Raw genomic sequence first — 50552 nt, 5'->3', positions numbered from 1 at the left:
TCGGTCAGATAATTCGTGTGAACGCTATGCCAGGATTCGGCTAATCGTTTAAGGAGGTGATCCAGCCGCAGGTTCCCCTACGGCTACCTTGTTACGACTTCACCCCAGTCATGAACCACACCGTGGTAAACGTCCCCCCGAAGGTTAGACTATCTACTTCTGGTGCAATCCACTCCCATGGTGTGACGGGCGGTGTGTACAAGGCCCGGGAACGTATTCACCGTGGCATTCTGATCCACGATTACTAGCGATTCCGACTTCATGGAGTCGAGTTGCAGACTCCAATCCGGACTACGATCGGTTTTGTGAGATTGGCTCACCCTCGCAGGTTTGCAGCCCTCTGTACCGACCATTGTAGCACGTGTGTAGCCCTACTCGTAAGGGCCATGATGACTTGACGTCGTCCCCACCTTCCTCCGGTTTGTCACCGGCAGTCTCCTTAGAGTTCCCACCATTATGTGCTGGCAAATAAGGACAAGGGTTGCGCTCGTTACGGGACTTAACCCAACATTTCACAACACGAGCTGACGACAGCCATGCAGCACCTGTCTCAGAGCTCCCGAAGGCACTAAGCTATCTCTAGCGAATTCTCTGGATGTCAAGAGTAGGTAAGGTTCTTCGCGTTGCTTCGAATTAAACCACATGCTCCACCGCTTGTGCGGGCCCCCGTCAATTCATTTGAGTTTTAATCTTGCGACCGTACTCCCCAGGCGGTCAACTTATCGCGTTAGCTGCGCCACTAAAGAATCAAGTTCCCCAACGGCTAGTTGACATCGTTTACGGCGTGGACTACCAGGGTATCTAATCCTGTTTGCTCCCCACGCTTTCGCACCTCAGCGTCAGTATCAGTCCAGGTGGCCGCCTTCGCCACTGATGTTCCTTCCTATATCTACGCATTTCACCGCTACACAGGAAATTCCACCACCCTCTTCTGTACTCTAGCCAAGCAGTATCAGGTGCAATTCCCAGGTTGAGCCCGGGGCTTTCACATCTGACTGACTTAGCCGCCTACGCGCGCTTTACGCCCAGTAATTCCGATTAACGCTCGGACCCTCCGTATTACCGCGGCTGCTGGCACGGAGTTAGCCGGTCCTTCTTCTGATGTTAACGTCACAGATAGCAGTTATTAGCTACTAACCTTTCCTCACATCTGAAAGTGCTTTACAACCCGAAGGCCTTCTTCACACACGCGGCATGGCTGGATCAGGGTTGCCCCCATTGTCCAATATTCCCCACTGCTGCCTCCCGTAGGAGTCTGGGCCGTGTCTCAGTCCCAGTGTGGCTGATCATCCTCTCAGAACAGCTAAAGATCGTCGCCTTGGTAGGCCTTTACCCTACCAACTAGCTAATCTTACGCAGGCTCATCAAATAGCGAAAGGTCCGAAGATCCCCTCCTTTCCCCCGTAGGGCGTATGCGGTATTAATCCAAATTTCTCTGGGCTATCCCCCACTACTCGGTAGATTCCTACGCGTTACTCACCCGTCCGCCGCTCGTCAGCATCTAGCAAGCTAGATCTGTTACCGCTCGACTTGCATGTGTTAGGCCTGCCGCCAGCGTTCAATCTGAGCCATGATCAAACTCTTCAGTTTAATTTTTCGATCGTCTTTGCCGAAGCTTCAACAATCTAAATCTGACTCAGGTTCGCTAACTTCATTACTTCATAAAACGTATGTTTACATGAATTCACTTGGTTGCTTACCTGATAAAGCTTTTGTAGCTTCATCCCAGCAAGCGCCCACACGAATTATCTGACCAATTTGTTAAAGAGCGCTGAACGTTTGATTTGCATCCGACTCGCTACCCGCTTTCGCGTTGTGCCGTCTCGTTCAGTGAGGCGCGTATTTTACCGAACCCCGTGTCGTTGTCAACGTTTATTTTGCATTTTATTTTCGAGTATTTTCAAAAACAAAGCTGAGCAAAACACGCTAACAACTCGTTGTTATTTAATGAACAAAACCATCTAAAAGATCAATTTATTCAACCACTTAAATAACACCGCCTTGCTCTGTTCAAAGCCGCTTTCGCTGCCGTCCTAAGCAAGGAGTGCGCATTCTACAGACACCCCATTTAGAGTCAACCGCTAATTGTTAAAATATCGTGAAAAAGAGGTAAAAAAGACCAAAAAATAAAGGCGCCCATAAAAGGCGCCTTTATTAGTAGGTTTTCCTCAGCCTCCAAAGTGCTGAATATCAACCAATTCAATAGCTGAAGGCTCAACACTCCCTGAAAAGAAGCAAGGCGCAACACGAGCAAAGCGCTCTGGACCATCCGTAACCATAAACTGGACTTGCCCTTCACTTTGCTCATTCAGCAATGCTCTATCACTCAACAGACCTGCAACATATCTTGCTGTGGTTTCAGCTGAGTCAACCAAAGCGACATCACTGCCTAACACTCGGCTAATGCTCGCTTTAAGTGCTGGAAAATGGGTACAACCCAATACGAGTGTATCCATACCAGTTAAACTATTAGATGAGGCCTTAATAATAGGTGACAAACACTTCGCAACAATTTGCTCTACTAAATCCCCGTCGTGCCATCCCTCTTCTGCTAGGGCAACAAACAACGAACAAGCTTGTGCTTGAATAGTTGCATCAGGTCTACGCGTGAGAATAGCACGCTGATAAGCTTGGTTACTTACCGTGCTTTCAGTAGCAATAACACCAATATGGCCATTACGCGTTGCTTTGCAGCTTGCTTCAGCTCCCGGCTCCACAACACCAACAACCAATAAATTAGGCAAAGCAACTTGAAGAGGCTCAACAGCTACAGCAGAAACAGTATTGCATGCTAGGACCAGCAATTTAATATCACGATCAACTAACGCTTGAGCTGCCTGACGTGCATAACGCGTAACAGACAAAGCACTTTTAGTACCATAAGGAACACGCGCTGTATCACCCAGATAAATTAAGTCCTCACCGGGCAACTGCTTTTTCAGCTCATTCAAGACAGTCAAACCACCAACGCCTGAGTCGAATACTCCTATAGGCTTCTTTGACTCATCAATAGATGCAGCACTCATTTATTTACCACGTGCCTTTTTAGACTTTTTCATCACACGGTTGTGCTTTTGCTGGCGCTCTTTCTTAGCAATTTGACGCGGTGTTAAAATATTACGCTTATTCGCAAACGGGTTATCGCTTGTCTTGAACTCAAAACGCATCGGTGTACCACGTATTTTAAGCACTTTGATAAACTTATTTTGCAAATAGCGCTTATACGATATTGGTAATTGATTCGTTTGATTACCATGGATTACGATGATTGGCGGGTTAGAACCACCTTGGTGAGCATAACGTAATTTTATACGACGACCAGCGACTAAAGGTGGCTGATGATCTGCCGTGATATCCTCAAGCAAACGAGTCAAGCGCGGGGTTGGCCACTTAGCCATAGCACATTCATAAGCCTCATCAACTGAAGCATACATCTCACCGACACCGCTACCATGCAAGGCTGAAATAAAATGAAAACGCGCAAAATCTAAAAACTCTAAACGACGTTGAATCTGTTCTTTCACTTCTTTCTTTTGATCTTCACTCATGCCGTCCCATTTGTTAAGCGCGATGACGACGGCACGCCCTGTATCAAGTACAAATGTCATCATATGAAGATCTTGGTCCGTGATACCTTGTCGAGCATCAACCACAATCACAACCACATTCGCGTCTTTGATCGCTTGAAGAGTCTTGATAATAGAAAACTTTTCTACCGCTTGCGTCACATTTTTACGACGCCTTACTCCAGCCGTATCTATCAAGGTATACTTTTGACCATCGCGCTCATAAGGGATATAAACACTATCTCTCGTTGTCCCGCTTTCATCAAAAACGACGACCCGGTCTTCCCCTAATAGTCTATTCACCAAAGTGGATTTACCCACATTAGGGCGCCCTACAATCGCGATACGAACACCACTGTCTTTATGGCGTGCCTCTTCATCCAGGTCTTCGCAGTCTGCAAGGGTGTGTTCAACAAGGGACGTCACGCCACGGTTATGCGCGGCCGCTATCGCTAGGGGGTGCCCAAAGCCGATGGCAAAGAAATCGGAAATAGCAACATCAGGATCTAAGCCGTCTGTTTTATTAACGACTAGAAATACTTTTTTCTCTGCTTTGCGAAGATAGTTAGCGATAAGCTCATCAGCCGGATGAATACCCGCCCTGCCGTCTACGATGAAGAAAACAGCATCGGCTTCTTCAATAGCTTGCAACGATTGACGAGCCATCTCGTAATCAAGACCATGTTCGTCTCCTGTAATACCTCCTGTATCAACGACTATGTAAGCTTTGTCTCCGGCCTTTCCTTCGCCATATTTACGATCACGAGTTACGCCTGGCATATCAGCCACCAATGCGTCACGAGTTTTAGTCAGACGATTAAAAAGGGTTGATTTGCCTACATTGGGACGCCCTACAAGCGCTATTACCGGTAACATGTTTGTACACCAAAAAATAGCGGCCATCTACATTACGCAGATAGCCGCCTGAATTACGAAAGCTGAATCAGTTAAGAGTCAGCGCATACAGACGGCCTGAATCCGTCAACGCATAAATTGTATTATCTTTTACTTTCATATCACCGGTAACACCGGAGCCTAATTTAAAGCGAGCAATAAAGTGCCCGTCAATCTGAGACATAAAGTGTAAATAACCTTGTTTGTCTGCAACCGCCAACGCGTTCCCAGCAACAACCGGAGACGTAATTTGACGATTTTCTAATTGCGACTGGCTCCATACACTCGCAGCCGTGCGTGTATCTAAAGCCTGTATATGATCATTGGCCTCACTGATATAGATGTTGCCAAAGCCCGCCGCCAAACTGTGGTAGCTAGAGATGTCTTTACTCCAGAGTGTTTGCGCATTAAACGGATTAATAGCAACCACCTTACCTTGATAAGAAGGAATATAAATCACGTTTTCAAACAACAGCGGTCGACCATCAACATCAGTCATACGTTCAAGCTCAGAGCGCCCCTCAGCCAGAGAAATACTTTGCTCCCAAAGCACACCACCTGATTGATTATCCAGAGCTACAAACTTGCCGTTGTCCAGGCCTGCTAACGTTACATCCAAAGCTACTAAAGGAGAACTTGTCCCACGCAATGTCAAACGAGGCATAGAGCTTTCATAGCTCCAAACCTGCTCTCCCGTATCAGCATTAAGCGCTACGATTCTGCCATTTACCTGCTGCGCAACAACTAACTGACTATTAAATTGTGCATCAGAAACTACTTCTGATGACAATTGAGCCACCCACAATTTAGCTCCTGTGCCAGCATCTAAACATATCAGCTCACCCGCCATGGTAGAAACAACTACTTTACCACTACCTGCACCAACGCCGCCGATTAACTCCTGATCAAGCTCTACACGCCATAAGCGGTTGCCTGTGTTTTGGTCAAATGCCGCGACTACGCCATCACCAGACGCAGCAAATACAGAGTTATCCAGTAACGCTGGTGTCATTTGGTTAAAAACTTCGCCGGGACCGTCACCGACCTGACTAGACCACTTAACCACTACCTGACGCTCAGCACTAAAGTCCACTAACGGGTTAGGCTCTACTTCATCAGAGCCCCCCCACATGCTGCAGCCAGTAAGGGAAATACTAAGAATTGATGCAGCTAACAAACGGCGCAACATAATGTTAACCCTCTTGCTCAGCAGCGAGATCATCCAGTTTGATAGTCAGCAACTGCCTACTTCCAGAATCGCTATTCGCTAGCAACGCTTGCTCATAAGCCTTTCGAGCTGCGGACTTATCTCCTTTAGCTAATTGCAGATCACCTGACAACTCCAGCGCCGCGGCTTTGAAGGCCTCATCAGACACCTTGTTAAGCTCCGCTAACCCTTCCTCCGGCTTGCCTTGAGCCAGATAAACCTGCGCTTTGCGCATAAGAATAACTGACGTCATTTCTTGGCTTGGCTCATTTTCCAAAACCCAATTTAATTCTTTCATCGCTGCATCGTAATTCTTTTGATCCACAGCAATACGAGCTAACAACATGCTACCTAACTTGGCATATTCACTACCATCGTAATCATTTTTAAGTTGTTGCCCCAAATGGTTAGCTGTAGTCACGTCATCAGCAGCACCTTGCTGAACACTAACAGCCACTGCTTGGACTAAATTTTGGTAAATAATAGAAGCAGCTTCCGCATCATTAGCTTGCTTCTGCTGCCAAGCTTTCCAGCCAAAAAACCCCGCCAGCACAACGGCAACGGTTAAAACTAGCGATTTGCCATTCTCTTTCCACCAACTTTTAATCGCTGCTACTTGCTCTTCTTCTGTTCGCATCTCTGCCACGGGTAACACTCCAAAAATTTACAATTAAGCATTTTACAGATTGATGATTACTGCCAAGCACTGTTAATCATTTCAGGAAGCGCTGATAGTGCAATATCTGACTGCACAAGCGCGTCTTCATTCCATAAACTTGCCACTGGCCCTTGCTCTGTTTGTTTTATTAACACAATTAATGCGGCTCCTGACTGGCGCGCTTTATTGTTAATATTTTTCAATCCTGCAAAATGACAACGAATTCGTAGCGACGGCAATTCATCCCTAAGCGTTTCTGCTATGGCAAAAACCGCTTGTTGAGCCGCTTTATCATCGGCGGCTAGATACAAGTCAAAGCTGCTGCGCTCTTCTTCAGGGACTGCATTAAGCGTTTCTAATAACAAAATCAAACGCTCAACACCCATCGCAAAGCCTACAGCTGGGGTTGGCTTGCCCCCTAATTGCTTAACAAGCCCATCATAGCGCCCACCTGCACAAACAGTTCCCTGAGCACCTAATTTGTCAGTAACCCATTCAAAAACTGTTTTACAATAATAATCTAATCCTCGGACAAGACGAGGATTAACCTCGTAGCGGATCCCGGATGCATCTAGCAACTCAGTTAAGTGTGCAAAATGAGACTTTGAATCTTCATCTAAATAATCAGACAACACGGGCGCATCAGCTAGTAAATTCTGAGTATTGGTATCTTTACTATCTAAAATTCGCAACGGATTAGTCGCGAGACGACGCTGACTATCCTCATCAAGCTGATCGAAACGAGCTTCTAAAAAGGCGGTTAAGTCAGCTTTATAGACTTGACGGCTTTCAGTACTCCCCAGTGAGTTCAACTGTAAAGTAACAGCGTCCAATATACCCAATTTTTTCCATAAACGCGCACTTAAGACAATTAACTCGGCATCAATCTCAGCGGATGCCATTCCGAAGGTCTCAACACCTATCTGATGAAATTGACGATAACGCCCCTTCTGAGGCTTCTCATAGCGAAACATGGGACCTTGATACCAAAAGCGCTGCGTCTGATTAAATAACAAACCATGCTCTTCACCGGCACGAACGCACCCAGCCGTACCTTCAGGCCTTAACGTTAAGCTCTCGTCGTTACGGTCGTTAAAGGTATACATTTCTTTTTCAACGATATCGGTAACTTCACCAATAGAACGTTTAAAAAGCTCAGTCTGCTCAACAATTGGCATACGGATTTCGTTGTACCCGTACGAAGACAGCACAGTGGAAACTTGTCTTTCTAAATATTGCCAGATAGGGGTACTGCTCGGGAGAATATCATTCATCCCCCGAATTGCTTTAACTTTAGCCAACAGGTTACTCGCTTACTATCGATTCAGTGGTAATGAGAATTTTGAAATATTATTATTACTTAACGGAGCCAAATCTATCACATCACCATTGTAGGTAATTTGAGAAACAGCCGACTGCCGCCCTAATGTGAGCCTGATCGGCGTCGGACCATCAACATTCAATGACTCACCCGCTTTACGCATATTATTAAATAGTGTGCGCCCATTAGCGTCTTTTATCGTTACCCAACAATCATCATTAAACGCTATGTATACCCCAGAAGCCGATACCGGTTCAGAAGAAGCTGGCTCATCGGTAGTCGTAGCGTCAGTTGCTGATGGTTCTGAAGTATCAGACGCAGATACTGCTGCCGGCTGAGCATCTAACTCGGCTTGCAAGCTGGCTACTTGGTCATCAGACATATATTCTGGCTCTGCCTCTGTGGTTAGCGGCTCATCTGAAGAAACCGCTTCTTCTGTTTCTTCTGTTACCTCAGAGTCATTAAACTTAGGTAAAACAAGTGTATTGCCATCTGCCGTTTCTACAGACAGCGTCTGCTCCGCAGCACTAGGCATGGTTTCTGGAGACAAACCATATTGTGTTTTCCACCACCAAACCGTTACAGCGACAATTGCTAAAATAAACAGCCATACCGAGTATTTAATCATCGGATCGCCCAATTTAACTTGCTCTTGAACTTTGGAAACAGAGCGTATGGGTGTGGTGCTGTTAGATTTACCGTATTGTCTATCAAAAGACTCAATTAAAGAAACGCCGTCGAGATCAAGAACCTTCGCATACGAACGGATATAGCCTCGCGCAAAAACAAGACTTGGAAGCTTCTCAAAAGCGCCTTCCTCAATCCATTGAATGTAACGAAGCGGCAGATGCAACTCATCTGCTGCCGATTGCTGAGTCATGTTTTTAGACTCACGCGCAATAATCAGGCGCTCACCGGGGAAGCGGTTAGCCTCTTGGATTACACTATCATCTGGCATACTACTCACTGAGCCGATTCCTTATAGGATTTATATTCTTCAGAGGCAGGATATAGGTTTTTCAAAAGAAGCGCGTAAGTCGCAGCGGTAGAAACATCATTATTCATCCGTGCGATCAAGATACCAACCCACAAGCTTTTTGCTGAGTGACTTACTCGCTTATCATCAACCAAACCTGAAAATTCTTTGTAATAGCCTTCCGCATTCGCTATTTGATTAGCATCTAAATACAACTGAGCTAATTCAACTAATGCTTGAGGCCGGCGACCACCTGTTTTAAGTGAGCGCTCAAAAGCCGAAATAGCCTCAGCTGTTTTGCCTATTCGATTTAAGCACCGGCCTAAGTTTTCAAAGGCCTGACCACGACTATTATAAAACGGGTCTTCTGTTGCTATTGCTAACTGCTTACAAGCCTCTTCGTAACGCTGCTGAGAGAATAAGAAAGCGCCATAGTTATTGTGAAACATGGCCGACTTTTCATCTAAGCTGATTGCTTTACGATAATACTGCTCAGCCAATCCTTTTTCATCTTCCACTTGAAAGATCAAACCCAACGCGTTGTAAGCTGGCGCGTAATCCTCACGAATTTCGAGCGCTCTCTGCACCGATGACTTAGCACTGGACGTATCCCCACCTCGCAAATACTGCAGACCCAATCGAGTATAAGCTTCTAGCGCTGCTTCTGATGACACCGTATTTTTATTAACGTACTTCTGATCATCTGTTTGTAAATTGGTACATGCATAAAGATTGAGCACCAAAACAGAAAGAACAACTACCCGAAATCCATTCATTGTACACTTCCTTTTGTTACAAGGACTTAACAACTTCAGCCGTACTCTCTTGTACCACAGGTATATATTTTTGACTACGACGTGTTTTGTCTTCCACTTGGCCTACTAGCTGGCCACAAGCTGCATCAATCTCATCCCCACGAGTTCTTCGAACGGTCGTCAAAACACCGGCCTTTAGCATAATATCTTTAAATGCCTTAATGGCAGCCTCGGATGGTCGCTCATACCCAGAATTAGGAAATGGGTTAAACGGGATCAAATTCAACTTACACGGCAGTGTTTTGAGTAGCTTGCCTAGCTCTTTAGCATGCACAACTTGATCGTTGATGCCCGACATCAAGGTATACTCAATGGTAATCACACGACGATCATTTAAATCTTCAAGATAACGGTGACAAGCTGCGAACAATTCTTTAATTGGGTAACGCTTGTTAATTGGTACTAATACATCACGCAGTTCGTCATTAGGTGCATGCAATGAAATCGCTAAGGAGACATCTGTGACCTCACGCAGCTTATCAATAGCAGGAACGACACCTGCAGTACTTAGCGTTACTCGACGTTTCGATAAGCCATACGCATTATCTTCCATCATCAAAATAATAGCTTTGACGACGTTATCAAAATTCATTAACGGCTCGCCCATCCCCATCAAAACAACATTGGTCACACGGCGAGGCCCAGCAGGGTCCATTGGACCAAATGATTTAATGGCGATACGTAATTGACCGATAATCTCAGCCGCTGACAAATTGCGATTAAAACCCTGTTTACCCGTAGAGCAAAAGCTACAGTCTAATGAGCAACCCGCTTGAGATGAAATACACAGCGTTGCTCGATCCCCTTCAGGAATCAAAACAGTTTCAACACAAGAGCCACCATCGATACGGATAACCCATTTACGAGTGCCGTCTTTAGATATATCTTGAGTTACCACCTCGGGCTCTCGCACCTCAGCGACTTTACTCAACTTATCGCGCAGAACTTTGCTGATGTTAGTCATCTCATCAAAGCTATCCGCTCCATGTTGATGCATCCACTTTAAAACCTGAGTGGCGCGGAAACGCTTCTCACCCTGTTCAGCAAAAAAAGCATCCAGCTGCTCAGGAGACATCCCTAAAAGATTGGTTTTTGTGGTGTTATCAGTCATGGTCATATCCAAATTAATTACGGTGTGCAGAGAGCCTAAACTCCCTGCACAACCAAAAGATTACTTACCGAAGAAGTAAGCGATCTCGCGTGCAGCCGATTCAGCAGAGTCTGAGCCGTGTACCGCATTCGCATCGATTGATTCAGCAAAGTCACGGCGAATAGTGCCTTCAGCTGCTTCTTTAGGGTTAGTAGCACCCATTAAATCACGGTTGGTTGCTATAGCATTTTCACCTTCTAACGCTTGAACCACAACAGGGCCAGACGTCATGAAAGCAACAAGGTCCGCAAAGAAAGGACGCTCGCTATGCTCAGCGTAAAAACCTTCTGCATCGGCTTTGCTAAGTTGCTTCATTTGCATCTCAACAACTTTAAGACCCGCTTTTTCAAAACGAGTAACGATTTCACCGATTACATTTTTTGCAACAGCGTCCGGCTTGATAATAGACAGTGTACGTTCGATAGCCATGTGATTATATCCTCTAAAGGGCAATTTCGAAAAACGCGCAATTATACGCGAAGGCAGTGACAGGTCACAACACGCATGAATGAAACAGCCCGGCGAACCGGGCTATTATTTAATCTATTTCATCGATCCATGCCATCTGAATCGCTTCGAGCACTTTTTCACCACATCGATCGGGGTCATCATCAAACTCCGAGAGATCCATTACTTTTTGAAAAAGATCCGGAAAGCTCAATGTTAACGGGTCTACTTGTGGATAAGTTTCTGACAATTCTATAGCCAATTCATTCACATCTACCCACTTAAGCATAAATCCCCCTATCGCCACATGGCGCAAAGTGTCTTTAATGGCGCTCAGATACTTGGTTTATAGTGTAACGAGGTATCTCTACAACAAGATCCTTGTCAGCCACTACTGCTTGACAACTCAAACGAGATTCAGGTTCAAGACCCCATGCTTTATCAAGCATGTCATCTTCTAATTCGTCAGACTCTTCTAACGACTCAAACCCTTCGCGAACGATGACATGACACGTTGTACAGGCGCACGACTTTTCACAGGCATGCTCTATATCAATACCATTCGCCAACGCCGCGTCACACACTGTCACACCTGACTCTGCTTCAATTACCTGCCCTTCTGGGCAAAGGTCTTCATGAGGCAGAAAAATAATTTGCGGCACTTAAGAACCCTCCTCGATCTCTTCGATAGTATGCCCTTGAAGAGCACGCTGTATACTTGCGTCCATACGACGCGAAGCAAATTCATCACTTGCCTTTGCTAACTGCTCTACAGCCAACTCAAGCGTCCGCGCATCTTGCGATTGATCGCGGATTAGTTGTAACTGTTCAATACCTGCAATCAAAGCGCTTACTTCATCTGCAGATAAAAGACGCTCACCATCATCAATCATAGCTTGACGAAGCGATAATAGAAGCCTGTCTGCATCCACCTGCTGCTCACGCAAAGCACGTCGGTCTTTATCACTATCAGCTTCAGTATATGAAGCCTTCAACATAGATGTAATTTGCTCATCATCAAGGCCATATGACGGCTTCACCTGAATACTGCTTTGCGTACCTGTGGATAACTCCTTGGCGGAGACATTCAGCAAGCCATCTGCATCTACCTGGAAGGTAACACGGATCTTAGCCGCCCCAGCTGCCATAGGAGGAATACCCTGTAATACAAATCTAGCCAGCGAACGGCAATCCTCAACCAACTCACGCTCGCCTTGCAGTATATGAATGGCCATCGCTGTTTGACCATCTTGATAAGTGGTAAATTCTTGCGCCATAGCAACTGGAATAGCAGTGTTACGGTGGATTACCTTTTCAACCAAGCCACCCATAGTCTCCAACCCAAGGGACAGTGGAATCACATCCAGTAGCAACATATCTGATTCCGGCTTATTGCCTGCCAATACATCAGCTTGAAGTGCCGCACCAATAGCAACCACACGGTCAGGATCAATATCTACATGAGGGGCTCGACCAAACAGTGCTTCTACTTCCTCTCTTACAATTGGCACGCGTGTAGAACCGCCAACCATAACAACATCTTGTATCTCACTAAGACCCAAACCGGCATCTTTGACGACACGTTTACATGAACGGATAGTCCGTTTCACTAAAGGATTGACGAGCTCATTGAACTGATTTTTGGTGATAGAGATGCTCATCACATCCGAACCCAGCTGTATGCTAGCTGTCGCCACATCAGACTCAGACAACGCTTCTTTTACAGCTCGCGACTGGTCCATTAACTGTCGAGAAAGCTCTGCAGAGATAGTTCCCGTAATCCCAGCCTCCACCATCAACCACTCAGCAACGGCTCTATCAAAATCATCACCACCTAGGGCGCTATCTCCCCCAGTTGCCAACACTTCAAAAACACCTTTATTCAGGTGCAATACGGACACATCAAAAGTCCCACCACCCAAGTCATATACTAATATGGTGGCTTCATCTTTTTGATCTAGACCATACGCTACCGCTGCAGCTGTAGGCTCACTCAAAAGCCGCAGCACTTTAATATTCGCCAGCGTAGCGGCATCTTTCGTTGCTTGACGCTGCGCGTCATCAAAGTAAGCTGGTACGGTAATAACCGCCCCTACCAACTCGCCTTGCAATGAATCTTGAGCACGCTGCACTAACTCAGACAAAATATCAGCGGAGACTTCTACTGGGCTTTTCGCTCCAGCTACAGTTTTAATGAAGGGCATTCCGCCGTTATCAGCTTCAAACTGGTACGGAAGTACATTACCTAATGAAGCAACGTCGTCGATACCACGACCCATTAAACGCTTAACGGAGACAACTGTATTATAGGGATCTTTACTGGCTTGTTCCCGAGCATCAAAACCAACGACCACAGCGTCTTTTTCGTAACGAACAACGGAAGGCAATAAATGACGCCCTTCAAGATCAGGCAATGTCACAGCCTCACCACTGCGAACAGTAGCTACTAGAGAGTTTGTTGTACCTAAATCAATACCTACCGCTAAGCGATGCTGATGTGGTACTGAGCTTTGACCGGGTTCTGCTATCTGCAGTAATGCCATAAACCTAAAACACCTATAAATCGAGTTCGTTTTCTGCCTGCTCTATTTCTTTTTGTAGCTTTACCGCAAATTGCATCTTACGAATGACTACTTCAGCCTCGGCCAACGCAGAGTCAGACTCGCTAACTATGCATGCAGAAAATTGCTTCTCCAATAGAGCCAATTGTGACTCTACCGAGTCAGCCATTGTTTCAAGTTGATCTTCTGCATCAGCTGCCACTTTTGCTTGCTCTAATGATTCACGCAACTCCATTTGCTCAAACAAGAACACAGGATCGAGTTTTACTGATGATTCATTAGTAGTATCAACACCTCGCTTCTTCAGCAGGTATTGCGCGCGCAACAGTGGGGATTTTAAAGTTGAATAGGCTTCGTTTAGATATGCTGTATATTGAACAGACATACGCTGTTCTCTCTCGGATAGATGAGCATGCCGGTCAGGGTGAAGCTGCTTTTGCAGCTCCCTAAAACGTCTCGTCAACTCTCGCACATCTAGATCGTATGCGGCAGGCAACCCTAAGAAAGCAAAATAATCTTGTTGTATATCCATGCTACCTGGTTGCCAACACTTAGACGTTAAAACTTTCGCCGCAACCGCATTCGCTGCGAACATTTGGGTTATTAAACTTAAACCCTTCGTTCAATCCTTCTTTGACAAAGTCAAGCTCAGTGCCGTCAAGGTACGCCAAGCTTTTAGGGTCGACCACTACGTTTACGCCACCCATTTCAAATACTTCATCATCGGATTCTTGCTGATCCACAAACTCCAACACATACGCCATACCGGAGCAGCCTGAAGTTCGCACACCCACACGAATACCAAACCCAGAACCTCTTTTTTCAATAAAGCGAGAGATATGCTGAGCCGCAGCGGGGGTCATTGATATTGCCATAGTTACTTCCTATGCCTCTTCACGAAGCTGTTTAGTCAGAAACTAAAGCAGGCTTATTTAGCCTGCTTGTTCTTATAATCGTCAATTGCTGCTTTGATTGCATCTTCAGCAAGAACAGAGCAGTGAATTTTCACAGGTGGTAGCGCTAACTCTTCAGCAATCTGAGTATTCTTAAGCTCAGCCGCTTGATCTAGAGTCATACCCTTAACCCACTCTGTTATTAGTGAGCTGGACGCAATTGCAGAACCGCATCCATAGGTTTTAAATTTAGCGTCTTCTATAACACCTTGATCACTCACTTTAATTTGCAAACGCATGACATCGCCACACGCAGGAGCGCCCACCATACCAGTACCAACACTGGCATCATCATCGCTCATTTTACCGACGTTACGCGGATTTTCGTAATGATCTATAACTTGATTACTGTAAGCCATTGTCTCTCTCCAATCAGTGCTGGTTTAGTGATGAACCCACTCAACCTTGCTCAGATCCACACCGTCTTTAAACATATCCCACAGTGGTGAAAGCTCACGCAATTTTTCCACTGCACCTTTAATTTGATTGACTGCATAGTCAATATCTTCGTTTGTAGTAAAACGGCCAAATGAGAAGCGGATAGAACTGTGCGCCAACTCATCACTCAAGCCCAGTGCCCGTAAAACATAAGAAGGCTCTAGACTAGCCGATGTACATGCAGAGCCTGAAGAAACCGCCAAGTCCTTAAGGGACATCAGCAAAGACTCACCTTCTACAAAGGCAAAGCTAACATTCAGGTTAGCTGGCACACGCTGTTCTAAAGAACCATTAATGTGCACCTCTTCAACATCTTTCAAGCCGTCCAACATACGTTCGCGCAAGGCTAAAACGTGAGCGGTATCTGCTTCTAACTCTTCTTTAGCTAAGCGGAAGGCCTCTCCCATCCCAACTATCTGATGTGTTGGCAAAGTACCCGAACGCATACCGCGCTCATGACCACCGCCGTGCATTTGCGCTTCTAGGCGAATACGTGGCTTACGGCGCACGTACAAGGCGCCAATGCCTTTAGGGCCATATGCTTTATGCGCACTGAAAGACATTAGGTCTACTTTCATTTTTTCCATATCGATAACCACTTTACCCGCACTCTGGGCAGCATCTACATGGAAAACAATTCCTTTACTACGCGTGATTTCACCAATAGCAGCGATATCTGTAATCGTGCCAATTTCGTTATTCACATGCATCAATGAAACAACAGTTGTGTCTTCACGAACCGCATTTTCGACCATTTCAGGTGTGATTAAACCATCAGAACCTGGGTCAAGATATGTTACTTCGAAGCCTTCACGCTCCAGCTGACGACAAGTATCTAAAACCGCTTTATGCTCGATTTTAGAAGTGACGATATGCTTACCTTTCTTTTGGTAAAAATGAGCCGCCCCTTTGATTGCAAGGTTATCTGATTCTGTAGCACCAGAAGTCCAAACAATTTCACGAGGATCTGCGTTAATCAAATCAGCAACTTGGCGACGCGCCGTTTCTACCGCTTCTTCTGCTTTCCATCCAAATAAGTGAGAACGTGAAGCAGGGTTACCAAAGTTGCCATCCAATGTTAGACAAGCCACCATCTTTTCCGCTACGCGCGGATCAACAGGCGTTGTAGCAGAATAATCAAAATAGATGGGTAATTTCATTGTAAAAACTCCGGTTCGTCACTAACTACACGGCTGCTTTATCAAGCAGGAGGTCGTTTGATGATAAAAATATTTGGCTATCTTGGCGGCGATCTTGACGATCCGCGACTTGGCGCACATCTTTACGAGCAACCAGATCAGCCAGCGATATATTATTCAAAAAAGAGTGGATCTGTTCACTAAGATCACACCATAAATTATGCGTTAGGCACGTTTCGCCACCCTGACAATCACTTTGACGACTGCAGCCAGTAGCATCAACCGATTCATTAACCGCATCAATTACTTGGGCAACGCTAATAACATCTTGACCGTGGTTTAGCTGATAACCACCGCCTGGACCACGTACACTTTTTACCAAGTTGCTTCTACGAAGCTTGGCAAACAGCTGTTCAAGATACGATAAAGAAATGCCTTGCCTTTCAGAGATATCCGCCAGACTAATAGGCCCTTTTCCTTCATGCAGAGCCAAATCAAGCATGGCCGTTACTGCATATCGCCCTTTTGTCGTCAGTCTCATAACACTTCCGCCATTTGTTTATTCAATGACGATATTATCCTTAAACCGACAAAAACAGTCAAGTATTTATCCTACTAATTTAGTCGGGTTTAAAGACGCGCTGGCGCAATCTTAACATTGTCTTGGCAAAATATCTTGCCACCCCACGAAGAAGCGCTGTTTATGTTATCGGCGACGCTTTTTTTCGATGTGAGTTAGCATTCCACGCAGGACGTTAATTTCAATTTTATCTAGAAGCGCACGCTGGAATAAACGACGCAACCTAGGCATCAACTGACGTGGTTTCTCAGGGTCTAAGAAGTCAACATCAATTAACACACGTTCAAGATGTTCATAAAACAACTCTAATTCTTTGTGCTCTGCCAGGTCCGCATCCCATTCCGTGCCCCACTGAGGCGCCTGCTGCATAGCTGTTTGATTTGCCAAATAAGCCATGCGACATTCATACGCTAGCACTTGAACCGCCGCTGCTATATTTAACGAGCTGAAGGACTCTACAGAGGGAATATGAACGTGAATATGACACAACTGTAACTCTTCATTAGTTAAGCCGCGATCCTCACGTCCAAAAACCAAAGCCACATGCGAACTAGCGCTACCCGACTGAGCCTTTGCTATAACACCAGCCATTTCATGTGGGTCCATGATAGGCCAAGGAATATGTCGCCCACGCGCACTTGTACCAACCACCAAATGCGCATCAGCGACCGCCTCCTCAAGCGTGCTCACAATGGCAGCCCCTTCCAGCAAATCAGTTGCGCCAGACGCTCTTGCATCTGCATCAGGTGAAGGAAAAGCCTTTGGCTCAACTAGCGTTAAAGATGATAAGCCCATATTTTTCATGGCACGTGCTACACCACCAATATTGCCTGGATGGGTGGTATTTACCAAAACGACACGAATATTATCTAAATTCATAACAATCTCACCGAAAAAACGCTCAATAGTTTAACAGATTGTGTATTAGGTATTCTTTAGCTTGGTTAGCTTTTGTATAATCTCTTTTTTGTTCTAACAGCAGGCTCACTATCTAATGCAACCCATGCTAAACATTGCCCTACGTGCCGCTCGCCTTGCAGGCGAACAGATTGCGCGTGCCGCCGAGCGTCTTGACCTGATCAAATCAGAGCACGACAGCGTCACCGACTTTCTTAACGAAACTGCAACCAAGGCAGAGCAGACTATTGCTTACACGCTTCAAAAAGCATACCCGGCACATGAAGTTAACGCCGAATTCTCAGGGACATATGCACCAGCAGAGGGTACTGCGGAAGTGATCTGGCATGTTAACCCTATCGACAGCATCAACAACTTTATGTGCGGCCTACCGGACTTTGCTATTTGCTTAGCCGCCACCCACAAAGGCCGTGTTGAACATGCCGTCATTCTTAACCCCATGACCGGTGAAGAGTTCACCGCTAGTCGCGGCCATGGCGCCCAACTCAACGGCAAGCGTATGCGCGTAACCAATCGACGCGAACTACCACAGGCCGTTATTGCCACTAGCTTTCTGAACAGTAAAAAAGAAAAAAGCTATACCGGCACCTTTACTAACATCCAGCAAAGCATACTCAACGCCAATGGTATTTTTCTAAACACAGGCTCCACCGCTTTGAACTTAGCTAATACAGCTGCTGGTCGTCTTGATGGCTTTGTGCAAATAGGCTTAAGCCCTGTCGTTCTTGAAGCTGGCTCTTTGCTAATCCAAGAAGCTGGCGGCTTACTCGGTGATTTAAAAGGAGGCAACTCTTTCCGCCAACATGGCGACACCGTATCAGCTAACCCTAAAATGTTTAAATCTCTCTTAAAAGCACTGCACGGCATCGCTGATTAAAATCAGCTCCCGCCAACCAAGCAATACGCTTAAGGGAACTTAAACAAAAAAACCGGCAAAAGCCGGTTTTTTTTATGCATTTACACTACTTACACCGTAAATGGGTCACGCAATACGATAGTCTCGTTGCGATCAGGGCCTGTTGATACAATATCAATAGGCGTCTCAGTCAGCTCTTCTAAACGCTTAATATAAGCAAGCGCCTCTTTAGGCAGGTCATCAATCGACTTAGCGCCCACCGTAGAACCACTCCAACCTGGGATTTCTTCATACACAGGCTGAACAGCTTCGTAGTCTTCGCTACCTGTCAACGTTTCTACCGGATTACCTTGAGCATCAAGATAACCTGTACAGATATTAATCGTCTCCAAGCCATCGAGCACATCCAGCTTAGTCAAACAAATACCCGAAACCGAGTTAATCTGCACAGCATGCTTTAAAGCGACTGCATCAAACCAACCACAACGGCGCGCACGCCCTGTGGTAGAGCCAAATTCATGGCCTCTCTCAGCTAAACGATCACCAATTTCACAGTCAAGCTCTGTCGGGAAAGGACCTCCACCCACACGCGTTGTGTAAGCTTTAGTAATACCTAGGATGTAATCCAAGTAAAGCGGACCAAAACCAGAACCTGTTGATGTACCACCCGCCGTTGTATTTGATGACGTAACAAACGGATAAGTACCATGATCGATATCTAGCAATGAACCTTGAGCACCCTCAAACATAATGCTCTCGCCATTTTTGCGCATTTTATGCAAAATAGCGGTCACATCAGCGACTAGCGGGCGTAGTTGCTCACCCATTTCCAAAGCTTCTGCGAGCACTTGCTCAACATCCACTTCTTCAACTTTGTAATAGTTTTTCAATGTAAAGTTGTGATACGCCACAACTTCACGAAGCTTCTCTTCAAAACGCTTCGCATCCATCAAATCAGCTAAACGTAATCCACGACGCGCCACTTTATCTTCATAAGCTGGGCCGATACCACGACCTGTCGTGCCAATTTTAGCGTTACCACGAGCCAGCTCACGAGCTTGGTCAAGAGCAACATGGTAAGGAAGAATTAATGGGCAAGCACCGCTAAGCTTTAATCGCTCACGAACCGGCACACCCGCTTCTTCCAGTCCACGCATCTCTTTGATGAGCGCTTCTGGTGATAACACCACACCATTACCAATCAGACAAAGCACGTTTTCACGTAACACGCCTGATGGAATCAAGTGAAGGACTGTTTTTTTGCCGTCAATCACCAAAGTATGGCCCGCATTATGGCCACCTTGGAAACGAACAACCGCTGATACTTGCTCAGTTAACAAATCGACAATTTTACCCTTGCCTTCATCGCCCCACTGAGTACCTAAAACAACTACGTTCTTGCCCATTGTTGTCTCTAAATTAATTGCGTTAATCGTAGTAGGGTTACCGAGTCTGTACGACCCAACTTCCCGCTTTTTGAACCAATTCTTTTTGAACAGATGACGCTAACTTATCACCCGGCAACTGCTGCACGACACGATAACCTTGCTCACGCAGCAATTTTATTGCACTTAGCAAGTCTGCCTCATCCCCAGAGGGAGCAACCACTATGTCACCGACCCGATGAGAGCCAGCACTAAGCGAAGCCAAAGTTTTCAAGTCCGCACTAAAACCGGTAGCCGGTCTAGCCCGCCCAAAATCACGACCTATTGCGTCATAACGCCCACCCTTTGCTACGGCCTGCCCAAAAGCAGGCGTAAGCGCCGAAAAGACAACACCCGTGTGGTAGTGATAACCACGCAACTCACCCAAATCAAAGTACAGATCTATAGATGGGAAACGTTTAAGAATCATTTGAGAAAGCGCATCGAGATAATCGACCGCTTCAAGAATAGCAGGGTTGGCATGAGCAAAAAGAGCTCTAGCTCGCTCCAGCACTTCGTAGCCACCATTAAGTCGGGGCAACGCAGCAAGCTTATCTTTTAAGTCTTGCTCAGCCTCAAGTTCTGCCAAAAAGAGATCAAGCTCTGGCAACGCTTTACGCTGTAGGAGCTCCATATAGCGGTCCGTAACACTAGCATCTAAACCCGCATCAACTATCAGGCCGCGAAAAATACCTATATGTTCTAAATCTAAACTTAGGCCATCTTTCAAACCCGATGCATACAATGTTTCGATCATCAGAGAGATCACTTCTAAATCACTCTCGATTCCAGCATGACCGTAAAGCTCAGCACCTATTTGCAGCGGGTTTCGGGAAGCTAGCATGTTCGCTTGATGCGTGTGTAAGACAGAGCCGCAATAACAAAGGCGGTTAGCGCCATGTACATGCATTCTGTGCGCATCAATACGCGCTACTTGAGGAGTGATATCTGCTCTTATACCTAGCGTTTGACCTGTTAACTGATCAACCAACTTAAAGGTATTTAAATCTAAATCTTTACCAACGCCTGTTAGCAGGGACTCTAAATGCTCCATCAGGGGCGGCATAACTAATTCATAGCCCCAAGCATCATACATATCCAACAAACTGCGACGCAGCGCTTCAACCTGGCGCGCATCTGATGGCAGCATTTCTTTTACACCATCAGGAAGTAACCAGCGATCAGCCAATGCCATTTAACAACTCCAAAACTGACTTCAGTGAATCAGATATAAACCAGAAACTCCGGCTAGCATGCTTAATAACCCAATGATACGTAGCATACGATCATCGATAGTTGCCAACTGCTCCACCATACGACGCCAACGCCCAGGATGTAAAAAAGGAATAATTCCTTCCAATACAAAAACTAAACACAAAGCGATTGCTAATTCGTACCAAAAATTGGCGGACATCATAACCACACTTTACACAAAAAAACCGGGTCTCAGCCCGGTTTTGTAGATTTTAACACGGTTTGGTTGCCAAAGTGCAGTACATAACCACAAATTGGCAACAATCCGATTAATTAGTCACTTTAGAACCTTTTAGGTACCTAAAGAACTCAGAATCCGGCTCCAAAACCATGATATCGCCCTTACCATTAAAGGACTCTGTATATGCTTTCAAGCTTCGTGTAAAAGAGTAGAACTCAGGGTCTTTACCGAAAGCGTCCGCGTATACAGCAGCTGCAATGGCATCACCTTCACCGCGCAGCTCCTCAGATTCACGATAAGCTTGAGCTTCAATGACCGTTTTCTGACGATCAGCATCAGCACGGATACCTTCTGCAAGCTCAAAACCACGAGATCGCAATTCTCGCGCCTCTCTCTCACGCTCGGTTCTCATACGCTCGTAAACAGATTGAGATACTTCTTGAGGTAACTCAACTCGCTTAACGCGAACGTCGATGATGCTAACACCCAGTTCTTTTTGAGCAACCTGACTCAGGTTGTTGATCACTTCTTTCATCACTTCATCGCGCTCACCAGACACAACCTCATTCAAAGTACGAGAAGCGAACTGGTTACGCAATTCATTCTCTACTTTAGAAGATAATAAGTCTGCTGCACGAATTTCATCACCCGAAGTTGCACTGTAATACGTTAAGTTATCAACAATTTTCCACTTAACAAATGCATCAACGCTTAAACGTTTTTTCTCGATGGTTAAGAAATCACGAGGGCGACCATCCATTGTCATCACACGTGCATCAAATTTACGCACTGCGTTAACAAATGGAATTTTGAAGCGCAAACCAGGCTTAACATCTGTATCGACGATTTCACCAAATTGCAGCTTAATCGCGCGCTCTGTTTCTTTAACGATATATACCGAGTTAGAGACCACTATAATGATAACTAACGCTAGAATAATCGATATTAAGGACTTACCGCTCATTATCGACCCTCCCTACGAACCGTTGCCTGACGCTGACGCAACTCTTCAATTACTTGACTAGTCACGTTTTTGACTGACTGATCATCCAGACGCGTTGTGCGCGGTGATGTAGTCGTCGTTGATTGACGATCAGAGCTATTCTGCATCAACTTATCCATAGGCAAGTACATCACGTTATTGCCACCTTCTACGTCCATCAAGACTTTAGCGTTATTGGAAAGTACACTTTCCATCGCATCAAGATACAAACGTTCGCGAGTAACAACAGGAGCTTTTTGATATTCAGTTAGTAACGCATCAAAACGCTTAGTCTCACCTTCAGCTCGTGCAACTACTTGCTCGCGATAAGCATTCGCCTCTTCGAGAATACGTTGCGCACGGCCTCGTGCTTCAGGAACAATACCGTTGGCATAAGACTGAGCTTCGTTTTTCGCGCGCTGCTCATCCTCTCGCGCCTTGATCACATCATCAAAGGCATCTTGAACTTGTGACGGAGCTTGCGCATCTTTGATGTTTACCTTGTTAACGGATAAGCCCGTTTTGTATTCATCCAAGTAGCTCTGTAGCCGGGCTTGTACATCAATACCCAACAGCTCACGCCCTTCGGTTAAGATTGAGTGCATATCAGTTGAGCCAACAACTTGACGAAGTGCAGACTCAGCCGATTGAGCAAGACTACCATCTGGATCACGAACCTGAAGCATATACGCAACAGGGTCAGAAACCACATATTGAGTCACCATGCTTACGTCGACGATGTTTTCGTCTTCCGTTAGCATCAATGCTTTATGATCATGCTCACGAACACGGGTTGTGTTAATGATGCTAACCTGATCGATTAATGGTGGGTTCCAATGCAGACCAGGATTAACTGTTTCGTAGTACTTACCCAACCTAAGAACAACACCCCGTTCCTGCTGATCGACCGTGTAAGCACCCATAGCTGCCCAAACGCCTAAAGCAACTACCGCAGCAATTACCAATACAAAACCGCCGCCTCCGCTTGATGAAGATTTATCTCCACCACCAGAAGAGCCCTTTTTGTCCGACCCAAACAGACTGTTTAACTTATCTTGAAGTTTACGCAGCGCTTCATCTAGATCTGGTGGGCCTTGGTCATTATTACCACGATTCCCGTTGTTGCGATCTTTACCGCCCCAAGGATCCTGGTTGTTACCGTTACCGCCAGGCTCATTCCAAGCCATATCGTTCTCCGTTAAAACCAATTAAAAGTCTTTAAATTATTATATCGGCTACTCTTTGGCAGCCGCACCAATCACTTTTTCCCACACATTACTGTATGGGCTTAGTAGATCTCATGTATGCGATATTGCTCTGTTGGCAAGCCTAAGCGACTCAATATCTGTAACAAGTCTTTACGCTGCAGACGCACTTCTAGATGCATCGCACCTTGATCATCTACTGTTTCCTGCAAAACGGCACCTTGTGCGTATAGCTGTGCACGCAGTTGCCCTTCACGAGGTGATAGATTCATTGTCTCATGGAAAATATCATCCGTCAGTCGCTCATTAATCGCTTGCAGAAGAAGATCAATCCCCTCCCCGGATGCCGCAGACAACCACACCCGCGTTGGGACACCCTCGTCATTTCGATCAATACGAGGTTGCTGCCCTGGCATTTGGTCTATCTTGTTATAAACCTGCAACAAAGGCACCTCGTCAGCGCCGATTTCACGCAATACATTCTCTACTTCGGTTATGTGCCCCTGACGTTCCTCATCAAAGGCATCAATAACATGAAGCAATAAGGTAGCGTCAATCGTTTCCTGTAACGTAGCACGAAATGATTCAACTAACTTATGCGGCAAATGACGAATAAAACCAACAGTATCAGCCAATATAGCTGGCCCTACGTCTGCTAACTCTACCTTTCTCAAAGTTGGATCTAGCGTAGCAAACAATTGGTCCGCCGCGTAAACATCCGCGTCGGTAATACGATTAAATAACGTCGATTTCCCCGCATTGGTGTAACCCACCAACGATAGCGTAGGTACTTCGGCTCGCTGACGCGAACGACGGCCTTGTTCTCGCTGCTTACGTACTTTTTCTAATCGAGAATGAATAGTTTTTATACGTGCTCGCAATAAACGTCGGTCTGTTTCAAGCTGTGTTTCACCCGGGCCTCGTAAACCTATACCACCCTTTTGACGCTCAAGGTGAGTCCAACCTCGAACAAGCCGAGTAGACATGTACTCCAGCTGAGCTAATTCAACTTGTAATTTACCTTCATGAGTGCGAGCGCGTTGAGCAAAGATATCCAAAATCAATCCGGTGCGATCTAACACTCGACATTGTATTTCACGCTCAACATTTCGCGCCTGAGCAGGTGATAAAGAATGGTTAAAAATAACCACTTCAGCTTTATGCTCGGCAACTAACGTACGCAACTCATCTAATTTACCCGTACCAATAAAATATTTAGACACGGGACGATGACGAGTACCTATTAAAATATCAATAGGATCCGCACCAGCGGACAAAGCGAGCTCTTCTAGCTCGCGCGGAGATTCCTGGACAGACTCATCGTACATATCCATATGAACGAGTATGGCTCTTTCACCAGACTCCGGACGTTCAAAAAACAATCAGTGTATACCTCAGTCGGCGGGTTTCTCTTCTGGCTGTGGCAGCTTGACCGGACGGGCAGGTACGACAGTAGAGATAGCGTGTTTATAAACCATTTGGCTAACTGTATTTTTTAGCAAAATGACAAACTGATCAAATGATTCAATTTGGCCTTGCAGCTTAATACCATTGACCAAGAAAATAGATACCGGAACACGCTCCTTGCGCAGCACGTTTAGATAAGGGTCTTGTAGCGATTGCCCTTTTGACATTGGAAACTCCTTCCTGAATAAAATTATTCGTTATTATGTAAGCCCATTCTGACCAACAACGGTCTGAAAACAAGGCATTTATTGTGCACAGCACCAAAGATTAACAGAAGCATTATATAATGGCAGCATTGATCAATTTCAAGCTGTCATTAACAACATCCCCACTCTTGCTATCCAACCAGTGTAGATCATCCCAGCTTCGCAGCCAGGTTATTTGTCTTTTTGCTAGCTGCCGGGTAGCGACAACACCCTTAAAGATCAGTGTGTCGTAATCATAGTCGCCCGTTAAATAACTCCATGCCTGTCGATACCCTACACAACGGATTGACGGCATGTTTATATCTAAATCCCCACGATCATACAACGCTTGAACCTCATCAAGGAACCCTGCTTCAAGCATTAATTCAAACCGTTGTTCGATTCGCTGATGCAAAACCGATCGATCGCCCGGCATAACGGCTAAATTAGCAACCTGATAAGGTAGCGAATTAGTTGTTTGTTCGGCCCAGAGCGACGTCATTGTACGCCCTGTAATTTCATAGATCTCTAATGCTCGTTGAATACGTTGTGAATCGTTAGGCTTTAGCCTTTTTGCTGATTCCGGATCCACTTCAGCTAAGCGGGCATGCACTGCAGGCCAGCCTTCGGCAGCTCCCCAATCAGATAAACGCTGCCGAATAACAGGATCCGCTTCTGGCAAATTAGCCAAACCCTTGACCAATGCGTTGTAGTACATCATCGTACCGCCAACCAACAACGGGATTTTGCCCGCAGCGGTAATTTCAGTCATGGCAGCTAAGGCATCTCTACGGAAGTCGGCCGCTGAGTAGCTTTGTGATGGATCCAGTATATCGACCAATCGATGAGGATATCGTTCCAAGGTTTCTCGATCAGGCTTAGCAGTACCAATATCCATCCCTTTGTAAATTAAGGCTGAATCGACACTGATAATCTCACAAGGTAATTCTTCGGTTAAACGCAGTGCCAAGTCAGTTTTTCCGGCAGCGGTAGGCCCCATCAGAAAAATCGCGGGAGGTAATATAGACGGCATTTTATTGCCCCCGCATGAATAATTTATCAAGTTCAGACAAGCTCAGCTGCGTCCAAGTAGGACGTCCATGGTTGCACTGTCCACTGCGCTCTGTCGCTTCCATATCACGTAATAAGCCATTCATTTCGGGAATCGTTAATTGTCGATTTGCCCTAACCGCTCCATGACAAGCCATAGTGCCTAGCAATTCGTTAGTATGCTCTTCTATGCGCCGACTATTGCCATACATCAGCACGTCCGACAACACATCGCGTAATAACTGTTCAACATTAGCTTTTGCCAAAGTCACAGGCACCTGACGGATAACGAGAGACTCCTCGCTAACGCGCGCTAGCTCAAACCCTAACTGTTGAAATAGCGCCTCATTCTCCTCTGCTGCATCAGCCTCTCGGCTGCTAACAGCCATACTGACTGGCACCAATAGCGGCTGGCTACGAACGCCTTCTTGCTCATAAGCCAGTTTAAGACGCTCATAAACGATACGCTCATGGGCCGCATGCATATCAACGAGAATCAAGCCTTCCTGATTCTGAGATAAGATGTAAATCCCGTGTAACTGCGCAACAGCAAAGCCCAAAGGAGGCACTTGCTCATCGGCTTCAGCCGCCGGCATAACCTGACGCGAAGGCGTTACGCCTCCAGAAAAAGAGCGTGTACTGGTATCACCAACAAACGGCCGGGCTCCCTCGCTATGTAACTGACCATAGGCGGCTACTTGTTCTCGCACCGCACCAGCAGGGACAGATTCACGCGCTGGCTGGAGCGGCATGTTATGTTGCTGATGTTTCATTTCCTGCGGCTGCGTCGTGGGTTGCAGGGTTTGCGCTGCCGGAACACTGGTATTATCAGGTCGCACATCACCTATTACCCGATGAATGGAACGGAAAATAAAGTCATGAACCAAGCGGCTCTCGCGGAAACGCACTTCATGCTTGGTAGGATGTACATTTACATCCACCAGCGCAGGATCTAGATCTAAGTACAATACATAAGCAGGATGCCGGCCATGATAAAGCACATCAGCATAAGCTTGACGCACCGCATGCGTCACAATTTTATCGCGAATCATGCGCCCGTTTACAAAGAAATATTGAAGATCAGCTTGGCTACGAGAAAAAGTTGGCAAGCCAATCCAACCACTTAATCTCAGCCCTGAAGCCTCAGCATTGACATCAACACGTAGGGATTGCTCGATAAATGCAGGGCCGCAAACAGAAGCTACACGGCGCTCAGCTTCTACCTGAGAGTCAGCGGGGCGCAGCTGGTGGATCACTCGGCTATTGTGCTTAAGTGTAAACGCCACATCAAAACGGCTCAGTGCCAGACGCTTCACCACTTCTTCGAGATGCTTAAACTCTGTATTTTCTGTTTTTAAAAACTTACGGCGCGCTGGTGTATTAAAAAAGAGATCACGCATTTCAACCGTAGTGCCCTGCGGGTGTGCTGCGGGAGCTAGCTCTGCCGCCATATCACGCCCTTGGGTTTGTACTTGCCAGGCTTGATCGCTCCCCTCCCGTCGAGACGTAAGCGTTAACCGGGATACCGAGCTAATACTGGCTAGCGCTTCCCCCCGAAACCCCAAACTATTAACGGCTTCAAGGTCTTCTAACTCATATATTTTAGACGTTGCGTGACGGCTGAGCGCCAAAGACAGGTCATCTTTTTCGATACCGGCACCATCATCCCGTATGCGAATGAGCTTGATACCAGCCTGTTCCACATCGATCTCTAAACGCATAGCACCGGCATCAATACTATTTTCAAGTAATTCTTTAACAACCGATGCTGGCCGCTCTACCACCTCACCCGCCGCTATTTGGTTAGCCAGACGAGGAGACAACAACTGTATACGTGAAGACATGTAAACTCTTATCGTTAATGAGACCGTTTAGCCAAGGTTTTAGCTACGTAGAAGGAATCTGTAACACTTGGCCAATGCGTATCTTATCACCTTTAATCTCATTAGCCTTGCGCAAGGTATTTAAAGAAACGCCGTGCCGAGACGCAATAACCGATAAAGTGTCGCCGCTTTCTACTTTATATACCCGCTTACCTTGCGCATTTAACCCCTCACTTTTTTGATGAGCTATCAAAGTATAAGCAGGCGGTTTGTTCCAAAAATGAGTCCGTATTCCACTGTAAATGGCCTTAGCCATTTTTTTGCGGTACGCACTCGTTTTTAACAAACGTGCTTCTTCGGGGTTTGAAATAAAGCCAGTTTCTACCAATATAGAAGGAATATCAGGCGATTTAAGCACCATAAAACCCGCACTCTCAACATGGGGCTTATGCATTTTTGCAAAGGTATCAATATTGGCATGTATACGATTAGCAATTTGCTTACTGTCCGAACGGCTCGCATGCATCGACATATCTAACAGAACGCCAGCCAGCACCTCATCTTTATCTTCTAAGCTAACACCACCCACACCACCAATTAAGTCGGTGCTGTTCTCTTTGCTCGCCAACCAGCGGCCCATTTCACTGGTCGCTCCCCGGTTTGAAAGCACCCAAACTGAGGCACCTTTAGCACGTGCGTCTTTAAACGCATCGGCATGAATAGAAACAAACATATCAGCACTTTGGTTTCGTGCTTTTTTGGTACGTCCACGCAGGCTGATGTAATAATCGCCATCACGAATAAGCTCTGCCGAGAAGCCCGGCTCTTGATCAATTAAACGCTTCACTTCCCGAGCTATTTCAAGCACAACATCTTTTTCACGAACGCCACCTGCGCCAATTGCACCGGGGTCATCACCACCATGGCCTGCGTCAATTGCGATAACAATATCACGTAATTTTGCAGGAACAGCAGGCGCGGTTGCTTGCGCAACAGGAGTCTTGGACTGCACATCCGTGAACAAATCTAAAACTAGACGGTCTCCATATTGCTCATTAGGCTTGAGCTCAAAACTCCTCGGTTTAACGGCGCGATTCAAGTCCAAAACCACGCGTAAGTCGTCACCGTTTTCTCCAGTGCGTATTTTACTGATGGGGCTATTAGTTAACTCAAGAGCAGATAACGAGGCTTTCATTTGAGCGCCTGTAATATCTAAGACAAGACGCTCAGGATTAGATAAGGTAAAAATTTTATGTGTGACGCCCGCTGACAAATCAAAAACAAGACGCGTTTTTTCTGGCGAGAGCCACATACGCACCTGCTGAATATCAGCCGCCATACTCGTTTGTGCCAGCAATAAGCCACTAACTAAAAAAGCAGCCAGGGTAAAGCGAGGGATGAATGATCTCTTTAAAAGCGTCATATAAAACGTAATCTACCGTTACTATGTCAATGAAGAAAAAGTGTCATTTATTATATCGGCCGCTTTTTGACCTTTTGCAGTGAGGCTTACACATTGAATTGCGCGCCCTTCGCCGTGAGGTTCGATGTAAACCTCTAAATCCGGCGCAGGTAGTAAACCATCACCTCTGTCGGGCCATTCAACTAGGCACAGGTGTTGTTCGCTAAAGTAATCACGTATGCCAAGGTACTCTAGCTCCTCCGGATCCATCAGGCGATATAAATCAAAATGATGAACAATACCCGCAGGAAGCTCATATGTTTCAACGAGCGTATAGGTAGGACTTTTTACAGCCCCCTTATGCCCAGCCGAGCGAATTAAGCCGCGGCTCAGGGTTGTTTTCCCCATCCCTAAATTGCCTTGCAGAAAAATAACACCCGTATGCTCCATCGCTGATAGCAAACGCGCACCAAACTCCTCCATAGCTCCCTCATCTGGGATAAAATAAACCGGCAGCATCTTCACCTTACATATTGTTATTTAACGTATTACACCGTTTATCGATGATTAAGAATTAATTTAACATACGGAGGCAGATCCGTCGCCTTCAATCCTCGTTCTCCCGTTGCGGCCGCACAGCGATCAGCTGCCGCTGCGTGGGCATAAACGCCAATTCGAGCCGCATCAATAGTGCTTAGTTTTTGAGCCACTAGTGCGCCAATAACCCCAGACAATACATCACCCATTCCCCCTGATGCCATACCCGGGTTACCCGCAGCGCAAAGGTGCATTACATCGCCATCTGTTACTAGCGTACCAGCCCCTTTTAATACGACCGTCGCACCTGTTTGTTCATGTAAGCGTTGTGCCGAGCTTAAACGGTCTTGCTGAACCTGCGTAGTAGGCATAGAAAGCAGACGGCTTGCTTCCCCTGGGTGCGGTGTAATCACCCAATTAGCTCGGTCTACTTCATATAATTTACCCGTACGTTTTAATAGCGTAAGCCCATCTGCATCGACAACACAGGGTAATGATGAGTTCCACAGCGCTTGAAGCATTTGCTCAGCCCATGCGCCTAAACCTAACCCTGGCCCAAACACAACAACATCCACTTTATCTAACAAAGGAACCAACTCTTGGCCTGAGTTGATACCCTGCACCATGACTTCAGGGCAGCGCATCAGAGCGGCTGTCACATGCTCAGGACGGGTAGCAAGGGTTACTTTACCCGCTCCGGCATTTACCGCCGCTTCAGCAGCCATAATCGCAGCACCGCCCATACCATGATCGCCACCAATAACCAATAAATGACCAAAGTCGCCTTTATGCGCCGAGCGCTTACGGCGGGGTAAGCATGCCTCAATATCTTCGTCACTTAACCGGAAGGCACTAACGTTTACAGACTCGTAAACACTGTCAGGCAAACGCAAACTTTCAAACACCAACTCGCCTACGTAATCAACGGCCTCATGCATCAGCAACCCAAGCTTTAAGCCTATAAAGGTTACAGTAACAGACGCCCTCACAGCCTCGCCTAAAACCGACCCAGTGTCGGCAGATAACCCCGATGGAATATCCACGGCTAACACAGGCTTGTTCGATTTATTCACGCGTTTAATGGCAGCGATAAAACTAGGCTTCACGGTGCCGTTCAAGCCCGTTCCCAACATAGCATCGACTACAACCTCACCACGCAGAGGCTCATCAGCGTCAAAAGGCAAAAACTCTACCCCCTCAGCACAGGCCCATTGCCAAGCTTCAAATGCCTCACCCCGCAACTGTTGTGCAAACATCGCGTCACCTACGTATCGCGCCTGCACTGTCCAACCTCGCTGGACAGCCAACGTTGCCATCACAAACCCATCGCCTCCATTATTACCCGCACCACATAGTACCGTTATTGAACGAGCATGAGGCCAACGCTGCATCAACACTGAAAATGCAGACTTCGCCGCGCGCTTCATTAATGTGAAGCCAGGAATTCCCGCTTCATTAATCGCTGTTTTATCCAGTAAACGTGTTTGCTCAGCCGTGTATAATGGTACGGGTAATTCATTCATTGCAGGCGTATCCTATCGGTCTTCGATAGATCAAGTGGGCGCATTAGTGCATCCACGCATCCATTGTGTACCATCATTATAGAATAACGCGCACGCTAACAGGCAAGCACTCAGTGACAGAACACGTATCATCATCAGAAATAAAGCCCAAAAATCCGTTATCTGATCAGCAGCTAGCCACATTGGCGCAAAAAATTCATGATCTGGCGGCTGACTTTGGTTTTCAACAAGTCGGCATTGTTGACCCACAACTGGATGAAACGCTCAAACATCATATGGCGTGGTTAGATAACGGCTTTCATGGCGAGATGAGCTATTTAGAAGGCAACCTAGATAAGCGAGCTAAGCCTTATGATATGGTCCCCGGCAGCTGCCGGATTATCAGTGTGCGCATGAACCACTTACCTCCTGCGTTTTCAGCCCTTACACTGCTTAAACAACCGGAAAAAGCGTACATTGCGCGTTACACTTTAGGTCGTGATTATCATAAAACCTTTCGTAAACGCCTAACACAATTTGGCCAAAAGATTTCAGAGTTAGCTGGCGGCATGGGTTATCGTGCTTTTGTTGATAGCGCCCCCGTGTTTGAACGCCCTATTGCTGAACAAGCAGGATTAGGCTGGACTGGGAAACACACCCTCATTTTAAACCGCTCAGCAGGTTCTTGGTTCTTTCTGGGCGAGCTGTTCATTGATCTGCCTTTGCCTGTAGATAACGTTAGCACTCAACAGCATTGCGGCTCTTGTACTGCCTGTTTAGACGTATGCCCCACGCAAGCTTTTACTAAAGCATACGAGCTCGATGCCACACGTTGCATTTCCTATCTAACCATCGAAAAAAAGGGAGATATACCTGTAGAGCTCCGCTCTTTGATGGGCAATCGTATCTTTGGCTGCGATGATTGCCAACTTGTCTGTCCTTGGAATCGCTTTGCTAAACATACTGACGAGACCGACTTTCATCCTCGCCACTCATTAGACGACATTTCTCTGTTAACCTTATTTAGCTGGGATGAAGCCACTTTCTTAAAACGCACCGAGGGGTCTGCAATTCGCCGCACGGGCTACGAGGGATGGTTGCGAAATATTGCCGTCGCACTAGGGAATAGTAAAGGAGGACAGCCTGTGATTGATGCGCTCGTTTCAAAACGTCCCGAATGCAGTGAGATGGTACAATCTCATATAGACTGGGCCGTAGAGCAATTACAAAAAGACCTAAGCGAACCCGTTAAGCTGCTACAATTTAACGATAACGACACAACTCCACGTAATCGAGATTCGCATGAGCACTCTTAAATACCTCGTCGCTTATCCTGCCGACGTGCAAGCTCAAGTGGCACAATTGTTACAACAAAACACACTGCGTGACTTTTTACTCAAACGCTATCCAGAACCACACAATATCGCGAATGACAAAGCACTGCGCGAATACATATTTGATCTGAAGAACCAATATTTAAAAAGTTCTTCGCCATTAAGCAAGGTCATCTACGACAGCAAACTTCATGTTGTGCGCAACGCTTTAGGCACACATAGCTTTGTTTCACGCGTGCAGGGTAACAAACTAAAAAGCAAAAATGAGATACGCATTAGCTCAGTATTTAAAAAAGCCCCCGAGGCCTTTTTAAACATGATAGCAGTGCACGAACTGGCCCACATACGCGAGAAAGAACATAACAAAGCCTTTTACCAACTATGCGAACATATGCAGCCAAATTATCATCAGCTCGAATTTGAAATGCGTGTTTATCTCACACAACTTGAAACCCACGGATCGATTTACGACTAAACTGGATTTTACCGGCGAAAGCCCTTCTAGATGGCCCATTACCTACCCCGAACAGCATAAGAGATTTTCCGTGGAATACGACTTTTACATTGATGATTTAAACCACCCCACAGCCCGCTGCTCAATGGAGTCAGAAGCGATAGGCCGTTGGCTGACAGATGAATGCACGTCCATTGCTCAAAGCGAACACCTACTCAGAGTCATTACCGAGCTCATTCATCAAAAACGATTTGATTACCAACAGGCCAGTGAAGATTGGTTATTGCGTATGACTGGGACCGATGTAGAAGTCGTCGCTAACACTCTCGGTTTTGAACCCGATGTTGAACTTCCAGAAGATCTCTCCTTTTACGATTTAGAATCTATGGCCGACTGTGGATTAGAGGACTTTAAAGCACTGATAGAAAACTGGCTCATATTTTTAGCTGAGTGCTAACGCCGCTTATTAAACGCAAAACGGCGGCCTTTTATTGACCGCCGTTTTGTTATCCACCTTCGCGCAGCTTTTTACTTAATTCTCTACACAATCCACGAAGTACGATGTCTCGGAACCGTGCTTTTCGGCAACCAAACCATGCACATAGGTTTCAAAGCCAGGAAATGCACTGTTAAAAGTTCGCGCAAACTTCAAGTAGTCGACAATTGTTTTATTGAACACCTCCCCAGGCACCAACAACGGAATACCCGGTGGGTAGGGTGTCAACATAACAGCGGTAACGCGCCCTTCAAGCCTATCAAGCGGCACACGTTCTATATCCTTGTGTGCCATTTTAGCAAACGCCTTAGCGGGCTTCATGGCAGGCACTAGATCTGACAAGTACATCTCAGTCGTTAAACGCGCTACATCGTTTTCACGATAAATGCTGTGAATTTGCTGGCAAAGTTCTTTTAGGCCAATACGTTCGTATTGAGGATATTGTGCGATGAACTCCGGCAGCACACGCCACAGCGGAGCGTTCTTATCATAATCATCCTTAAACTGTTGTAACGCCGAAATCATCGTATTCCAACGCCCCTTCGTGATGCCGATAGTAAACATGATGAAGAACGAGTACAGACCATTCTTTTCAATAACGACACCATGCTCTGCCAGATATTTCGCAACAATCGACGCTGGAATACCCTGATCCGCAAAATCACCATCCACATTCAAGCCCGGTGTTAAGATGGTCGCTTTAATAGGGTCGAGCAAATTAAAGCCTTCGGCAACGTCGCCAAAACCATGCCAGCTCTCGCCTGGCTTGAGCATCCACGCATCACGCTCATCTAGACCTTCACTGGTTAAGTCGTCTGGGCCCCATACTGAGAACCACCAATCTTCTTCATATTCTTCATCCACTTTGCGCATAGCACGACGAAACTCAAGCGCCTCATCTAAGGACTCTTCCACCAAAGCAGTACCACCGGGCTCTTCCATCATCGCGGCAGCCACATCACAAGACGCAATAATCGCGTACTGCGGGCTAGTAGACGTATGCATTAAATACGCTTCATTAAAGATGTCGCGGTCTAATTTATTCGTATTGGCATCTTGAACTAATATCTGAGAAGCCTGAGACAAACCCGCTAGCAATTTATGAGTCGATTGAGTAGCAAAAACCATGGACTCATCGCAACGAGGCCGGCCTTCTCCTATAGCGTGATAATCACCATAGAAATCATGGAACGCCGCATGTGGTAACCAGGCTTCATCAAAGTGCAAGGTTTCGATCTCACCATCAAGCAAGTCTTTGATTTCCTCGACATTATATAAAACGCCATCATAGGTAGACTGGGTAATGGTCAACACACGCGGTTTAATATCTGGATTTTCTTCTAATTTTTTACGACAGAACGGATTCGCTAGCATCTTCTTACGGATGTTCGCAGGCTCAAACTCGCTACGCGGGATAGGCCCTATAATGCCGTAATGGTTACGAGTTGGCATTAGGAAGATAGGTACCGCACCCGTCATCATAATGGCGTGCAAAATTGACTTGTGACAGTTACGGTCAACAACAACAATATCGCCCGGCGCCACCGTGGAGTTCCAAACAATCTTGTTAGAAGTCGATGTACCATTGGTCACAAAAAACAGGTGATCCGCATTAAAAATACGTGCTGCATTACGCTCAGAGGCAGCCACAGGGCCTGTGTGATCAAGTAACTGACCTAACTCATCCACCGCATTACACACATCGGCACGTAACATGTTCTCGCCAAAAAACTGATGGAACATTTGACCTACTGGCGATTTCAAAAATGCCACGCCGCCGGAATGCCCTGGGCAGTGCCAACTATAGGACCCGTCTTGCGCGTAATCTGTTAACGCTCGGAAAAAAGGTGGGGCTAACGTTGCTAAATACGACTTAGACTCACGAATAATATGGCGCGCCACAAACTCTGGGGTGTCTTCGTGCATGTGGATAAAGCCATGCAGCTCTCGCAAAATATCGTTAGGCATATGACGGGAAGTGCGAGTTTCACCGTATAAATAAATCGGAATTTCTTGGTTCCTACGGCGAATTTCACCCACAAATGCGCGAAGTTCTTCTAACGAACGTATACCTTGGTCATCGGTTTCAAAATCGTGATCATCAATCGACAAAATAAAGCCAGCTGCGCGGCTCTGTTGCTGAGCAAACGAGGTCAAATCGCCGTAACTGGTATAACCTTCTACTTCAACACCTTCTTTTGAGATGGCGTCAGCTAGCTGGCGAATCCCTGACCCACTGGTGTTCTCAGTACGAAAATCTTCATCGATAATGACGATCGGAAAATGGAAACGCATAATTTGACCCTTTCATTAATGATGGAACCGACACTCGCTACCTAAAGCCAGCCGCCCTCTAAAGTGTTGCGAGTGTAAGATAGTTTTATGTCAGTGTAATCCTCTTTTCGATGAGGAAAACGAATATTTATACGTTGAAGAAGTTTTCGCGATAATGCTGTAATTCTGCGATTGAGTCTCGGATATCATCTAACGCCAAATGCGTCCCTTGCTTCGTAAAGCCCTTTAGCACCTCTGGCTTCCAGCGACGTGCTAACTCTTTAATAGAGCTAACGTCCAAATTGCGATAATGGAAGTAAGCCTCGAGTTCTGGCATGTAACGGTGCAAAAAACGACGGTCCTGACCAATGCTGTTACCGCACATAGGAGAAGCCCCTTGATCTACGTAATCAGCAATAAAAGCGATGGTTTGTTGCTCGGCTTCGCGTTCCGATAGCTGACTCTCACGTACCCGTTGGGTCAGCCCTGTTTTTCCGTGCTGATTAATACACCACTCATTCATGTTATCAAGAATATCGTCGGGTTGATGTATCACTAATGAAGGGCCTTGCGCGATGATATTCAAATCAGCATCAGTAACGATCGTCGCCATCTCAATAATATAGTCTGTTTCAGGCTCTAAGCCTGTCATTTCGAGATCTAACCAGATCAGATTTGTTTTACGTGACATTACGTGTCCTCTTATTCTGCATAACCGACTGATTTTGACGTGATCTTCCGGTTCGTGGCGCATATTTTATTGCTTCGGTATAGAATACCACGAAGCGAAAAGCCCGCGATCGAACTTAGGTAGTTATTTTTAATGTCAAAACGCAAAGTTACCCGCCGTCAGGCGTGGCGAATTGAAAAAATTCAAAAAGAGCGCACCGACCGCGCCTCCAAAAAAGATGACCGCCTAGAACAAGCATTAAGCGGTGGAGAGCTTGGACCTGAGCAGCCAGGATTAATCATCTCTCATTTTGGTAAACAGGTCGACGTGGAGGCTACCGAAGGCGAAGCCGCTGGCACTATTTTCCGCTGCCACTTGCGTACCCACTTAGGCCAACTGGTCACAGGCGACCGCATTATCTGGCGCAAAGGCACAGAATACGGTGTTGTTGTGGCGGCATTAGCACGTGACAGTGAACTCATTCGCCCAACTAATCATGGCGAATTGAAACCGGTTGCCGCCAATATTGACCAAATAGTCATCACTTTTGCCGTTGAGCCACAGCCCTTCGCCAACTTGATCGATCGATACCTAGTTGCCTCTGAGCTAAGCAATATCAAACCGGTTTTACTTCTCAACAAATCAGACCTAATTACTGAAAAAAACCAAGATGAGATCACCCAACTTGTCGAGCGTTATCGAGCGATTGGCTATGAAGTGCTACTCGCATCGACCAGCCATGATGACGGCTTAGCTGAGCTTAAAGCTGAATTAAAAGATCGTACCAGCGTTTTTGTAGGGCAATCTGGCGTCGGAAAATCATCTTTAATTAATGTATTGCTGCCGGGTGTCGATATAAAAGTAGGCGGGCTGTCCGAACAATCGCGTAAAGGCCGTCACACCACCACAACGGCTAGGCTATTTCATTTCCCAGCCGGTGGTGACTTAATCGACTCCCCTGGGATTCGTGAGTTTGCACTCTGGCACCTCGAACCAGAAAAGTTGATAGAAGGCTTTGTCGAGTTCAAACCTTTTATGGGCTATTGCAAGTTTCGAGACTGTAAACATGAGCATGAGCCAGGTTGCGCTATACTGGAAGCTATCGAACGCGGTGACATTAGTGCCTCCCGTATGGATAGCTACCAGCGTATTCTTACGTCTTTACTGGAGAGTCCTAATAATTAATCAATAGGCGACAGTGAGAGTTCATGGAACAACAGGAAAAGTCAGGCGATTTTCAGACCAAAAGTGACGAGCTTTTTGGGCCTGAAGCATGGATTAGCTTTCTTAAAGATAAGCCTTTTCCTGTCAGAGCAAGCAGCTTAAAGCGTTTGCGGCTTCTCGTGCAAAATGACAACACCATGATCAGCCAACTCACCGCTTTAATTAAAAGCGACCCTATTTTAAGCCTTATTTTTGTACGCGCTGCCCAACAAGCGCACCAAGCAGCTAAGCGCGATTCAGTAATCACGAGCGTTGAACATGCGGTTTCCTCACTGGGTATGGACCCTATAGAGCAGCTAGCTAACCGGCTAAAACCCGTTAAAGTCAGCCCAAACAGTATCCAACAACAGCTTTATTTCCGCGCTATTGCTAATAGTCATCTGGCTGCTTTCCACGCAGAACGCTGGATGCGCCGTAAAAACCAGCCGTTTGTCGATGAGACCTTCTTAGCCAGTCTGTTTTACGGGGTTGGCTTATGGTCTTTATGGCTACACGCCCCTTTACACATGCATGAAGTACATATCCTAATTAATGAAAAAGGGAGCGACCCTGTAGCCGCCGAAAAGAAAATCTTAGGCTGCACCATGCAAGACATCTCACATGGACTCTCTACTGAATGGGGGTTTTCCGACGTAATCTGTCAAGCGCAGGACCCAAACACATCCCCTTCTCGTGCATTACTGACTAAGTTTCGTGAACGCACTGTAGGCAATAGCGAGATCAGCGATGACGATAATCGTGCCATCGGTCACATGCTGCAAGACCGCAGCTTTATTATTAAACTGGCCAACTGGTATGCCATGAATGTTAGCCGTGAATGGCAAACGAGCCGCCCAGCCGATACCACTGAAACGGTTTGTTGCTATCTGGGTGGCGATCATGATGAGACTCGCACCATGCTGAACCAGATAACGATTTCGTCATCTCATCATTATCATGTAGCAGGCACGCTAGCACCTGCGGCTGAAATGCTGCTTATTCCCTCTGATAATATGGGGAACTATAAGTTATCCAACAAAGAGCTTAGCGCCTTAATCAATACAGCCCCGGCAGTGAAAAAGCCTGCAGCTAAGAAACCAAGGCTGGCCGCTAAGGCGGTAACGGCCCCGTCCGCCCCTACCCAACCAGCAACCCGCTATAGAGCACACCCAACCAGCCCCGATGAATTATTAGATAACAGCAAGTTTAAAATCATCATGGACAGGTTTAGAGATGGCTACCATCTTTACACAAAACCATCTCATATATTGGGGGGGCTATTACAAGGATTATCACAGGGTTTAGGCTTACAACGAGTCACACTGAGCTTAGTAAACACGAAAAACCAAACAGTAAAAGCTGCGCAAGCCATTGGAATGGAGAAATCAGATCCCTTGGCCAGCTATGAAATTGATATTAGCACGGGAGGGCTCTTTAAAAAGCTCAGTGAGAAGCCCCTTTGCGTCTGGATCAAACAAAGTAACCGCGCCCAATATGAGCGCTTAATGTCGAAGGCATATACACAAATTTTGCCGCATCAAGATATACTCATCATGTCAATTTTTAAGGATGACAAGCCCGTAGCTGTTATCTACGCTGACGGAGGCGACAATCCATCGGCCTTGACTGACTTCCAACACCAGCAGTTCCGCTTGCTGTGCTCAGCGGCTAGTAAGGCCTTACACGCCCTATAATTTTACTTAGGCTATTCATGCTACCATTGAGGCTCGGACAACAAATCGTTATGATCATTTTCCAGTCTACGATGAGAACAAGCCATGCAATTGCCACTGGTAATCGACGCGGTCGAACTATCAAAAGTCATTGATCAACCTCATGTGATCGTCATTGATCTATCTTCAGAAGCGCATTACGAAACCAGCCACATCCCCGGCGCGATTCGTCTTGAGCCTACACGTATGCTCTGTGGACAAGCTCCAATACCCAATAAAATAGCCAGCGACGCTCAACTATCAGAGTTGTTCTCCGATGCAGGCATCACCGAAGCATCACACGTTGTTGTGTATGATGACCAAAAAGGTCCGTGGGCCGGTCGATTTGTGTGGACCATGCATTGTTGCAACTTATTTAATGTCTCTTTTTTGAATGGCCATTTAGATGCATGGCGTTTAGAAGGCTTCCCAGTTGAACAAACTCCGCATACCCCGGTGCCGTCATCCCTTACCGTGAGTCATCAGGGGACGCCTCTATTAGCGGATTATAGCTTCATAGAAAAACACGTCGCACAAGGTGATATCAGCATTTGGGATGCGCGCGCACTCGATGAATACCAAGGTACAAAAGTAGTTAATGCCAGTAAAGGTGGGCACATTCCCACCGCTAAATGGTTAGAGTGGACGGACGTTCTCGCCCATGAGGCTCCTGCGCTTTTGCTATCCCCCAATGCCATCAAACAGCAAATAGTAGCAGCCGGGCTGGATACGACTAAACCGATTGTGACGCATTGCCAAACCCATCGCCGCTCTGGGCTCACTTACATCGCAGGCCTCTATGCAGGTATTGATGATATGCGGTGCTACGACGGCTCCTGGTTTGAGTGGGGCAACCTACCCAATAGCGCCGTCGAAAAAAGCCACTAACGTCCCATTTAACATCTATAAACCACCTTCTGTGGGTATTATGGCCTCAGGCACCCTACGGAAGGTTTTGGAGATACTGGTTTGAAAACCAAACTATTTATTCTGTTCCAACATATTGTTCCACAACATTTATTATCTCGTTTAGTCGGTAAGATTGCTGACTCTACAACACCGTGGATAAAGAATACCTTTATCACGCAGTTTGCGAAAAAATACCGAGTAAACATGAGCGAAGCGCTTATCGAAGAGCCTACCGCCTACCCTACCTTCAATGCATTTTTTACACGCGCTCTAAAAGAAGACGCCCGTCCAATTGACTCTTCAGCAAACAGTGTCGTTTCTCCTGCTGATGGTGCCATCAGCCAAATTGGCTCAATAGATCATGGCCGTATTTTTCAAGCCAAAGGACGTGGTTATGGGCTATCAACTTTACTGGGCGGATACGAGCACTTAGCCACACCCTTTAAAAACGGTTACTTTGCCACCATATATTTATCACCACGTGATTATCACCGTGTACACATGCCGATTAAAGGCACCTTAATCGAAACCGTTTACGTACCCGGAGATTTGTTTTCTGTTAACCAAACAACAGCAGAAAACGTCGATCAATTATTCGCACGCAATGAGCGGTTAGTCGCGATATTTGAGACCGAGGTAGGGCCGATGGCTATGGTGTTAGTTGGTGCAATGATTGTCGCCGGTATTGAAACTGTTTGGAGCGGCCAAGAGGCTCCCGCTATCAAAAAACCGGTATTGACGCATTTTACACCTCAAGTTAGCGACCCTATCACCCTCGAGAAAGGTGAAGAAATGGGGCGCTTTAAGCTAGGCTCTACGGTAGTGCTGTTGTTCGGACCTGAAGCAATTGAGTGGGTAGAACAGCTCAAAGCAGAATCACCCGTCAAATTGGGAGAGTCCATTGGCCACATGGGTAGCAATAATGCCACCCAAGCACCGCCCCAGCATGACAATACACTGTCTGCGGATGATACGTCGTCTGAATCACGTTCCGTTTAATTGCTAGATATATTACAGAGCAAGCGCTCAATGCGCTGGCTCTGAACCTTTACAGGATAATGTCATGAATCAATGGACAACACTGCTGGCTCCTTATCATATTACCTTAGCCGATAACCAACGAGCCATTTCAGCTGTTCCTAAAGCAGATAGCCCAACACGTATTGTGCCGCTTATTCACCAACGCGTTATTTCGGTGCTAGGCCCTGATGCCGAGAAGTTTCTGCAGGGCCAACTCACATGCGACATGCGTGAAGTCAGCAAACACGGTAGCCGGTTAGGTGCACATTGCACCATCAAAGGCAGCATCATAGCGCTCTACCGATTAATCGCCATTGATAACGGCTTCCTACTTCGGCTGAACCACGAGGCTTTTGACCTGGGTCTTCAAACGCTCAAAAAGTACATCATGTTCTCTAAAGCCGAAGCCGTCGATGAGTCCGAGAACTGGTTAGGTTTTGGTTTATTAGGCCCGGGAGCAGACGCGCTCGTTGAACAGCTGCTCGAAGGCAATCCATTAGAAGTCGACTGTACGGTAAAAACAGGCAACCTAATCGCGGTTAAAGTGCCGGTAGCAGACAGTGAACCGGGTAACCGGTACGAACTATGGGTGCCAGCAGAACAAGCCGAAGGCGTCTTGAAAAAGTTGACTGATCGAGCGCCACTAGGCACAACTAACGACTGGCTTTTAACAGAAGTTGACGCTGGCATTCCTGAAATCGATGCAAAAACGCAAGAATCTTACATTCCACAAATGACGAATCTACAGGCGCTCAAGGGCGTGAGTTTCGCCAAGGGTTGTTATACAGGCCAAGAAATTATCACTCGCTTACAGCATCGCGGGAAACTCAACAAACCCATGTATTTACTCTCTGCGGACACTCAAGGGCTACCGAGCAGCGGAGATGCCATTAACACGGAAACCAAACAAAACATTGGCCAAGTGCTAAGTGCCGCACGGGTTAACGACCATCAAGTTCATTTACTGGCTGTAATTACTAAATCACAAGCCGATGAACACCCTTTGAGTCTCGCTGACGGCACAGCTCTTAACCTACTCGAATTACCCTACGAACTAGACCCCGAGTTATTTGTTGCTAAACGCTAGCAGCTTACTCCCTGCAGGATAACCAGCACGTATTGCGAACAACATGCACTCTCGGGTGCGTGTTGTTCGGTGCTTCTTTCACTTCAAAAATAAACCGCACACCCATCCATTTTTACTGTCTATGCGTATTAATAGTCATTGATACGGGTGGATTTATGGATCACAAATTAGATATACAAACGGCACTGCAAGCTTTCTTCAAGATCACTCAGCATGGAGAAAAGATCGGTGACGATTATGTTCTGGATGGCATACGCGCAAATAGCAGCATTGATGGCTACACCGTTACCTTAAAAGACAATAACGTCGAAGTGAGCATCTTTTTTCACAACAAGTACTCTGTTGAAACGGGCTCTCGCGGTCATTTCAATCAATTCCTCGACACGCTGTCATTGATCAATAAAAAAGATTATGAATAAACCGATTTTATTTTACGACGGAGGATGCCCGCTATGCAGGAAAGAGATCGCGCATTACCGTAAGCTAGATAAAGCAAACCGCATACAGTGGGATGATATTCACCAGTCATCCGCAACTTTGCAACAATACGGCATTGAATACTCTCAGGCCATGCAAATTATCCACGCTATTTCAGAAGACGGCAAACAGTTACAGGGGGTGCCCGCTTTTATATGTATTTGGAAAAAGCTGCCCTATTACCGACACTTAGCGAGCCTAGTCTATTTTTTAAGAATAACTCCCTTACTTAACCGACTGTATTTATGCTTTGCTAAGCGGCGCTATAAACGACGTTGTTCAGAAAATAGCTGCCACATTTCAGATAAACAATAAACATTAATCCGGCACAGTTAAATCAACCTAACTGCTCTACAAATCTGGCAGCTGCCATTGAATGGGGGTTATCGAATGCGAGGTTAGATAAGCATTCGCTTGACTAAAAGGGCGACTTCCAAAGAATCCACGGTGCGCAGACAATGGAGAAGGATGAGGTGCTTCTAGTACGCAGTGCCGACTTCTATCTATCGAAGCCCCTTTCTTTTGCGCGTAACTCCCCCACAACAAAAAAACAACATTCATGCATTCACGGTTAACTATCTCGATTATTTTATCGGTAAAGCGCTCCCAGCCCTTATCTTTGTGAGCATTGGGTGTCGAATCTTCTACCGTTAACACACTATTGATCATCAGCACGCCTTGTTTGGCCCATGATTCTAGAAAGCCGTGAGCAGCTGGTTCAATACCTAGATCAGTTGATAGCTCTTTATAGATATTAACTAAGGAAGGCGGGACCTTGATATCAGGTTTTACAGAAAAGCATAAACCATGAGCCTGATTAGGCTGGTGGTAAGGATCTTGACCAATCATCACCACTTTGACAGCGGATAAAGGCGTCATTTCAAGAGCGTGTAACCAATCATGCGCTGCAGGATAAATAACGGCATGCTGACTGCGCTCCACGAGATATGATAACAATTGCTTCATATAAGGTGCACTAATCTCGTTTGATAACTCAGGTTGCCAGCCTGCTGGCAAGTCTAGACTGACATCCTCGGGTAAAGGAGCCAGAGGCGCTCCTTCATCTAACGTTGAAAATAAGCTAGCTTGTTTTGGGTTTCTCTTTATTGGAGGCATAACAATTATCTTATTATCGATTGGGTTAGCGGAGGATTATTAGCCTTCAAATGATACCTGAATTTTCAACGTGAACATTGTTTTTATCGCATCCTTTCCTTGACTTGCCTGTGATAGATTGACACTTAGGTACTAGATCCCTAGTCTGACCTTTTCTCACACGAACATTTAAAGGACTCCCGTGATACTCACCCTTCTTCCTTTGGTTTCTTTATACATAAGCTGCTTCATTCTTATGCTGGGCTTCGGCTTGATTGGTATTTTATTACCAGTACGCATGGGTATAGAAGGTACTGAAACGGATGTTATAGGTCTAGTTCTAGCTATGTATGCAGTTGGCATGCTCTTAGGAGGCCTTTACTGCAGAAGCTTAATCGCCCGAGTCGGCTACATTAGGGTCTTCGCCGCTTCGGCTGCTCTTAGCGCTATTGCTATTTTAGCCTGCAGTTTAACGATGAATGTTTGGGTTTGGGGAGCCATGCGAGGCTTGATGGGCTTTTGTATAGCCTGCTCTTTTGCCGTCATCGATGGCTGGTTGAGTCATGCGGCTACTGAAAAGACACGCGGGCGGATGCTAGCTACCAGCCAAATCACCATCATGGCTGCTATTTTCTGCGGGCAGTTTTTACTCAACATAGCCCCTGCTGACAATTCAACACTATTTACTATAGCGGCTATGCTGCTCACTATGGGGCTTGTTCCACTAGCAATGAGCCGACGCAGCGGTCCTGTGTTGCAAGAAACACACGGCATGTCTTTATTACAAATTTTAAAGATATCACCGTTAGGTGCCGTAACATGCTGCTTTGGCGGTGTACTTTACGGCTCTATCATGAACCTACTTCCAGTTTTTGCTGGCGGCTACGGTATTTCTGGCTTCATGTTATCCGTGTTTATGGCTTCGGCTGTTTTAGGCGCCTTTTTGCTTCAGTTACCAATTGGAATGCTCTCTGACAGATTAGACAGGCGTACTCTGTTGTTTGGTCTATTGGTTATCAATATCCTAACGACGATTGCCATCCCCTTCGCCGCTAATTACAACCTAACTACGCTAATGATGATACTCACAGGCATCTCAACCGGTGTGTTCTCCTGTTTGTATCCTATGAGTATTTCAGAAACTTTTGATAGGGTGCGCACCTCAGACATGGCGGCGGCCATGGGAGGCTTGTTAAGCATTTATGCCATAGGCAGTATCATAGGTCCTATTACATCTTCAAAAGCGATGGAAATTTGGGGCAATGATGCCCTCTTTGGATTTTTAGCAACCTTTGAATTAGCGCTACTATTATTTGTTGTTTACCGCATGCGCGCTCGCCCATCTCTACCTATCAGCGAACAAGAAGGCTTTGTTATGCACACAGATATCGGTAGCGGTTTATATGATCTCGACCCGCGTATTCCACACCAAGAAGATGAAACACCTAACAGCCTAGAAGCCCAAGTTGCCATTACTATTGCAGAAAGCAACCCTGGAGCAGCGGTTCGTATGGTGAAAGAATTAACACAGAGCTCACCCGAGAAAGCAGCAGAACTCTATACCGCACTGGCTCAGGTTGACGATATTGATGTTGGGCGCTTATTTGCGTCAATCACCCGGGCCGCTCCGGGGCTTAGCTTAGAAATTGCCGAGGCACTGGCCGATAACGCACCAGAACAAGCAACTGAACTGGTCCAGTGGCTAAGCGAGCACCGTCCAAATGAGCTTTCTGATATTGTCACGGCTATTATCAACCACATCCCGAGTAACCCAGCTCCTGCGACCGAGCCGGATAATACCGAAACACAGGAAGAAAGCTTGGCTGTAGACACCTCTGACATGCGCCCTGCCGATTTAGAAGCATATCATGAGTCAGCAACGGAGCTGGTAACGCACTTTGCCGAAAATCATCCAGAGCAAGCGTACGATATTGCGGCTGCCGTCGTGGAAACAGTACCTGAAATGGCTTCTGACGTTGTGGATATTTTGCACGATTCAGATAATTTGGATGACAATATATCAATGGATATTAATGATCGTCCGGACGATTATGAAGTTAACGACCTGACGGATAAAACAACAGCCGACAAGCCTACCTAGCAGATCGAGGCACGCCAATTGGCTGCCCATCAGAAGACGCTTGTTCACCTACAAAAAAGCCGCTCTAAGAGCGGCTTTTTTAACGCATGTAGCAAACTGAATCTGGGTTATTTTGCTGCTAGAGGGCGCATAGCTGGGAACAACAAAACATCACGGATTGAATCGCAGTCTGCAAAGAACATGACCAGTCGATCTATGCCAATACCTTCGCCTGCCGTAGGTGGCAAACCGTATTCAAGTGCGTTGATGTAGTCTGCATCATAGTGCATCGCCTCATCATCACCGGCATCCTTATCAAGGACTTGCTGACGGAAGCGCTCAGCTTGGTCTTCAGAATCGTTTAACTCCGAGAAACCGTTTGCGACTTCTCGACCACCCATGAAGAACTCGAAACGATCCGTAATAAAATCATTATCGTCATTTCGACGCGCCAATGGAGACACTTCCGCTGGGTACTCAGTAATAAATGTTGGCTGTTGTAACAAATGTTCAACGGTTTCTTCAAAGATTTCAATTTGAACCTTACCAAGCCCAAAACTATCTTTAATGTGGATACCAAGCTTCTCGGCTGTCGCGCGTGCGGCGTCTAGTGTATCTAGGTCAGCAGGTTTTAGCTCCGGGTTGTATTTCAAGATTGAGTCGTACACGCTAATACGAGCAAACGGCTGACCTAAATCGAATTCGCTACCTTGGTAGGTAAGCGTCGTTGAGCCCAACACATCAATCGCCAATGTACGCAGCATGTCTTCGGTTAGGTCCATTAAATCTTTGTAATCCGCATAGGCTTGGTAAAACTCAAGCATTGTGAATTCTGGATTATGACGCGTCGACAAACCTTCATTTCGGAAGTTACGGTTAATCTCAAAAACACGCTCAAAACCACCAACGACCAAACGTTTCAAATAAAGCTCAGGCGCTATACGCAAGTACATATCCATGTCTAATGCATTATGGTGCGTAACGAATGGACGCGCGGTAGCACCACCTGGAATCACCTGTAACATTGGCGTTTCGGCTTCAACAAAGCGGCGATCAGCCAAATAACTACGGATACCGGCTACCATTTTTGAACGTATTTCAAACACTCGGCGAGAATCGTCATTGGTGATCAAATCAACATAACGCTGACGGTAGCGCTGCTCTGTATCAGTTAAGCCTTTGTGCTTTTCTGGCAATGGGCGTAAGTTTTTAGTGAGCAGTTGATACTCACCTAAATCAACGTACAGGTCACCCTTACCTGATTTATGTAATACGCCAGTCACGCCAACGATATCGCCTAGGTCCAAGCTTTTCGCGAAAGGACGAGACTCTTTATTGACATACAGCTGAATACGACCCGTCATATCTTGCAATACCATAAAGGCACCGCGGTTCAACATGATCCGACCCGCTACACTGACCTTGATGCCCGCCTCGGCTAACTCTTCCTTTGTCTTGTCGCCATATTGGTCTTGCAAATCTTGTGCGTAACTATCACGACGAAACTGGTTAGGGAATGCATTACCCGCTTCGCGCAACGCGTTAAGTTTTTCGCGGCGCTCTGCTATCAAGCGATTTTCATCTTGTTTCTGAGTGTTATCAGACATCAATTAAGAACCTTTCATTATTCAAAGTATCAGCGCCGCTAAGGAACCACTCTGCAACCAGAGCCCTTATACGAGCCATGAGCGCTAAGCGCTTTCGTTGGTATTTAAAGTCCGGCTTTCAAACTTGCTTCTATAAACTGGTCTAAATCGCCATCTAGCACTTTATCGCAGTTAGAAGTTTGCACACCGGTACGTAAATCTTTAATACGTTGGTCATCTAACACATAAGAACGGATTTGGCTGCCCCATCCTATATCAGCTTTAGAGTCTTCCAATTCTTGTGCGGCTGCACTGCGTTTAAGCATTTCCATTTCGTAAAGCTTGGCACGCAATTGTTTCATACAGGTGTCTTTGTTTTGGTGCTGCGAGCGCTGGCTCTGACTCTGTACGACGATGCCAGAAGGCGCATGGGTAATACGCACAGCAGATTCTGTTCGGTTTACGTGCTGACCACCCGCACCCGAGGCTCGATATACATCAATACGCAAATCGGCTGGGTTGATATCAATATCAACGTTATCGTCGATTTCCGGCGACACAAAAACAGAACAGAACGAGGTATGGCGGCGGCCACCCGAGTCAAAAGGTGATTTACGCACTAGACGGTGAACCCCTGTTTCAGTGCGTAGCCAGCCAAATGCATACTCACCCTGGAAGCTGATTGTCGCCGACTTGATACCGGCCACTTCACCATCAGAGACTTCAATAAGCTCTGTTTTAAAGCCTTTATCTTCGCCCCAGCGCAAAAACATGCGTAATACCATATTGGCCCAATCCTGGGCTTCTGTACCGCCTGAACCAGACTGTATGTCCAAAAACGCATTATTCTGATCATTTTCGCCGGAGAACATCCGACGAAACTCAAGCGTTGTTAACTTTGCCATGAGCGCGTCAACTTCGGCTTCGACTTCTTCAACAGTGTCTTCGTCGTTTTCTTCAACAGCCATATCCAATAGCTCTCGTGTATCGACGGCACCTGTTTTTAGCTCATCAAGGGTTTTAACCACGAGTTCTAGTGCTGAGCGTTCTTTACCCAATTTTTGAGCATTATCTGGATCATTCCACACCGTTGGATCTTCTAGCTCACGCTCAACCTCTTCCAGACGCTCTTTTTTGCCTGGATAGTCCAGATAGGTGTACAACGCTTGGGTGCGCTCACCGATATCTTTAAGGTTTTGGATAATTGGATTGACTTCCATTGCTCTGCTCAACACTCGCCGAATTCAAAAGGGCACATATTTTAACCGATCCGAGCGCGGCTTTAAATCATTGTGAAAAGAATCCGCACTTGTCCTTAAAATTAACCCCTAATTAACCCGATAGCTGCCAATATTTGACCAACTAACGCGCGACATCAAACGAATGAAGAGCAAAAGACACAGCCACTTGCACTAGCAGCCGTTTACAGTATCTTATGCCCTAAAACCCCCTAGGTTAGCGTTATTATTTTAACAACGAACTACAATGGGGCTCAATTATAGCCGTTCATGAGACAACGGAGTGCCGCTAACATGACAAATAACTCGCAAGAACCACAAACCGCACCTTTAACCGCAGAGGTGCGCACTAAAAAAACTGTGGCCGACACAGAGACATCCTCCAAACCTCAACCAGAACGCACCATAAAGGTGTGGGATATTTCTGTGCGTTTACTGCACTGGACGTTAGTGCTCGGTATAGGCTTTTTGTGGTATTCGGGTGAAACTGGCGGCAATATCATGACGTGGCATATGTACGTTGGCTATCTAATGCTGGGCTTAGTGACCTACCGTGTCATCTGGGGCTTTATTGGTAGTAAATATGCACGCTTTGGGGCATTTTTAACCGGCCCTTTTGTGACAATGAAATACGCTGCGCTTTTTTTAGTAGGACGAGAAAAGCACTACCTGAGCCATAACCCGCTAGGTTCATGGATGGTATTTATCTTATTGCTGCTAGTCTTGATTCAAGCGTCAACGGGGCTTTTTGCGACGGACGATATTTTTACTGAAGGCCCTTTGTATGCTCTCATTCCAAGCGACATTGCAGACATTCTAACTAGGATCCACAAACTTAACTTTAATATACTTTTAGCGTGTATTGGCGCGCACGTATTTGCTGTGTTAATTCATGCAGTTTTTAAACGAGACAAGTTGATCAAAGCCATGTTCACAGGCAACAAAGTCACGCATGACCCCCATGCCATTTCGATTAAAGAGCCATTTATTCGGATTAGTATTACGGCCATCATCGCGTTTGCGGCTATATATAGTCTGCTGCAATTAGGCTAAGTGCTTTTAATTATATTATGTTTATAAAAAAACGGGCTAAAGCCCGTTTTTTTTGTGAGGTTAGTAGCACCGTAATGGGCTTACTCTTCTCGGAATTCGTCATGGCAACCTTTGCAGGTCTTACCTACTTCACCAAAAGCGGGTTTGATCTGATCTAAATCCCCCGTTTTAGAGACGTCTAATAAAGCCGATGTATTTTCAGCCAATGCAGCCAAATGCTCATCAAACTCGCCTTTATTATCCCAAATAGAAGCTTTAGCTTCTGTGTCACCTTTATCCGAACCTGGGATAAAACCATCACCCGGCATCTTAGCCAATTCAGCGACTCGCTCGGCATGCAGTGTAAAAGCGGCGGGATCGTAATCAATTTTGC

Annotated in this window: 49 protein-coding genes and 1 rRNA gene (1 of these 50 only partly in view); 13 read left to right on the top strand and 37 right to left on the bottom strand. The window is 46.2% G+C overall.

All coding sequences use genetic code 11. The features are described from left to right. Window positions 1-49 precede the first annotated feature (49 nt). From BS617_RS15480 to BS617_RS15390, 19 genes are all read right to left on the bottom strand, one after another. Window positions 50-1590, bottom strand: a 16S ribosomal RNA gene (locus tag BS617_RS15480). A gap of 578 nt (window positions 1591-2168) precedes the next feature. Beyond that, window positions 2169-3026: a glutamate racemase gene (gene murI, locus BS617_RS15475; protein WP_075173873.1), complete on the bottom strand. Its 858-nt coding sequence runs from the start codon at window positions 3024-3026 to the stop codon at window positions 2169-2171. Continuing rightward, the gene (gene der, locus BS617_RS15470; RefSeq protein WP_075173906.1) at window positions 3027-4442 is read right to left on the bottom strand and encodes a ribosome biogenesis GTPase Der; all 1416 of its coding nucleotides are present in this window, start codon (window positions 4440-4442) and stop codon (window positions 3027-3029) included. 67 nt (window positions 4443-4509) lie between these two features. After that, window positions 4510-5649 carry an outer membrane protein assembly factor BamB gene (gene bamB / locus BS617_RS15465; protein WP_075173872.1) on the bottom strand — a complete coding sequence of 380 codons (1140 nt, stop codon included), beginning with the start codon at window positions 5647-5649 and terminating at the stop codon, window positions 4510-4512. A 4-nt stretch (window positions 5650-5653) separates the two neighbouring features. After that, window positions 5654-6304 (bottom strand): YfgM family protein, encoded by a 651-nt coding sequence (locus tag BS617_RS15460; protein ID WP_075173905.1) that lies wholly within the window; start codon window positions 6302-6304, stop codon window positions 5654-5656. Between the two features lie 56 nt (window positions 6305-6360). Next, entirely contained in the window at window positions 6361-7599 is a 1239-nt protein-coding gene (gene hisS, locus BS617_RS15455; protein ID WP_212667469.1) for a histidine--tRNA ligase, read from the bottom strand. 42 nt (window positions 7600-7641) lie between these two features. Continuing rightward, a complete protein-coding gene (locus BS617_RS15450) occupies window positions 7642-8604 on the bottom strand; it encodes a RodZ domain-containing protein (RefSeq protein ID WP_249263632.1) in 963 nt (320 codons plus the stop codon). 5 nt (window positions 8605-8609) lie between these two features. Continuing rightward, window positions 8610-9398 carry a type IV pilus biogenesis/stability protein PilW gene (gene pilW / locus BS617_RS15445; RefSeq protein ID WP_075173869.1) on the bottom strand — a complete coding sequence of 263 codons (789 nt, stop codon included), beginning with the start codon at window positions 9396-9398 and terminating at the stop codon, window positions 8610-8612. A gap of 16 nt (window positions 9399-9414) precedes the next feature. After that, window positions 9415-10548: a dual-specificity RNA methyltransferase RlmN gene (gene rlmN / locus BS617_RS15440; RefSeq protein WP_075173868.1), complete on the bottom strand. Its 1134-nt coding sequence runs from the start codon at window positions 10546-10548 to the stop codon at window positions 9415-9417. Window positions 10549-10608: 60 nt separating this feature from the next. Next, a complete protein-coding gene (gene ndk / locus BS617_RS15435) occupies window positions 10609-11016 on the bottom strand; it encodes a nucleoside-diphosphate kinase (RefSeq protein ID WP_075173867.1) in 408 nt (135 codons plus the stop codon). Window positions 11017-11125: 109 nt separating this feature from the next. Then, entirely contained in the window at window positions 11126-11323 is a 198-nt protein-coding gene (iscX, locus tag BS617_RS15430; RefSeq protein ID WP_075173866.1) for a Fe-S cluster assembly protein IscX, read from the bottom strand. A 34-nt stretch (window positions 11324-11357) separates the two neighbouring features. After that, entirely contained in the window at window positions 11358-11696 is a 339-nt protein-coding gene (gene fdx / locus BS617_RS15425) for an ISC system 2Fe-2S type ferredoxin (RefSeq protein ID WP_075173865.1), read from the bottom strand. Continuing rightward, complete coding sequence (gene hscA, locus BS617_RS15420; RefSeq protein WP_075173864.1) at window positions 11697-13577, bottom strand: Fe-S protein assembly chaperone HscA; 1881 nt, start codon at window positions 13575-13577, stop codon at window positions 11697-11699. It lies immediately after the preceding gene. 13 nt (window positions 13578-13590) lie between these two features. Further along, complete coding sequence (gene hscB / locus BS617_RS15415; protein ID WP_075173863.1) at window positions 13591-14127, bottom strand: Fe-S protein assembly co-chaperone HscB; 537 nt, start codon at window positions 14125-14127, stop codon at window positions 13591-13593. 19 nt (window positions 14128-14146) lie between these two features. Then, complete coding sequence (iscA, locus tag BS617_RS15410; protein ID WP_075173862.1) at window positions 14147-14470, bottom strand: iron-sulfur cluster assembly protein IscA; 324 nt, start codon at window positions 14468-14470, stop codon at window positions 14147-14149. Between the two features lie 53 nt (window positions 14471-14523). Beyond that, window positions 14524-14907, bottom strand: coding sequence for a Fe-S cluster assembly scaffold IscU (iscU, locus tag BS617_RS15405; protein ID WP_075173861.1), 384 nt, complete (start codon window positions 14905-14907; stop codon window positions 14524-14526). A gap of 24 nt (window positions 14908-14931) precedes the next feature. Continuing rightward, the gene (locus BS617_RS15400) at window positions 14932-16146 is read right to left on the bottom strand and encodes an IscS subfamily cysteine desulfurase (RefSeq protein WP_075173860.1); all 1215 of its coding nucleotides are present in this window, start codon (window positions 16144-16146) and stop codon (window positions 14932-14934) included. 25 nt (window positions 16147-16171) lie between these two features. Then, window positions 16172-16666, bottom strand: a complete 495-nt coding sequence (iscR, locus tag BS617_RS15395; RefSeq protein WP_075173859.1) for a Fe-S cluster assembly transcriptional regulator IscR — start codon at window positions 16664-16666, stop codon at window positions 16172-16174. 165 nt (window positions 16667-16831) lie between these two features. Continuing rightward, a complete protein-coding gene (locus BS617_RS15390) occupies window positions 16832-17584 on the bottom strand; it encodes an RNA methyltransferase (RefSeq protein ID WP_075173858.1) in 753 nt (250 codons plus the stop codon). Window positions 17585-17699: 115 nt separating this feature from the next. On the opposite strand from BS617_RS15390, the gene BS617_RS15385 reads away from it, so the two are divergent. Then, a complete protein-coding gene (locus tag BS617_RS15385) occupies window positions 17700-18500 on the top strand; it encodes an inositol monophosphatase family protein (RefSeq protein WP_075173857.1) in 801 nt (266 codons plus the stop codon). Window positions 18501-18589: 89 nt separating this feature from the next. Here the strand turns inward: BS617_RS15385 and BS617_RS15380 are convergent, their stop codons facing one another. The 12 genes from BS617_RS15380 to BS617_RS15325 form a co-directional block, all read right to left on the bottom strand. Then, window positions 18590-19885 (bottom strand): adenylosuccinate synthase, encoded by a 1296-nt coding sequence (locus BS617_RS15380; protein WP_075173856.1) that lies wholly within the window; start codon window positions 19883-19885, stop codon window positions 18590-18592. Window positions 19886-19922: 37 nt separating this feature from the next. Then, window positions 19923-21098 (bottom strand): ATP phosphoribosyltransferase regulatory subunit, encoded by a 1176-nt coding sequence (locus BS617_RS15375; protein ID WP_075173855.1) that lies wholly within the window; start codon window positions 21096-21098, stop codon window positions 19923-19925. A 21-nt stretch (window positions 21099-21119) separates the two neighbouring features. Next, window positions 21120-21320, bottom strand: coding sequence for a DUF2065 domain-containing protein (locus BS617_RS15370; protein WP_306460960.1), 201 nt, complete (start codon window positions 21318-21320; stop codon window positions 21120-21122). Window positions 21321-21426: 106 nt separating this feature from the next. Further along, entirely contained in the window at window positions 21427-22302 is an 876-nt protein-coding gene (gene hflC / locus BS617_RS15365; RefSeq protein ID WP_075173854.1) for a protease modulator HflC, read from the bottom strand. Continuing rightward, window positions 22302-23507 carry an FtsH protease activity modulator HflK gene (hflK, locus tag BS617_RS15360; RefSeq protein WP_075173853.1) on the bottom strand — a complete coding sequence of 402 codons (1206 nt, stop codon included), beginning with the start codon at window positions 23505-23507 and terminating at the stop codon, window positions 22302-22304. Before hflK ends, hflC begins: the two co-directional genes overlap by 1 nt. 101 nt (window positions 23508-23608) lie before the next feature. After that, window positions 23609-24907 (bottom strand): ribosome rescue GTPase HflX, encoded by a 1299-nt coding sequence (hflX, locus tag BS617_RS15355; RefSeq protein WP_075173852.1) that lies wholly within the window; start codon window positions 24905-24907, stop codon window positions 23609-23611. 12 nt (window positions 24908-24919) lie between these two features. After that, window positions 24920-25159, bottom strand: a complete 240-nt coding sequence (hfq, locus tag BS617_RS15350) for an RNA chaperone Hfq (protein ID WP_075173851.1) — start codon at window positions 25157-25159, stop codon at window positions 24920-24922. Between the two features lie 112 nt (window positions 25160-25271). Further along, window positions 25272-26210, bottom strand: coding sequence for a tRNA (adenosine(37)-N6)-dimethylallyltransferase MiaA (gene miaA / locus BS617_RS15345; protein ID WP_075173850.1), 939 nt, complete (start codon window positions 26208-26210; stop codon window positions 25272-25274). Window position 26211: 1 nt separating this feature from the next. After that, window positions 26212-28071, bottom strand: coding sequence for a DNA mismatch repair endonuclease MutL (mutL, locus tag BS617_RS15340; RefSeq protein ID WP_075173849.1), 1860 nt, complete (start codon window positions 28069-28071; stop codon window positions 26212-26214). Between the two features lie 43 nt (window positions 28072-28114). Further along, window positions 28115-29473, bottom strand: a complete 1359-nt coding sequence (locus BS617_RS15335) for an N-acetylmuramoyl-L-alanine amidase (RefSeq protein ID WP_075173848.1) — start codon at window positions 29471-29473, stop codon at window positions 28115-28117. Between the two features lie 21 nt (window positions 29474-29494). Further along, entirely contained in the window at window positions 29495-29971 is a 477-nt protein-coding gene (tsaE, locus tag BS617_RS15330) for a tRNA (adenosine(37)-N6)-threonylcarbamoyltransferase complex ATPase subunit type 1 TsaE (RefSeq protein ID WP_075173847.1), read from the bottom strand. A gap of 38 nt (window positions 29972-30009) precedes the next feature. Beyond that, window positions 30010-31512: a bifunctional ADP-dependent NAD(P)H-hydrate dehydratase/NAD(P)H-hydrate epimerase gene (locus tag BS617_RS15325; RefSeq protein WP_075173846.1), complete on the bottom strand. Its 1503-nt coding sequence runs from the start codon at window positions 31510-31512 to the stop codon at window positions 30010-30012. Window positions 31513-31625: 113 nt separating this feature from the next. Between BS617_RS15325 and queG the strand changes: the two genes are divergently transcribed. From queG to BS617_RS15310, 3 genes are all read left to right on the top strand, one after another. Next, window positions 31626-32807: a tRNA epoxyqueuosine(34) reductase QueG gene (gene queG, locus BS617_RS15320; RefSeq protein WP_249263631.1), complete on the top strand. Its 1182-nt coding sequence runs from the start codon at window positions 31626-31628 to the stop codon at window positions 32805-32807. Then, window positions 32794-33300, top strand: a complete 507-nt coding sequence (locus tag BS617_RS15315) for a YgjP-like metallopeptidase domain-containing protein (protein WP_075173845.1) — start codon at window positions 32794-32796, stop codon at window positions 33298-33300. Before queG ends, BS617_RS15315 begins: the two co-directional genes overlap by 14 nt. A 70-nt stretch (window positions 33301-33370) precedes the next feature. After that, window positions 33371-33736: a YacL family protein gene (locus BS617_RS15310; protein WP_075173844.1), complete on the top strand. Its 366-nt coding sequence runs from the start codon at window positions 33371-33373 to the stop codon at window positions 33734-33736. A 75-nt stretch (window positions 33737-33811) separates the two neighbouring features. Here BS617_RS15310 and BS617_RS15305 read toward each other — a convergent pair whose 3' ends face one another. Continuing rightward, complete coding sequence (locus tag BS617_RS15305) at window positions 33812-36070, bottom strand: arginine/lysine/ornithine decarboxylase (protein ID WP_075173843.1); 2259 nt, start codon at window positions 36068-36070, stop codon at window positions 33812-33814. Window positions 36071-36197: 127 nt separating this feature from the next. Continuing rightward, the gene (orn, locus tag BS617_RS15300; protein ID WP_075173842.1) at window positions 36198-36740 is read right to left on the bottom strand and encodes an oligoribonuclease; all 543 of its coding nucleotides are present in this window, start codon (window positions 36738-36740) and stop codon (window positions 36198-36200) included. A 132-nt stretch (window positions 36741-36872) separates the two neighbouring features. On the opposite strand from orn, the gene rsgA reads away from it, so the two are divergent. The 7 genes from rsgA (at window position 36873) to BS617_RS15265 (ending at window position 43442) form a co-directional block, all read left to right on the top strand. Continuing rightward, a complete protein-coding gene (gene rsgA, locus BS617_RS15295) occupies window positions 36873-37904 on the top strand; it encodes a small ribosomal subunit biogenesis GTPase RsgA (RefSeq protein ID WP_075173841.1) in 1032 nt (343 codons plus the stop codon). 23 nt (window positions 37905-37927) lie between these two features. Then, a complete protein-coding gene (locus BS617_RS15290; RefSeq protein WP_075173840.1) occupies window positions 37928-39616 on the top strand; it encodes an HDOD domain-containing protein in 1689 nt (562 codons plus the stop codon). A gap of 84 nt (window positions 39617-39700) precedes the next feature. Continuing rightward, complete coding sequence (locus BS617_RS15285) at window positions 39701-40522, top strand: sulfurtransferase (protein ID WP_075173839.1); 822 nt, start codon at window positions 39701-39703, stop codon at window positions 40520-40522. A gap of 81 nt (window positions 40523-40603) precedes the next feature. Beyond that, on the top strand, window positions 40604-41542 hold the full coding sequence (gene asd / locus BS617_RS15280; RefSeq protein WP_083610141.1) for an archaetidylserine decarboxylase: 939 nt from the start codon (window positions 40604-40606) through the stop codon (window positions 41540-41542). A gap of 64 nt (window positions 41543-41606) precedes the next feature. Beyond that, window positions 41607-42650 (top strand): CAF17-like 4Fe-4S cluster assembly/insertion protein YgfZ, encoded by a 1044-nt coding sequence (gene ygfZ / locus BS617_RS15275; RefSeq protein ID WP_083610139.1) that lies wholly within the window; start codon window positions 41607-41609, stop codon window positions 42648-42650. A 155-nt stretch (window positions 42651-42805) separates the two neighbouring features. Then, window positions 42806-43069 carry a DUF3081 family protein gene (locus BS617_RS15270; protein WP_075173838.1) on the top strand — a complete coding sequence of 88 codons (264 nt, stop codon included), beginning with the start codon at window positions 42806-42808 and terminating at the stop codon, window positions 43067-43069. Then, window positions 43062-43442: a thiol-disulfide oxidoreductase DCC family protein gene (locus BS617_RS15265; RefSeq protein WP_075173837.1), complete on the top strand. Its 381-nt coding sequence runs from the start codon at window positions 43062-43064 to the stop codon at window positions 43440-43442. Before BS617_RS15270 ends, BS617_RS15265 begins: the two co-directional genes overlap by 8 nt. Before the next feature lie 36 nt (window positions 43443-43478). Here BS617_RS15265 and ung read toward each other — a convergent pair whose 3' ends face one another. Then, the gene (gene ung, locus BS617_RS15260) at window positions 43479-44243 is read right to left on the bottom strand and encodes a uracil-DNA glycosylase (RefSeq protein WP_083610137.1); all 765 of its coding nucleotides are present in this window, start codon (window positions 44241-44243) and stop codon (window positions 43479-43481) included. A gap of 181 nt (window positions 44244-44424) precedes the next feature. Between ung and BS617_RS15255 the strand changes: the two genes are divergently transcribed. Continuing rightward, a complete protein-coding gene (locus tag BS617_RS15255; RefSeq protein ID WP_075173836.1) occupies window positions 44425-46323 on the top strand; it encodes an MFS transporter in 1899 nt (632 codons plus the stop codon). Window positions 46324-46430: 107 nt separating this feature from the next. Here BS617_RS15255 and lysS read toward each other — a convergent pair whose 3' ends face one another. After that, on the bottom strand, window positions 46431-47909 hold the full coding sequence (lysS, locus tag BS617_RS15250; protein WP_075173835.1) for a lysine--tRNA ligase: 1479 nt from the start codon (window positions 47907-47909) through the stop codon (window positions 46431-46433). 104 nt (window positions 47910-48013) lie between these two features. Continuing rightward, the gene (gene prfB / locus BS617_RS15245) at window positions 48014-49108 is read right to left on the bottom strand and encodes a peptide chain release factor 2 (protein ID WP_075173834.1); all 1095 of its coding nucleotides are present in this window, start codon (window positions 49106-49108) and stop codon (window positions 48014-48016) included. Window positions 49109-49420: 312 nt separating this feature from the next. Between prfB and BS617_RS15240 the strand changes: the two genes are divergently transcribed. Beyond that, a complete protein-coding gene (locus tag BS617_RS15240) occupies window positions 49421-50179 on the top strand; it encodes a cytochrome b/b6 domain-containing protein (protein ID WP_170870369.1) in 759 nt (252 codons plus the stop codon). Between the two features lie 80 nt (window positions 50180-50259). Here the strand turns inward: BS617_RS15240 and BS617_RS15235 are convergent, their stop codons facing one another. Continuing rightward, window positions 50260-50552 carry the 3' portion of a c-type cytochrome gene (locus BS617_RS15235; RefSeq protein ID WP_083610131.1) on the bottom strand. 157 nt of this gene lie beyond the right edge of the window, so the window shows 293 of its 450 coding nt (coding positions 158-450); the start codon falls outside the window, past its right edge — the gene reads right to left on this strand; its stop codon occupies window positions 50260-50262.

Origin of the sequence: Neptunomonas phycophila (genome assembly GCF_001922575.1) — a bacterium.
In the GTDB taxonomy this organism is placed as follows: domain Bacteria; phylum Pseudomonadota; class Gammaproteobacteria; order Pseudomonadales; family Balneatricaceae; genus Neptunomonas; species Neptunomonas phycophila.
This window is presented reverse-complemented; position numbering and strand designations above follow the sequence as displayed.

Excerpts from the sequence above, each read along its gene's own strand:
- murI (WP_075173873.1), bottom strand. The coding sequence starts at position 3,026 with ATGAGTGCTGCATCTATTGATGAGTCAAAGAAGCCTATAGGAGTATTC.
- der (WP_075173906.1), bottom strand. The coding sequence starts at position 4,442 with ATGTTACCGGTAATAGCGCTTGTAGGGCGTCCCAATGTAGGCAAATCA.
- bamB (WP_075173872.1), bottom strand. The coding sequence starts at position 5,649 with ATGTTGCGCCGTTTGTTAGCTGCATCAATTCTTAGTATTTCCCTTACT.
- BS617_RS15460 (WP_075173905.1), bottom strand. The coding sequence starts at position 6,304 with ATGCGAACAGAAGAAGAGCAAGTAGCAGCGATTAAAAGTTGGTGGAAA.
- hisS (WP_212667469.1), bottom strand. The coding sequence starts at position 7,599 with ATGAATGATATTCTCCCGAGCAGTACCCCTATCTGGCAATATTTAGAA.
- BS617_RS15450 (WP_249263632.1), bottom strand. The coding sequence starts at position 8,604 with ATGCCAGATGATAGTGTAATCCAAGAGGCTAACCGCTTCCCCGGTGAG.
- pilW (WP_075173869.1), bottom strand. The coding sequence starts at position 9,398 with ATGAATGGATTTCGGGTAGTTGTTCTTTCTGTTTTGGTGCTCAATCTT.
- rlmN (WP_075173868.1), bottom strand. The coding sequence starts at position 10,548 with ATGACTGATAACACCACAAAAACCAATCTTTTAGGGATGTCTCCTGAG.
- ndk (WP_075173867.1), bottom strand. The coding sequence starts at position 11,016 with ATGGCTATCGAACGTACACTGTCTATTATCAAGCCGGACGCTGTTGCA.
- iscX (WP_075173866.1), bottom strand. The coding sequence starts at position 11,323 with ATGCTTAAGTGGGTAGATGTGAATGAATTGGCTATAGAATTGTCAGAA.
- hscA (WP_075173864.1), bottom strand. The coding sequence starts at position 13,577 with ATGGCATTACTGCAGATAGCAGAACCCGGTCAAAGCTCAGTACCACAT.
- hscB (WP_075173863.1), bottom strand. The coding sequence starts at position 14,127 with ATGGATATACAACAAGATTATTTTGCTTTCTTAGGGTTGCCTGCCGCA.
- iscA (WP_075173862.1), bottom strand. The coding sequence starts at position 14,470 with ATGGCAATATCAATGACCCCCGCTGCGGCTCAGCATATCTCTCGCTTT.
- iscU (WP_075173861.1), bottom strand. The coding sequence starts at position 14,907 with ATGGCTTACAGTAATCAAGTTATAGATCATTACGAAAATCCGCGTAAC.
- BS617_RS15400 (WP_075173860.1), bottom strand. The coding sequence starts at position 16,146 with ATGAAATTACCCATCTATTTTGATTATTCTGCTACAACGCCTGTTGAT.
- iscR (WP_075173859.1), bottom strand. The coding sequence starts at position 16,666 with ATGAGACTGACGACAAAAGGGCGATATGCAGTAACGGCCATGCTTGAT.
- BS617_RS15390 (WP_075173858.1), bottom strand. The coding sequence starts at position 17,584 with ATGAATTTAGATAATATTCGTGTCGTTTTGGTAAATACCACCCATCCA.
- BS617_RS15385 (WP_075173857.1), top strand. The coding sequence starts at position 17,700 with ATGCAACCCATGCTAAACATTGCCCTACGTGCCGCTCGCCTTGCAGGC.
- BS617_RS15380 (WP_075173856.1), bottom strand. The coding sequence starts at position 19,885 with ATGGGCAAGAACGTAGTTGTTTTAGGTACTCAGTGGGGCGATGAAGGC.
- BS617_RS15375 (WP_075173855.1), bottom strand. The coding sequence starts at position 21,098 with ATGGCATTGGCTGATCGCTGGTTACTTCCTGATGGTGTAAAAGAAATG.
- BS617_RS15370 (WP_306460960.1), bottom strand. The coding sequence starts at position 21,320 with ATGATGTCCGCCAATTTTTGGTACGAATTAGCAATCGCTTTGTGTTTA.
- hflC (WP_075173854.1), bottom strand. The coding sequence starts at position 22,302 with ATGAGCGGTAAGTCCTTAATATCGATTATTCTAGCGTTAGTTATCATT.
- hflK (WP_075173853.1), bottom strand. The coding sequence starts at position 23,507 with ATGGCTTGGAATGAGCCTGGCGGTAACGGTAACAACCAGGATCCTTGG.
- hfq (WP_075173851.1), bottom strand. The coding sequence starts at position 25,159 with ATGTCAAAAGGGCAATCGCTACAAGACCCTTATCTAAACGTGCTGCGC.
- miaA (WP_075173850.1), bottom strand. The coding sequence starts at position 26,210 with ATGCCGTCTATATTACCTCCCGCGATTTTTCTGATGGGGCCTACCGCT.
- mutL (WP_075173849.1), bottom strand. The coding sequence starts at position 28,071 with ATGTCTTCACGTATACAGTTGTTGTCTCCTCGTCTGGCTAACCAAATA.
- BS617_RS15335 (WP_075173848.1), bottom strand. The coding sequence starts at position 29,473 with ATGACGCTTTTAAAGAGATCATTCATCCCTCGCTTTACCCTGGCTGCT.
- tsaE (WP_075173847.1), bottom strand. The coding sequence starts at position 29,971 with ATGCTGCCGGTTTATTTTATCCCAGATGAGGGAGCTATGGAGGAGTTT.
- BS617_RS15325 (WP_075173846.1), bottom strand. The coding sequence starts at position 31,512 with ATGAATGAATTACCCGTACCATTATACACGGCTGAGCAAACACGTTTA.
- BS617_RS15315 (WP_075173845.1), top strand. The coding sequence starts at position 32,794 with ATGAGCACTCTTAAATACCTCGTCGCTTATCCTGCCGACGTGCAAGCT.
- BS617_RS15305 (WP_075173843.1), bottom strand. The coding sequence starts at position 36,070 with ATGCGTTTCCATTTTCCGATCGTCATTATCGATGAAGATTTTCGTACT.
- orn (WP_075173842.1), bottom strand. The coding sequence starts at position 36,740 with ATGTCACGTAAAACAAATCTGATCTGGTTAGATCTCGAAATGACAGGC.
- rsgA (WP_075173841.1), top strand. The coding sequence starts at position 36,873 with ATGTCAAAACGCAAAGTTACCCGCCGTCAGGCGTGGCGAATTGAAAAA.
- BS617_RS15290 (WP_075173840.1), top strand. The coding sequence starts at position 37,928 with ATGGAACAACAGGAAAAGTCAGGCGATTTTCAGACCAAAAGTGACGAG.
- BS617_RS15285 (WP_075173839.1), top strand. The coding sequence starts at position 39,701 with ATGCAATTGCCACTGGTAATCGACGCGGTCGAACTATCAAAAGTCATT.
- ygfZ (WP_083610139.1), top strand. The coding sequence starts at position 41,607 with ATGAATCAATGGACAACACTGCTGGCTCCTTATCATATTACCTTAGCC.
- BS617_RS15270 (WP_075173838.1), top strand. The coding sequence starts at position 42,806 with ATGGATCACAAATTAGATATACAAACGGCACTGCAAGCTTTCTTCAAG.
- BS617_RS15265 (WP_075173837.1), top strand. The coding sequence starts at position 43,062 with ATGAATAAACCGATTTTATTTTACGACGGAGGATGCCCGCTATGCAGG.
- ung (WP_083610137.1), bottom strand. The coding sequence starts at position 44,243 with ATGCCTCCAATAAAGAGAAACCCAAAACAAGCTAGCTTATTTTCAACG.
- lysS (WP_075173835.1), bottom strand. The coding sequence starts at position 47,909 with ATGTCTGATAACACTCAGAAACAAGATGAAAATCGCTTGATAGCAGAG.
- prfB (WP_075173834.1), bottom strand. The coding sequence starts at position 49,108 with ATGGAAGTCAATCCAATTATCCAAAACCTTAAAGATATCGGTGAGCGC.
- BS617_RS15240 (WP_170870369.1), top strand. The coding sequence starts at position 49,421 with ATGACAAATAACTCGCAAGAACCACAAACCGCACCTTTAACCGCAGAG.